The 57,671-nt window shown below is 43.2% G+C and carries 35 protein-coding genes, 1 other RNA gene and 3 pseudogenes; 30 read left to right on the top strand and 9 right to left on the bottom strand.

Features of this window, described 5'->3' with window-relative positions:
• The 3 genes and pseudogenes from LNTAR_RS18415 to LNTAR_RS18425 all read left to right on the top strand — a co-directional run.
• A pseudogene (locus LNTAR_RS18415) lies at positions 1-297 on the top strand (C4-dicarboxylate ABC transporter); the annotation flags it as partial.
• Positions 278-796: a TRAP transporter small permease gene (locus LNTAR_RS18420; protein WP_007280265.1), complete on the top strand. Its 519-nt coding sequence runs from the start codon at positions 278-280 to the stop codon at positions 794-796. The pseudogene LNTAR_RS18415 and the gene LNTAR_RS18420, both read left to right, overlap by 20 nt.
• Position 797: 1 nt before the next feature.
• The gene (locus LNTAR_RS18425) at positions 798-2,072 is read left to right on the top strand and encodes a TRAP transporter large permease (protein WP_007280266.1); all 1,275 of its coding nucleotides are present in this window, start codon (positions 798-800) and stop codon (positions 2,070-2,072) included.
• 172 nt (positions 2,073-2,244) lie between these two features.
• Here the strand turns inward: LNTAR_RS18425 and LNTAR_RS26055 are convergent, their stop codons facing one another.
• Together LNTAR_RS26055 and LNTAR_RS18435 are read right to left on the bottom strand one after the other, a co-directional pair.
• Positions 2,245-4,587, bottom strand: coding sequence for a formylglycine-generating enzyme family protein (locus LNTAR_RS26055; protein ID WP_157473708.1), 2,343 nt, complete (start codon positions 4,585-4,587; stop codon positions 2,245-2,247).
• A gap of 182 nt (positions 4,588-4,769) precedes the next feature.
• Positions 4,770-5,936 (bottom strand): IS256 family transposase, encoded by a 1,167-nt coding sequence (locus LNTAR_RS18435; RefSeq protein ID WP_007279126.1) that lies wholly within the window; start codon positions 5,934-5,936, stop codon positions 4,770-4,772.
• Positions 5,937-6,389: 453 nt separating this feature from the next.
• Here LNTAR_RS18435 and LNTAR_RS18440 point away from each other — a divergent pair, with 453 nt between their 5' ends.
• From LNTAR_RS18440 to LNTAR_RS28030, 9 genes and pseudogenes are all read left to right on the top strand, one after another.
• A complete protein-coding gene (locus tag LNTAR_RS18440; protein WP_007280268.1) occupies positions 6,390-7,598 on the top strand; it encodes a sialate O-acetylesterase in 1,209 nt (402 codons plus the stop codon).
• Positions 7,598-8,221, top strand: coding sequence for a DUF6288 domain-containing protein (locus LNTAR_RS18445; protein WP_007280269.1), 624 nt, complete (start codon positions 7,598-7,600; stop codon positions 8,219-8,221). The genes LNTAR_RS18440 and LNTAR_RS18445 overlap by 1 nt, the downstream gene beginning before the upstream one ends.
• Before the next feature lie 142 nt (positions 8,222-8,363).
• Positions 8,364-9,841: pseudogene (locus tag LNTAR_RS26740) on the top strand (ISNCY-like element ISLar7 family transposase).
• A 184-nt stretch (positions 9,842-10,025) separates the two neighbouring features.
• On the top strand, positions 10,026-11,870 hold the full coding sequence (locus LNTAR_RS18465; RefSeq protein ID WP_337998510.1) for a DUF6288 domain-containing protein: 1,845 nt from the start codon (positions 10,026-10,028) through the stop codon (positions 11,868-11,870).
• A 566-nt stretch (positions 11,871-12,436) separates the two neighbouring features.
• Entirely contained in the window at positions 12,437-12,568 is a 132-nt protein-coding gene (locus tag LNTAR_RS28275; RefSeq protein WP_274377892.1) for a hypothetical protein, read from the top strand.
• A gap of 2 nt (positions 12,569-12,570) precedes the next feature.
• Entirely contained in the window at positions 12,571-13,911 is a 1,341-nt protein-coding gene (gene ltrA / locus LNTAR_RS18470; protein WP_007280274.1) for a group II intron reverse transcriptase/maturase, read from the top strand.
• Positions 13,912-15,197: 1,286 nt separating this feature from the next.
• Positions 15,198-17,474, top strand: a pseudogene (locus LNTAR_RS28020) (3-keto-alpha-glucoside-1,2-lyase-like domain-containing protein).
• 1,112 nt (positions 17,475-18,586) lie between these two features.
• Entirely contained in the window at positions 18,587-19,276 is a 690-nt protein-coding gene (locus LNTAR_RS28025; protein WP_007280277.1) for an IS110 family transposase, read from the top strand.
• A 143-nt stretch (positions 19,277-19,419) separates the two neighbouring features.
• A complete protein-coding gene (locus LNTAR_RS28030; RefSeq protein ID WP_238527780.1) occupies positions 19,420-19,845 on the top strand; it encodes a transposase in 426 nt (141 codons plus the stop codon).
• Between the two features lie 81 nt (positions 19,846-19,926).
• Here LNTAR_RS28030 and LNTAR_RS18500 read toward each other — a convergent pair whose 3' ends face one another.
• Both LNTAR_RS18500 and LNTAR_RS18505 read right to left on the bottom strand, forming a co-directional pair.
• Positions 19,927-21,084 carry a hypothetical protein gene (locus tag LNTAR_RS18500; protein ID WP_157473710.1) on the bottom strand — a complete coding sequence of 386 codons (1,158 nt, stop codon included), beginning with the start codon at positions 21,082-21,084 and terminating at the stop codon, positions 19,927-19,929.
• A 1-nt stretch (position 21,085) separates the two neighbouring features.
• On the bottom strand, positions 21,086-22,081 hold the full coding sequence (locus LNTAR_RS18505; RefSeq protein ID WP_007280280.1) for an FAD:protein FMN transferase: 996 nt from the start codon (positions 22,079-22,081) through the stop codon (positions 21,086-21,088).
• Positions 22,082-22,523: 442 nt separating this feature from the next.
• Here LNTAR_RS18505 and LNTAR_RS18510 point away from each other — a divergent pair, with 442 nt between their 5' ends.
• From LNTAR_RS18510 to LNTAR_RS18580, 15 genes are all read left to right on the top strand, one after another.
• Positions 22,524-25,565, top strand: a complete 3,042-nt coding sequence (locus LNTAR_RS18510) for an FAD-dependent oxidoreductase (RefSeq protein ID WP_007280281.1) — start codon at positions 22,524-22,526, stop codon at positions 25,563-25,565.
• Positions 25,566-25,782: 217 nt separating this feature from the next.
• Positions 25,783-27,324 (top strand): arylsulfatase, encoded by a 1,542-nt coding sequence (locus LNTAR_RS18515; RefSeq protein ID WP_007280282.1) that lies wholly within the window; start codon positions 25,783-25,785, stop codon positions 27,322-27,324.
• A 592-nt stretch (positions 27,325-27,916) separates the two neighbouring features.
• Complete coding sequence (locus tag LNTAR_RS18520; RefSeq protein WP_007280283.1) at positions 27,917-30,916, top strand: FAD-dependent oxidoreductase; 3,000 nt, start codon at positions 27,917-27,919, stop codon at positions 30,914-30,916.
• A gap of 19 nt (positions 30,917-30,935) precedes the next feature.
• Complete coding sequence (locus LNTAR_RS18525; protein ID WP_007280284.1) at positions 30,936-32,075, top strand: glycoside hydrolase family 88/105 protein; 1,140 nt, start codon at positions 30,936-30,938, stop codon at positions 32,073-32,075.
• 46 nt (positions 32,076-32,121) lie between these two features.
• Entirely contained in the window at positions 32,122-33,261 is a 1,140-nt protein-coding gene (locus LNTAR_RS18530) for a glycoside hydrolase family 88/105 protein (protein ID WP_007280285.1), read from the top strand.
• 50 nt (positions 33,262-33,311) lie between these two features.
• Positions 33,312-34,853 (top strand): sulfatase family protein, encoded by a 1,542-nt coding sequence (locus LNTAR_RS18535; protein ID WP_007280286.1) that lies wholly within the window; start codon positions 33,312-33,314, stop codon positions 34,851-34,853.
• 136 nt (positions 34,854-34,989) lie between these two features.
• A complete protein-coding gene (locus LNTAR_RS18540; protein WP_238527781.1) occupies positions 34,990-36,471 on the top strand; it encodes an arylsulfatase in 1,482 nt (493 codons plus the stop codon).
• Between the two features lie 82 nt (positions 36,472-36,553).
• Positions 36,554-37,657: a glycoside hydrolase family 71/99 protein gene (locus LNTAR_RS18545; RefSeq protein WP_007280288.1), complete on the top strand. Its 1,104-nt coding sequence runs from the start codon at positions 36,554-36,556 to the stop codon at positions 37,655-37,657.
• 122 nt (positions 37,658-37,779) lie between these two features.
• Positions 37,780-39,276 (top strand): arylsulfatase, encoded by a 1,497-nt coding sequence (locus LNTAR_RS18550; protein ID WP_007280289.1) that lies wholly within the window; start codon positions 37,780-37,782, stop codon positions 39,274-39,276.
• 161 nt (positions 39,277-39,437) lie between these two features.
• Positions 39,438-41,069: an arylsulfatase gene (locus tag LNTAR_RS18555; protein WP_007280290.1), complete on the top strand. Its 1,632-nt coding sequence runs from the start codon at positions 39,438-39,440 to the stop codon at positions 41,067-41,069.
• A 244-nt stretch (positions 41,070-41,313) separates the two neighbouring features.
• Entirely contained in the window at positions 41,314-42,105 is a 792-nt protein-coding gene (locus LNTAR_RS26060; RefSeq protein WP_007280291.1) for a DUF1559 family PulG-like putative transporter, read from the top strand.
• A gap of 107 nt (positions 42,106-42,212) precedes the next feature.
• The gene (locus LNTAR_RS18565) at positions 42,213-44,039 is read left to right on the top strand and encodes a sulfatase (protein WP_007280292.1); all 1,827 of its coding nucleotides are present in this window, start codon (positions 42,213-42,215) and stop codon (positions 44,037-44,039) included.
• Between the two features lie 78 nt (positions 44,040-44,117).
• The gene (locus LNTAR_RS18570) at positions 44,118-45,563 is read left to right on the top strand and encodes a sulfatase family protein (RefSeq protein ID WP_007280293.1); all 1,446 of its coding nucleotides are present in this window, start codon (positions 44,118-44,120) and stop codon (positions 45,561-45,563) included.
• A gap of 133 nt (positions 45,564-45,696) precedes the next feature.
• Complete coding sequence (locus LNTAR_RS18575; protein ID WP_007280294.1) at positions 45,697-46,962, top strand: thrombospondin type 3 repeat-containing protein; 1,266 nt, start codon at positions 45,697-45,699, stop codon at positions 46,960-46,962.
• A 572-nt stretch (positions 46,963-47,534) separates the two neighbouring features.
• Positions 47,535-48,236, top strand: coding sequence for an REP-associated tyrosine transposase (locus tag LNTAR_RS18580; RefSeq protein ID WP_040915310.1), 702 nt, complete (start codon positions 47,535-47,537; stop codon positions 48,234-48,236).
• A 219-nt stretch (positions 48,237-48,455) separates the two neighbouring features.
• Here the strand turns inward: LNTAR_RS18580 and LNTAR_RS18585 are convergent, their stop codons facing one another.
• Complete coding sequence (locus tag LNTAR_RS18585; protein WP_007280296.1) at positions 48,456-49,772, bottom strand: FecR family protein; 1,317 nt, start codon at positions 49,770-49,772, stop codon at positions 48,456-48,458.
• On the bottom strand, positions 49,769-50,299 hold the full coding sequence (locus tag LNTAR_RS18590; protein ID WP_007280297.1) for a sigma-70 family RNA polymerase sigma factor: 531 nt from the start codon (positions 50,297-50,299) through the stop codon (positions 49,769-49,771). Before LNTAR_RS18590 ends, LNTAR_RS18585 begins: the two co-directional genes overlap by 4 nt.
• Before the next feature lie 683 nt (positions 50,300-50,982).
• On the opposite strand from LNTAR_RS18590, the gene LNTAR_RS18595 reads away from it, so the two are divergent.
• From LNTAR_RS18595 to ssrA, 3 genes are all read left to right on the top strand, one after another.
• A complete protein-coding gene (locus LNTAR_RS18595) occupies positions 50,983-51,912 on the top strand; it encodes a beta-propeller domain-containing protein (RefSeq protein WP_007280298.1) in 930 nt (309 codons plus the stop codon).
• Positions 51,913-52,323: 411 nt separating this feature from the next.
• Complete coding sequence (locus tag LNTAR_RS28280; protein ID WP_202944963.1) at positions 52,324-52,407, top strand: ATP-binding protein; 84 nt, start codon at positions 52,324-52,326, stop codon at positions 52,405-52,407.
• A 258-nt stretch (positions 52,408-52,665) separates the two neighbouring features.
• Positions 52,666-53,029, top strand: a transfer-messenger RNA (tmRNA) gene (ssrA, locus tag LNTAR_RS26750).
• Between the two features lie 149 nt (positions 53,030-53,178).
• Here ssrA and LNTAR_RS18600 read toward each other — a convergent pair.
• From LNTAR_RS18600 to LNTAR_RS18610, 3 genes are read right to left on the bottom strand one after another with little or no spacing between them, the layout of a single operon-like run.
• Complete coding sequence (locus LNTAR_RS18600; RefSeq protein WP_007280299.1) at positions 53,179-54,609, bottom strand: sulfatase family protein; 1,431 nt, start codon at positions 54,607-54,609, stop codon at positions 53,179-53,181.
• Positions 54,606-56,102, bottom strand: coding sequence for a sulfatase-like hydrolase/transferase (locus LNTAR_RS18605; RefSeq protein ID WP_007280300.1), 1,497 nt, complete (start codon positions 56,100-56,102; stop codon positions 54,606-54,608). Before LNTAR_RS18605 ends, LNTAR_RS18600 begins: the two co-directional genes overlap by 4 nt.
• The gene (locus LNTAR_RS18610; RefSeq protein ID WP_007280301.1) at positions 56,102-57,634 is read right to left on the bottom strand and encodes a sulfatase family protein; all 1,533 of its coding nucleotides are present in this window, start codon (positions 57,632-57,634) and stop codon (positions 56,102-56,104) included. Before LNTAR_RS18610 ends, LNTAR_RS18605 begins: the two co-directional genes overlap by 1 nt.
• Between the last annotated feature and the right edge of the window lie 37 nt (positions 57,635-57,671).

Genomic DNA, 57,671 nt, shown 5'->3' on the forward strand with positions numbered 1-57,671 from the left:
TGCATCAATATGACAGCTCACGTGAGAAGCTGGATTTATGTTGTCATCGGAGAGGTAAAGCTCAATAGCATGCCTCCGGAACTCCAGGCAATTGTTAAGCAAGCGGCAGTGGATATGCAGACTTATGAAAACGAACTCTTTTTAGCAGAAGAAGAAAAGCTCAAAGAAAAACTCACTAAGGCGGGTATGACTTTGGTTGACTCCGATCAAAAGGCCTTTGCGGAAATCGCCAAAGTAGCCGTTATGGAAAGTTTAACAGCTGAACAAAAGGCTCTTCTTGAAAAAATCAAAAACTAAAACTTGTAAAGCCTTAGTGGATGGCATTTTAAAATGTCTGCAGCTTTTCTTCAATAGCCTCGCTGTTTTGTGCTTAGGCGGCATCATTTTTGTGGTCTTATTTCAAATTATTGCGCGCTACGCTTTACCACAAGCGCCCGTGTGGACGGAAGAGTTGTCGCGCTTTCTTTTTATCTTCTCAATTGTCTTTGCATCGGCTACGGTGATCATTAAGGGACGTCATGTGAACCTGGAATTATTTCATCATCGTTTATCGAAAAAAGGCACTTTGATTTGCAATTTGTTTTTTAATTTTTTACTGACGGGTTTCAGTGTCATTATTATTCCTTTTGCCTGGAAGTACACTCAAGTAGGCAGTCGCCAAACATCACCAGCCATGACAGTGAATATGAGTCTCATTTTTTCGTCGACAGTTATTTTCTTTGGCCTCGTCGCTCTTTGTACCATCCTATTAATTTTGAGAGATGCTTTATCACTCATGATCAAAGAGGAGGTTTAAGATGGAAATTGGATTACTACTAGGGATTTTTGCCGTATTGCTTTTTATTGGCTTTCCCATTGCTTTTTCATTAGGTATATCCACAATGACCTACCTTATTATGGCTGATATACCCCTCACCATTTTACCTCAACGTTTTTATGCGGGTATGGACTCTTTTGTACTCCTTTGTATACCCGGATTTATCCTTGCAGGGAATTTGATGAATGCGGGTGATATAACTAATAAAATAATTAAATTCAGTGATGCCTTATTTGGGCATATACGCGGAGGCCTCGGCCTCGCCAATGTCGGCGGCTCCATGATCTTTGGCGGTATTTCAGGCACGGCGATTGCCGACACGACTAGTATTGGGGCAGTGATGATCCCAGGTATGGCTAAGCGTGGTTACGATAAGCCTTTCGCGGCTGCGGTTACGGCTGCATCATCTACTGTAGGACCGATTATTCCTCCAAGTGTGCCGATGATTATCGTGGGTTCTTTGACTAGTATTTCAGTGGGAAAAATGTTCTTGGCGGGAGCGATCCCCGGTTTGTTGCTTGGTGCTGCGATGCTCGCAACGACCTACATTATTTCCATTATGAAAAATTATCCCAAGGGAGAGAAGTTTAGCTTTAAGCGCCTCCTACTGGAAGGAAAGGCCGCTTTTTGGGCACTGCTTCTCGTGGTGATAATTCTTTACGGCATCATCGGCGGGATCTTTACGCCTACGGAGGCCTCGATTGTAGCGTCTCTTTATGCTTTGTTTGTGGGTTTATTTGTGTACAAGACACTGAGTTTTAAAAAGCTCCCGATAATTTTACTTGATACGGTTTTGGGAACCGCGGCCTTAATGACCTTGGTGGGCATGGCGAATGTTTTTGCGTGGATTCTCGCCAGTGAAAATATTCCTCAAATGCTCGCTAATGGAATTTTATCAATAACTGATAATCCCATTTTGGTGATCCTCTTTATCAATATTCTCTTGCTTTTTGTTGGGAGTTTTATGGAGACAATTGCGGCACTTATTATTCTTTTTCCTTCACTCTTAAAAGTAGCCGAGGGCGTAGGAATGGATCCAGTTCACTTTGGTGTGATGGCGGTGCTCAACCTAATGATTGGTTTAACTACACCTCCGGTAGGTGTTTGTCTCTTTGTTGCTTCTGAAATAGCCGAGACACCGCTGAAAAAAGTGATCAAGGCTTTATTTCCTTATTTAGCCTGTAACTTAATTGTTCTGTTGTTGGTGGCCTACATACCACAGATTTCGCTGTGGTTACCAAGTTTGTTTAAGTAAGAGAAGGTATCGGCGCTGGCTCAAGGTATCGCCGCCGGCTCAAGGTATCGCCGCTGGCTCAAGGTATCGCCGCTGGCTCAAGGTATCGCCGCTGGCTCAAGGTATCGCCGCTGGCTCAAGGTATCGCCGCTGGCTCAAGGTATCGCCGCTGGCTCAAGGTATCGCCGCTGGCTCAAGGTATAGGTTTTAGAGAAATAGATTTGAGGGCAATACCACTTTGGGGAGGCTGATTGCGTTGGAACTTCAGGATGTTTTTACCAGGATTGAGTTTTACCTTAATTGGAGCACTGTCTTGCCATTCTCCTAGAGTAAAGGGTAAGTTGATTTCGTGGCTTGTTTGGTTTAACTCAAGAGAAAGGTTTTGACTATGCTTATTCGTCAGGACTAAGCAACTTAGCAGGTAATCCCCAGCTTTATCAACATTGATTTCATATTCAAATTCCGTGTATACTGCTTGAAGCGGTCCCTGAGGATCATTTTTGGGACTTTGGGCGTAATAGTTTTTATCGTAGGTATCAGCTACTCTTTCGAGAACATTCCCATAGATATCGTAAAGGCCCCAGGGGTTGGCCTTTTTTTGACCCACTTCATGGGACTTGTTGGCCCCATTGCTCTTGGCCCAAGCATAGCTTTCCAAGAGTGATGAGTCTCTGCCAAAAAACCATTTGTTCGTACTTCCAGCCCGAGCGGCAAATTCCCATTCAGCTTCAGTAGGTAAGCGAATATCGCGTTTCGTTTTCAGAGAGAGATTTTCGCAAAACTTTAAAGCCTCTTGCCATGAGATATTATCGGCTGGGTAATTGGAGCCCTTAGTAGAGCGACTAGAATTGTAGCCCATGATAGCCTCGAACTGAGCTTGAGTGATTTCATACTTCCCCATATAGAAGCCTTTTGTTATATTGACTTTGTGTTTAGGAAGTTCCACACAATGCCATTTACCATCTGTTTTACTTTCTCCCCCCATTACAAATGATCCTGGCTTAATATAGACAAAGTCAATCTTGAGCTCATCGTTAATCTTTATAGAGAGTTCTTTGGAGGGAGCTCCACCATCATGGCTTAAAGCAGCTCTAAAGCCCCAGTTTTCATACCGGCCATAACCACTACTTGGTAAGCGCCACCCAGATGAACAGGCTTTTTCATCACCTTTCCATGAGCCACCGCGTAAAAGCGTTATGCCCTTTAAATCAAAGCGTGGTAAAAATACTTGAAAACCCTGTTCAAAGTTTTTCATTGTCGTAATACCTTTAGCTTCATTTTCCTTGTAAGCTGAAGCAGGAATAGAAATACTGCCATCAATATGGTACAATACTTTTTTAGCTAATGTAGTGAGTTGCGCAGCCATTTTTTTATCATAAGCTTTGCCGTCGGCTTCTCCTAAGTTAGCTCCTACAGCTTTGAGAGTTGTTGATTTTAATTTTTCAATAATCATGGCTTGTTTATCTAAAGCTCTCTGATTCCATAAACCTGGTTTTTCTTTGTCGTGTACTCCATAAACCCTTTTTTCTCCACTCACATCTCCAGCCCATTGAGCACGCTTGACTTGTATGAATTCATAAGGGGCCTTACGAGCCTGTGTGCTGGAAAGAAAATCTTTATCTTTGACATAGAGGGTTTTTGTCCAACCTGCACCCCAGCCACCACCAAGGCAAACGACCCAGCCATCGCTCGTGAAACGGGCTAAAGCACCATGTCCACGACTAGGACGCGCAATTGTAGGTACACCAAAAGCGCGAAGGATAAAGCGACCAAAAAAAGCTCGTCGTCCGCAGATCCCACCATTCATCAATATATTTTGGTATTTTTGTAATTCAGACAAATCATATTTGACATCACCAGAGCCGTATTTAACATCTGTACTTACGATGCGAACATAACGCCATGCTTCATTAGTCGAAGTAATATGATCGGGGCGATAGTTACGCATCATTTTTCGGCCCCAGGCTAGAGTCTCATTGGGCTCATCGCCATTCACCACCATGCGTAATTCCCAAATACTTAATTTAGAGAACTTAGAATCCAGCTCTCCCTTCATGTAAGCTTGTTCATAATGCTTATATCTTTTAATTGGGTCGACAAATTCAGGAGCCTCAAGTTTTGCCAATGGATTACTCTGTTTGATGGGAACGGAGTGTTCCAAACTAATGGCTAGGGCTAATCTTTGAAATAAACCAGACTCAGCTCCAGGGTGCGCATGGCGAATACCTTTATAAATTTTTATCGCGGGTCCATACTGCGCGGAACCAAAACTTCTTCCTTTTGATGGACGTTTTGCGCCATCAGCAATCAACATTTGAATCATTAATCGGGAATCAGATAATAAGTCGTCAATTAATTTTTCTTGAGCACTGCTTTGTTGTGCAAACTCAGCTAAGCCTTGAGGGCTAGCCTCATTTAAAACGACAAATTTGGCTAATTTTGCATCGTATGTTTCTTGCGTAAGAAAAGCTTCTCGCTGCGAATTTGTGTTCAGCTTATTAACCGGACGAAGAAGTTCTTTTTGTAATTGAATCATTGATGATTCATAACTTGATTCTAATTGTTTCCCTTTCAGAGAAAGTGATGTTTCGGTCTCCGCAAAACTTAGCAAGGACAAAGTGAACAGTAGAAATATTCCTGTCCTTTTAAGAATGGAAAATGTAGTTTTATTCAGATAGAGTCCCGTTGTTTCTGTAAATTGGTGTTGACCAATTTTAGTTAAACAGATAGATAAACTCTTTTTGTAGCTATCCAGGTTTCATCTAATTCCATAAGAATAGCGGATGCTAATCTAAGAAGTGAAGCTTCATTTGGGAATATAGATACGGTTCTAGTTCGCCTGAGAATTTCTCGATTCTGTCTTTCAACCATATTGGTCGTTCTCAGTTTTGTCCAACAAGAACGCTCGAGATCGAATACAGAAAAGCCTTCAGGAAGTGCAGATTCCATCCATTCAGATAAATGTGAAGCCTTTTCTTCATACTTTAAGCAAGTAAGCTTTAAAAGCCTTTCAGCCTCAAGCTTTGAAGGTGCATTAAAGATATCTCTAATATCTTGAGCTACTTCTGAGCGCATAGCTTTCTTAGGGACATAAGCACCAGCATTTTGCTGTAAGTGAAATTGACATCTCTGCCATGGGATAGAACCAAATACAGTCTTTAACGCTGCTTTTAGGCCCGAATGACTATCACTGGTAATCATCTTGAGGCCATGGAGTCCTCGAGCATTCAATGACAGAAAAAAGTTCCTCCAATGAACTTCCGCTTCACTTAAAGAAACACTTGTTCCGAGGACTGAACGTTTTCCTGATTCATCTATTCCATAGGCAATAAGTAAAGCACAATCTCGAACAGTCTTATCTACTCTAACCTTCTCGTATCTCGCATCCACCAAAAGATAAGAATATTTACCTAAAGGACGGTTGCGCCACTTTTCTAAACTCTCATCTAGCTCAGTTACCACACGGGATACCTGTGATTTACTTACAGATAGACCACATATTTTCTCTAAAAGTTTAGTCACCTTTCTAGTCGATGTCCCCTGAATATAACTCTCTGCCATAGCTGTCATTAAAGCTCGTTCACTTCGCAAGCCTTTCTCCAAAGAACTTGGATAAAAATCAATTTCACCTCTGACTTGAGGGATATTAAGCTTCATTGCTCCAAGTCGAGTGTTTACAGTTTTATTTTTATAGCCATTAGCATAACCCAAGCGACTTTCATTACGTTCATATGGATCAGCTTCAAGAGAATTACTTCTCTCCACTTTCATCGCTTCATTTAATAAAACTCTCATCGCTTCAAGCATTCCGCTTTCGCCGTTTTCTGTAACTTGTTGGATCATTTCTAATAAGACGCTACTGTTTTCTTGTGTAGAGTGGTGCATAATAATTCCTTGTGGGTTGTTTTGGTACAACACCACTCTGCATCTTCTTTACCCCGAGTTACAAACAACTTCCTCAATTTCGCTCCGACGAGAAAGTTCCCATTCTCGCGAAGTCTCGGAAGCTATTCATAACTCTTAAAGTAGAGCAATAGCAGAATTTACAGAAAATTTGGGACACTACCTTTATTCATGTCATCATCTCTGATAGTTAATTGATTGTTTATAAGGATTTTGCAAAGAATATTATCGTCTAAATCAATAAAATGACAGCTTATCAAAATATAGTTAAAACTCATCTATTAGTAGAGCTCTAGTCACGCAATAGAATTTCATGACAATTGTATTAGGAGCCTGACTATATGTTAAGATATTGCTAATAAATAAGCTGATCACAATAAAGATCTTCTTAGTACGTTTAAGAGAGTGAATTATTGTCAATAATGGGATGTGTTAATGAAATTTTTTTATGCCTTAATTAGTTTGTTAGTTGTTTTTGGAATAGAAGCCAAGCCGCTAAAAGTGTTTATCTTGGCTGGCCAGTCCAATATGCAAGGGCATGCCAAGGCCTCGGTGATTGATTATATGAAAGAGGATCCAAAAACCTTAGATCTCTATAAAAAGATGCACGAAAAACGATCCAAGATTAAGGTCTGCGATGAGGTTTTTATCTCTTATTTAACAGGTAATGGCAATAATAATATGGAAAGCCACGGACCTTTGACGAGCGGTTTTGGCGCAAGGCGCAATCCCAAGGTTTCGGATGATAAAATCGGCCCTGAGTTTACTTTTGGTATCGTCATGCATGACTTGCTCAAGGAGCCGGTTTTGATTATCAAAACGGCTTGGGGCGGCAAATCGCTTTTTAAAGATTTTCGACCTCCAAGTGCAGGGCCCTATATCCCAAATAAAATGGATATAAAGAAAAAACGCTACGATACAGTCGAGCAAAAAAAGCAATTAGAGAAGGATACTGGTCATTATTATCGGCTCATGATCAATCATATTAATACTGTACTTAAAGATATTAGACGTGTTTACCCTAGGTATAAATCCAGTCAGGGCTATGAACTCGCCGGTTTTGTGTGGTTTCAAGGCTGGAATGATATTGTCAATCGTGATGTCTATCCATATTTACAAAAGGGTGCTAAGGGAAAGCGCTTTGATGCTTACACTAATAATTTAGAACATTTAATTCGCGATCTCCGCAAAGATTTAAAGGCCCCTAAATTGCCTGTTTGCATTGGAGTTATTGGAGTTGGAGGAATAAACAACGAACGCCATCAGGACTTTAGAGACGCCATGGCGGCACCTGCTCAAAAGAATGAGTTTAAAGGAAATGTAGCTTTGGTGCAAACCGCCTTGTATTGGGACGAGCGCTTGGGCGTCATAGACGAAAAACGCAGTAAGCTGCGTCAAATGGCTTATTTATTGCGAACAAAGAACAAAAACCACGCCAATAAAGATGGCAAGATGAATGCCAAAGAGCAAAAGCAATTCATTGAAAAATACCGCGCAGAACTGATCTCTAAAGAAGATGAAGAACTCTTTGCGCGTGGGGCGTCCAACGCAGGCTATCATTATTTGGGTTGCGCTAAAACGATGGCACAAATTGGCGAAGCTTTTGCAAAACAAATTTATACACTGCAAAAGGAGCAGAAATAATGAAAACCTTTCCTATACATTACCTAATGATCAGTTTAATCTTTCCCTTATTGCTCACAGCAAAAGCCCCTGATTTAACTCAGGGGCAGGGCGTACCCGCAAAGGGGGTCAAAGACTGGAATCTGGGGCCAACTGGGGCTCGCGGTTGGATCTATAGTGATAAATATTCGACTTCTGAAGCTCGGCAGATTTATGTGACTGCAGTTGAAAAATCTTCTCCCGCGTACAAAAAGTTATTTGTTGGAGATGTGGTGCTCGGCGTAGGAAGAGAAAAGTTCAATGATGATCCGCGTAGGGTCTTTGGCCGGGCGATTGCCAATGCAGAGGCAAAGAAGGGGGGCTTAGAACTTCTCGTTTGGCGACAAGGAAAAAATCTCTCAGTTAATTTAAAACTGCAAAGTATAGGGAAATATTCATCTACGGCTCCTTTTAATTGCTCCAAGTCCGATATGATTTTAAAGCAGGCCTGTGAATTCATTGCTCAAGACTTAAAGAAAAATAAGAGGCGTTCCAATTGGATTGTGCGTTCATCCAATGCACTCGCACTTCTTGCAAGTGGTGATCCTAGCTATTTAGTGCCTGACCGAAATGAACCTAAGTCTTTTAAGTATAATAATTTATAAGGAAAATAAGTTGTGAGTTTTTCTAGAAAACAGTATTAAAGCACCCTATAAAACTTTTGTTTAAATGTATAGTACTTCATCATAAACTACTTTTATCCAATAGGATACAGATAAAATAAAAGAACCCAAGGTGTCATATAGCATGCGTAATTTTACAAGTACACAAGCAGAATTAGGAGAAAACCCACTTCTCGGAGTCACGCCAATTGAACAAGTGAGACTCGACACATACTGCCGTGATGAAATAACCAAAACTCTTCGTGGTTTACAAGAAATTTATCGAAACAAAGTTTTACTCAAAGAAATCCAAGATGTTTTGTCTGAATTAGTTCCTAAAGGAACATCCTGGAATGATGGACGTAAAGGAATGGATCTCTGGGTTGTTTTTGTTTTAGGCACTTTGCGTTTGAGCTGTAATTGGGATTATGACAAGCTCAAAAGTTGCTATGATTATCATCACAAAATTCGGGAGATCTGTGGAGTTGATCTTTTTTGTGATGTCGACATAGTTACAGGACGCCAAACATACACGATAACGTTAGCCTTTTTACAAAAGAAATTGCCAATAAAATTAGTAAGCTCGTAGTTGCTTTCAGCCATGAATTACTTTTCCCAGAAGAACGAGAATTACATAGTCGTTGCGATTCTTTTGTTTTGAAACGAATGTTCATTTCCCCACTGATTTGAATCTATTAAAAGATTCTGTACGCAAAGTATTGAGCATCGGAGGCAAATTGGCTTCATCTTTGAAAATCACTGGCTGGCGTGAAGTAAAAAGCCAGCAAAAGAAATTCCATAGCCTTTATAATAAACTGAGCAAGATGCGTCACTCTAACTCGAAGAAAGAAGAGCGAAAGGAAAAACGTCGCTTAGAAATAGAGGAGATAATTAAGGATTACCTTAGTGTGGCTCGAGCTCATTTACTCAAAGCAAGAACTCTCCAGAATTCTTTAGATGAAGAGTGTCCCAAGCTTCAGTTAAACATGGATTACACGGACTTATTCATTAAGCAAATAAGTCGTAGAGTTCTTAATGGAGAGACTATTTCACCCGATGAAAAGGTGTATTCGATTTTTGAACCTCACACAGAATGGATATGCAAAGGAAAAGCTGGGATCGTCAGGAACTGGCGTGAAGGTATGTGTAGTTGAAGATCAGTTTGGCTTTATTCTCGACCATAGGATCATGAAGGGCGAGCAGGATAAAGACGTGGCGGTTGAAATGGTTCGTAAAAGTAAGGAGCTGTACCCTGGGCTGACATCGATGAGTTTTGATAAGGGTTTTTATTCAAAGGTAGATAAGGATGGTCAAAATAATCACTCCCGCATTGAAGCATTAGAGGTAAGAGCTCACCTCCCTGTAAAAGGTCGCCGAAATAAAGCTGCTCAAGAGCGTGAAAGTAAGGAGGCCTTTGTCGTCGCTCGCAAACAACACCCCGCAGTTGAATCAGCTATTAACGCTCTTGAAAGTCATGGTTTTGACCGATGCCCTGATAAGGGTACTCCTAATTTCGAACGTTATGCCGCTATGGCGATAAGTGCCAGTAATATCCATCATCTTGGTGCTATCATCATGGCCAGAGAAATCAAAGTCCTACGTAGAAAAAGAAAAAGCGCTTAAAGCTCTTCATAATAATAAAAACGCCATTCACGACGTACTTTCTCCTGCCTTGACTTAGTGAATAAATAGAAAAAAAGCCTTTGTTCTGACGCCTAGGCCTTAAAAAAATGATAATACTATGACTGCACGACACGTATAGCCATATTTTGAATTTTTATATTAACTTAAAATCATCAACAAACTCATAAACACTGGGTTTTCGGTCACGCACTATTTAACTCTAATCAAAAAAGAAGTTGCGGAAGCCGCAAAATATCAAGGTATCCGAACGAATAGTTATTACTCATGGTTTTATGGCCCCGTTACAAGTCTTATTTCCGAGTACACGATTGCTACAGGGGATAAACGCTACTTAAAAGACTTGAAGCGCATAACCATGGAAATTGTCGAGGGGCAGAGTCCCGTAGGTTCTTGGGGGCATAAGTTTGTGGATCCCAATGGTCGCTTAAGAGGCTATGGCATGATGAATGCGCCCGGAGTTCCGCTAACAATATCTTTGGTTCTTGCACGTAAAGCCGGTGTACACAATTCTCAAATTGATACAGCCATAGATAAAAGCTGTAAGTTATTGCGATTTTATGTGGGCAAGGGGGCTATTCCCTATGGTGACCATCATCCCTGGACACAAACTCATGATGATAATGGCAAAAATGGCATGGCGGCAGTTTTGTATAATTTATTGAATGATGCCGAAGCGGCAGAATACTTTTCTCGAATGAGTGTGGCGACTCATTCGGATGAACGTGAAATGGGGCACACAGGCAATTTCTTTAATATTCAATGGGCTATGTCATCTGTAGCTCTTTCCGGCCCCCAAGCAAGTGGTGCTTGGATGCGTGAGTACGCTTGGTATTATGACCTAGCCCGGCGCTGGGATGGTGGTTTCATTCATCAGGGGGCACCCAAGGATCAGAAGGATGCCTACAGAAATTGGGATACGACTGGTGTTATGGCCTTAGCCTACGCACAATCGAAACGCCAAATCTACTTAAGCGGAAAGAAGTCACAAGTTATCCCCCAAATGTCCAGTTCAGAAGCAGAATGTGTCGTTGCCTTGGGGCGTGGTTGGACTAAAAAAAATAAGGACAAATTCTTGAGTGAAAGAAGTGATAAAGCTTTAGTTTTATCACTTAGATCTTGGTCACCAGTGATGAGGATTCGAGCCGCCAGTGAATTGGCCAAAAGAAACCCCAAAGACCTCAGGCCTTATTTAGAACTTTTGGATTCAAGTGACCTGTACGCGTCCTTAGGAGTCTGTGAACTTATGATTCATCTGAGAGGCAGAGCCCAAATCGCCGTTCCGTACTTGATTCGCTTGTTAGATCACCCCGACTTGTGGCTTCGTATAAAAGCGGCAGATGCCCTTGCAGCCATTGGTCAAGCTTCAATCAAAGCCGTACCGAAAATGCTCAAAATGTTTGCAGAGACATCCCCGGAAGATCCACGGGGAATGCTTCAGCGTTACCTCTGTTTTGCCTTGTTCAGTCGACGAACGGGGCTTTTGGGGAAATCTCTTAAGGGCGTGGATAAAAAAGAACTCTTGAAGGCGGTACAACTCGGTTTGAAAAATGACGATGGCCGAGCAAGATCAAATCTTGGGAGCGTTTATGAAAATATCGAGTTCGAAGAACTTAAACCTATACTTCCGGCTATTATTGAGGCGATTGAGACCCCGGCGCCAAGCGGCATTATGTTTGCCGATGGGATTCGTACAGCCGGTTTAAAGCTCTTATGTACGCACAAAGTGGATGTGGGTTTGGGCTTAACTGTGGATTACATTAAGAATCAAAAAAAGCACGGCAGTCAAAAACGCATCAAAGAATTAATAAAGTACGTGGATTCTTATGGTGCTCATGCGAAGAAATATATAGCGAATTTGCAAGATATTATCGAATATTTCGAAAATGAAGAAGAAGGTTTCCCCAAACACCTAAGTAAACAAAAGGCGCAGGATTTGAAGGACTTGATTGAACGAATCAAAAAATCCAATGACAGCCCAAGCTTAAAGAGTCTCAAAACGATTGCATAGAGCTCATTTTTTTTGAATATGAAAATCAACACGATTACCCACAGGCATGATAATTCGCATACGAGAAGGAGGCTGTCCTTCTTGAGCTCTCTGCAAGATACTGGCGTATGGGTAAATGCTCTTTATCCGCCTATCTGGCAAAGCTCTTGACCAAGCGACTATTAATCTGGCGATGAATTAGATTTACTTTTGAGTGCTGAAAGCACGGTATAGTACGCCTATGCGTACACAACATCAGCGAGGTGAAAGACCTCGTCAGGGTTGACCGTCAGCCCTGTAGTCGAAGTCAACTGCGTCGTTGTGAAACGGGGTGGGTAGTAGGGCCTAGACGAAATATCAGTCCGTAGGATGACGAACGCGTTTCGGCCGGTCAGGGTGTCGAGCCTGCTGTGTCATGGCGAAGACCAGAGAGCGGGAGGAAGAGCTGCGTAGCCTGAGGGCGAAGTAAGCCAACTGCTCAAGTTGTACACGCTGAAGAAAGACGGAAAGAAAAGCGGTGTATAAACGCTGACAGGTGATTGGTGATGGAATGGTATGAAGATGTTGTGGATTAAGTAGGGAGACCTGTGTGGTCAGTACGGATTAATCCGCCACGCAGGAGTCAGAGCCCTCATAGTAGCGATGAAGGTGGTGAAAGCCACTGGAGCAAAGGGGGGCAGGAAGGTGAAACTGAGAAGAAAAGAATAGAAGGAATATAAGAATGTCAGAAATGGCTAAACAAATATTACGACGAGATGAACGCTTTGTTGAAATACAAGCGTGGGCGTCACCTTCTGTCTGGACGGATCAGATGCTGAAAACTCTTCATAGAGGAGTTGAAAGAGGTAAATGGTACAGCTTATCCGATAAGTTGATGCGTAAGAATAATATCATGGAAGCTTGGGAAAAAGTCTGCTCAAATAAGGGCTCACATGGAGTGGATATGATATCAACTGAACGCTACGAGTCAGAGTTAGAACATAATAACGCTAAGCTTCTCGAAGAACTGCAAGATGGAAGGTATGATCCCCGTGCAGTGCGTCGTGTGGGAATCCCAAAAGGAGATGGTCGAAAGACAAGACCTCTGGGAATACCCACAGTGCGTGATCGAGTAGTTCAAACAGCTCTGAAACATGTGATAGAGCCGATATTTGATATCGACTTCTCGCCCTACAGTTTTGGATTTCGTCCAAAGCTGGGTTGCAAGGATGCACTTAGACGAGTGAATGAATTGTTAAAGCAGGGCTATCTCTATGTTATGGATGCCGACATCCAAAGCTACTTCGATACTATACCACATGAGAAACTCATGAGTCGAGTCAAGGAAAAGATCATTGATGGTAAAATTCTTGATCTGATCGAACAATTCCTCAAAGCCAATATCTTTGATGGTCTCAAACATTGGGAACCTGAAGAAGGTACACCGCAGGGAGGAATTATCAGTCCTCTGTTAGCAAATATCTATCTTGATCCCTTTGATCACAAGATGACCGAGGCTGGATTCGAGATAGTGCGCTATGCAGACGATTTCCTGATCATGTGTAAAAGTAAAGAATCAGCCAAAAGGGCATTGCGCAAAACGCGAAGGTGGATGAAAGCCAATGGGCTGAAACTTCATCCAGAAAAAACGCGAATTGCCGACATGACAGAGAAGTGCGAGTACTTCGAGTTTCTCGGATACCATTTCGAGAGAACGCGAAATACACATCGCATTAAACGTTGGCCAAGGAAGCAGAGCCTGAAGAAATGCAAAGATGCCATACGCAAGAAAACGAGGAGAAGCAATAAGGACTCAATAGAGGACATAATTGCTTACCTTCGGCCAAATCTTGTCGGATGGTATCAATACTTCAAGCACTCCACTGTGTATGCAATGCGAGGTATAGATGAATTTACACGCAGAAGACTGCGCAGCATTATAGCCAAATATAATCGCAAGAAAGGTTCTCATCGCATGATTGATACTCGTAAATACAATAAAGCCTACTTTACAGATCTAGGCTTCTTTTCACTGGAAGAAGTTTGGAAACTGGAATTTCAGTCTCTTCGGAGTAAGCACTGACTGGAGAGCCGTATGCGGGAGAACCGCACGTACGGTTCGGAAGGAGGGGAGACTCCGCAAGGAGTCTTCCCTACCCTTATAATTAGCCTAGCTCGTGAGAGCTAGGTATATGTGAAACAAAAAATCACGAGTTCTGAAGGAACGGCATAGTGCTCTAATCCATGCTTACAGCATTCATAATATGACTATGTACATTATTATCCCAAGGCTTACGCCATTGGGCTAAATTGAGTCATGCTTTCAGCATTATATTAAACTAGTAAAAAATCAAAGACTTGTTGTTATCGTCATAAAAAATGCCTAAATTTTTAAAGATTTAAACTTAAATGAAATAATCGTATAAAGTAAAAGTATTTAAACATCAAAGGATAATTATGAAACTAGTACCAAAATTTCTCTTTTCGTGCTCACTCATCATGAGCTTCGCAGGAACTGGCATGGCGCAAGGTACGGCCACTCCACCAGAACGCATTAAAATAGCCAATGGCTTCAAAGTCGATTTACTTTACTCAGTCCCCAGGTCTCAGGGCTCATGGGTAGCAATGTGCACCGACGATAAGGGTAGACTCATCGTCAGTGACCAAACTGGTGGCATTTATCGTTTCCCCGCCCCGGCAACGGGAAAGAAACTTGATGCTTCAAAAATTGAACAAATCACTTATGCACCAGTAAGCACACTAAAGAAGGGAGCTAAACGAAGCAAAGCTGAAAAATCACTCCCCTTACTCGGTCATGCTCAGGGCTTATGTTATGCCTTTGATAGCCTTTATGTCGTTGTTAACGGCCGTAACACACCTACGGGTTCCGGAATTTATCGTTTGCGCGATACCAATAATGACGACCGTTTCGATAAGATAGATGTGATTCGCAAACTGGATTCCACCGGTGGCGAGCATGGACCCCATGGTATTATCAAATCTCCTGACGGCAAACACCTTTTAGTTGTTATGGGTAACCAAACTGAGTTGCCACGTGATTACAGTCATTCACGTGTACCAGAACTATGGGGCGAAGATCAGCTTTTAAAACCTATCGAACACTTTATGGTGGGCTCAAAAGCACCACTTGGTCACGTTGCACAAATTGATCCGGAAGGTAAGACATGGGATGTCATTGCCACTGGTTTCCGCAACCAGTACGATATTGATGTAAACCAGCAGGGTGAACTCTTTACTTTTGACGCAGACATGGAATGGGATCTAAATACTCCTTGGTACCGCCCAACTCGTGTTAATCACATTATTGATGGTGCTGACTACGGCTGGCGTAACGGTACGGGTAAATTCATGGATTACTGCAGCGACACTTTTGGAGCCGTTGTTGACATCGGACCAGGTTCCCCAACGGGCGTAAGCTTTGCTTACGGTGCTAAATTCCCAGCTAAGTATCAACACGCTTTTTATATTAGTGACTGGTCATACGGTAAACTTTATGCCGTACACATGACTCCTAAAGGATCGACTTATACGGCGAGTATCGAAGAATTCGCCAGTGCTCAGCCATTGCCTTTAACAGATCTTCTTATTCACCCTGATGGCAATATGTACGTCACTATTGGTGGCCGCGGTGTTCAGTCAGGACTTTATCGCATTCGTTACACAGGTTCAGAGTCAACAGCTCCTGCCAAGGCCTTGGTCGGTGGTGAAGATGCTCGCGAAAAACGCAGAGAACTTGAATCGTTTCTTCAGGATGGTGCGAAGCCCGCAAATACCGCTCAGTTAGGTCAAGTTTGGAAGGCTTTGGGCTCCAGTGATCGCGGCATCCGTCACGCGGCACGTGCGACTATGGAAAAACAAGATGTCTCGAAATGGAAAAGTCGTGCTCTAAGTGAAAAAGATGCTCAAACTGCCTTAGCCGCACTCATTGCTTTAGCTCGTAAAGACAAAAATTCTTCTGCGGAGATCTTAAGTCAGCTCATGAGCTTTGATTACAAGTCTTTGAAAAAGCAGCAAAGATTGGATTTATTACGCGCTATGACTCTAGCTATGACTCGTGGAGGCAAGCCTAATAAGGCTCTATCCGGTCAGCTTGTATCTTATTTAGATCAGGTTTATCCGGCCATCACTCCAGAAGAGAATCGTGACCTCTCATTATTAGTGGGCTTTTTACAAGCTCCTTATGCTGCGCGTAAGGGGATTGAACTGCTAGTTGAAGCTTCCGGTCAAGAAGAGCAAATCGGCTATGCACTCAATCTTCGTTACCTCAACGTCGGATGGACCCCGGAATTACGTAAGCAGTATTTTGAATGGTTTGTTCTAGCGGGTGGCTACTCAGGTGGTGCAAGATTCAAAAACTACCTTAAAGATGTTAAGAAGCACGCTGTTGCCTCTGTCCCCAAGGCAGAACTGAACAAAGAACTTCAGGCAGTTATTAATAAGAAGTCAAAAAGTACTGGCCCACGCTTTAGTCTGAAGGCCCGTAGCTTTGTTAAAAACTGGACGAACAAGGACCTCAAAGAGCTTGCTGGCAAGGGCGTAGAACCGGGCAGAAACTACAAGAATGGTCGTCAAATGTTTGGCACAGGTAGCTGTTACGCTTGTCACCGCTTCAATAATGAGGGCGGGGCAGTTGGTCCTGATTTAACATCTGCTCGCGGAAAGTTCGGTGCCTATGATTTACTGGAAGCTATCGTTGACCCAGGCAAAGATATCAGTGATCAGTACGGTGCAAGCATCTTCAAATTGAAAGACGGCAAAGTTATTACTGGTCGCATTATGAACATGCGTCATCCTGAATATTGGATAAATACTGACATGATGAACCCTAGTGCAAATACCAGAGTTAATGTAAATAAAATTGAATCCATCGAAGAGTCGCCAATTTCTATGATGCCTCCGGGCCTTCTCAATACCATGACTAAAGATGATATCCAGGATCTTCTCGCCTACCTCATCTCAGGCGGCGACCCTGATCATGAATTTTTCAAAGGCAGTCAAAGTTCAGCGGGAGCTAAGCAGCTCTTCAATGGTAAAGACCTCTCTGGATGGAAGGGCGATTCCAAACTTTGGAAAGTCGAAGATGGTGTCATCTATGGTAGTACTCATGGTCATAAGATTCCTTTGAATTCATTCCTCGTATGGGAAGGTGGTGATGTTGAAGACTTCCACCTCACTTGGGAAGCTAAATTTGAAGGCAATAACTCCGGTATGATGTACCGCGCTTTTTGGAATGACGAGAGCATTTATCGCCTTAGTGGTTATCAATGCGACATGCACCCGAAACCTGAATTTGTAGCCATGCTCTATGGTGAAGGTCTTGGCGTGAAATAACTAAGACGTGGAATCATTGCTAAGCGCGGTCAAAAAGTTGAAGTTGACGCCAATAGAAAGGTGAAAGTTACTGGAGAAACAACTAAACCTGAACAGCTGGATCTGACTCAATGGCAAACTTACGAAGTCATTTGCAAAGGCAATCGCCTCATTCACAAGATCAATGGTAAAGTCACTGTAGATATTACTGACAATCATCCGGAAGCACTCAAAAAGGGCATGATTGGCATGCAGCTCCACAAAGGTGTACCCATGAAAGCTTGGTTTAAAAATATTCAGTTAAAAAAGTTTTAGTTTTATGAGGGGGGCGCTTCGCTTAGGCTAAGGCACTTAGTGCTTGGGTAGCGCTTCCGCTTGGTTGGCGCTTCCGCTTAGGTCGCGCTTCGCTTAGGTATCGCTTCGATCAAGGTTTTAGGAATCAGGTCACAGGAAAATAGAGTTGCCCCTACGACAGACGTTTGATATAAAATAATGTCCGCCTTTATGGAAATACCCTGGGAGCCCCGCATTTCAATGTGGCGTTAAGCTGCATATAAAAAATATTCATCCACAGATGTCGCAGATTTACACAGATAGGTATCGCTTCGCTCAAGGTAGCGCACTTCGTGCTTAGGTAGCGGCAGCAAGTTGCCTTAGGGATAAGGTGATAGATAAAACTCTTCTGTATTATTTAGTGATTTTCTGTGGTTAAAGTTACTTTGTTTAATTCAAAAAACCTGAACCACTAAAGAGCACAGAAAAGCACAAGAATCCTAATGAATTTACATAAATAATACGAGTACCTAATTAAAAATGTTTTATGATATATGCGTCGTTCCTTTAGAACGGGATGGGGCTTAAATGTAAGGTCCTATGGTTAATAACCATAGGCTGAATTATGCTTTGTGCCTTTGGCACAATTACAGTTAAATACTTTAGGTTTGAATGAAAATAATTGCCCAAATGCTTCTATGTTTTTTTGTGAAAAGCTTGAGCGAAGCGCTACCTTAAGCCGACAGGCGCCATGTAAGCACGAAGTGCGCTTCCTAAGGCAACTTTTTGCCGCTACCTTGAGCGAAGCAATCCCTATCTGATTTTATCCGTGGTTGAATTAATTTCTACAAAAAGCCTCTTTGCGGCGTCCACAATAGGGTGCCAATTAGCAATCGGCGCTCCTATAGTAGTCCAAGTAATTAAATAGATAAAAATAATGAGGGGGTCTGGGGGAGAAATTTTAGAATTAAAAAAGGAACATATAAATTTAATCATTCTCGATACGAATCGGCGCTCCTGTCTTTTAAAGACTTTCTGGGCATTTCGACCGGGAATGTTTACCAGCGGGACGAATACTCAGAAAGCTTCAGGCACGAATGCTATAGGAATTTCGCATGCTGTTTTTTAAATCTATATATTCCCTAGGAGTAAAAATGTATAATACAAGAACTAAAAATCCATCTGAATATCAAGTTATTATTGCGATCGACTGGGCTGATCAAAAACATGACCTACGAATTCTTAAGGATTGTGAAGAAGAATGTAAAGTTATCAGTAGCGATTTACTTACTCTCAAAAACTTCTTTGATACACTCATACTTGAAACTGTTAATGGTTCCATTGCCATTGTCATCGAGAGCTGTCAATCTGCACTGATGAATTTATTAATATCATTCACAGAGTTTGATATCTATGTGGTTCATCCTACGACTGCTTCAAAGTTTGCTAAAACATTTCATTTGAGTGGTGCTAAAAGTGACCGAGCAGATACTAAATCATTACTTGAACTGTATTTAAAACATCCTGATAAAGTTCAAAAAGTAGACTCATCTTTTTCAAAGGGGAAACTGAAGCGACTTAATATAAAAAGGCGTGATTTAGTAGGTGATAGAACTCGTTTAACTAATCAATTAACTGCGTTATTGAAGATTTATTACCCAAACGCCCTCAAAGTCGTGGGCAATCATTTATATGCAGATATGTTTCTAGACTTTTTAGATAAATATCCAAGCCCGCAGGATGTCATTAATGCTCATCAAATCGGCATTACCAAATTCTTTAACAAACGCAGTACCAAGCATAGTAAACAAAAGAGAGAGTTCAAATATTACGCTCCTCCATAATTGTTGTTAATGATGAAGATGAGTTGGATTACTACATATTTGAGATACAACAATTCTGCCACAGAATCAGGAGTTTAAATAAGGTCATTAAAGCTTATGACGAAAAAATTGAGCAAGCTTATCGCAGTAATGAGGACTATGAAATGTTTCAATCTTTCCCAGGAGCAGGCCCTAGTATCGGCCCACGTCTTATGGCTTTCTTTGGGGGCGATCGAGATAAATTTAAGTCTGTAAATGAGGTTCTTAAAATTAGTGAAATAGCTCCTGTGACAATTCAGAGTGGAAAAATGAATATTGTCCGAAGACGTTTTTTATGTGATAGGTTCACTCAACTTAGTTTTGTGGAGTTCGCAAATAATTCCATAAGATCGTCAATATGGGCACATGAATTTTATTATCATAAGAAAGCTCTTAACATACCTCATTTCACTATACTTAGAGCTTTGGCCTACAAATGGATTCGTATCATGTATCGCTGCTGGAAAACGAGAACTCCATATAATGAAAAGACCTATCTGGAAGTATTGGAGAAAAGACAACCTGCATGGTTTCAGAAATTCGTTAATTAACCTCGTATTCTAGTTGTAAGTGCACTCAGAAAAGCCCGGAAATTAACTTATTTTACTGATTCATAATGAGTGACAAATATTTTAAATTCGGTCTTCGTGTTTTTTTGCGAAGTCAGCAAGTTTTTGATTTACCTTTGGGGACAATGTTTGTTCTTCAAGAAAACGGTAAGCCCGGCGTGCAATAAAGAAGTCTTTAACCTCTAAGAGTGCGCTTAGGTTCAATTCGAGTTTATCCGAGAATAAATTCTTATTTTCGATGAATTGAAGAGTAAGGTGCACAGTGTAATAAGAACTTTTGCTGAGTTTCTCTGAAAGTAAGAGAAGGGTTTCATCATCTAAGGCATCTTCATTAGCGAGTTCATCAATGATGATTGCCGCATTATAATTTTCCATTTCCGGTAGAGCCTGAATGGTTTTTTGGTAATAATCATTTTTGTTTTGAGTAGCCGTCTTTAGGTAAGTTAGACCCAAATCGATTTGATCAATACCCGCTTCTGCTAAAGCATTGGCCGTGGTATCCACATAGTCTTGTGTATAAATCTTCTCTCTCATAAGATAATTCAGAATAAACTCGATTTTTAACCAATCTTTATTATCGAGAGTTTTTTGAATATAAGCCGGCGTGCAATGGAGTTCGGTCTCTGTCTGCAGTATGGGTACGATCTCGGTATTTGCATAAGTCCACAAGACCCAGGTAGTCCAGGCGGCATCTTTCACTACGGCATCTTTGACTGTTGCGGGCGTCGCAATCGATTCCCCATCCACATCTTCATCGTCAGCTTCAGGAAGTACATCTTTCTTTTCCTTAGGCTTATCGGGTTCTTTCGCTAAGTAGGCTAAGGAATGCTCCTGCAAGATGGATTTTTTATCTTTCAATATTTTATCCAGCATCTCGTAATCTTCGGCAGTAAAGGGTTCGTGCTCAACTTTGGTCAGGGGCTTTTTCTCAGGATAAGTAAGATGAGAATAATTACCTGCATCATCCCAATACATAGTGACTTCAACCAACTTGCATTTATTATCGAGACAAACGGAATTGATCAAATCCATTGAGTAGCCGGTAGGGTGGCCATGATCGTCATAATAAGCCAATAATTCATGTTGCTTTTTGGCTTCCTTAGGGTAGACAGGATCAATCAATTCAATGCCTTTATACACCTGATTTTGAGTTGAGGTGCACGATGATACGAATAAGCATAGAAGACTTATTAGGACAAGTGGTACATTAAATAATTTCATTTTAAGCAAGTCCAAAACCTTCTGTGTGTTGTATATGCCCCTTTTTATTGACAAAGAGGGCGTCGGCTTGAGGAATTTGTTTAATTAAACTCATGCCCTTTTCTTGACCAAGGACAAACAGCGCAGTTGAAAGAGCATCGGCTTCCATGGCACTGGGGGCCAAAACCGAGACACTGGAAAGCTCAGTAGGGGAGTAACCCGTTCGCGGATCAAATAAATGATTGTGGCGAAAATCCTCAGAGAACTTCACCTGATAATCTCCGGAACTCGAAAGGCAACGGTTTGTTAGATTGATTTTGCCCAAGTATTCATCTTTACGGCTGTGCTGAATGCCAATTTTCCATGCCTCTCTATGTTGTGGTTTGCCAAGAGGACTCAATTCTCCGGCATCGATAAGTGCATGCTCGATACCGTGGTCTTTTAAGGCTTTTTGAGCCACATCAGCAGCTAAACCCTGAGCAATACCATTGAGGCTTATCTGTCCACCGGCCTTATTCATACAAATCAGTCCATCCTCAATTTCCATAAATTGCCAACCGACCTTTTCTTTGACTTTAGCGATAGCTCTAGGCTCTGGCAATTGACCCTTTAAAGCATTCTTTCTGAATAAACGCCATAGGGGTTGAATAGTCACATCGAAAGCCCCTTCACTCAATTTAGAAAGCTCTTTGGCTCTTTTTAAGACATCGACTAAGAGTGGATCCGGATTGCGGAGAATGCCTTCGCGGTTGACTTGGTTTAACTGGCTATCGGGACGATAAAGACTCATTAAGTTCTCGACTTTATCAATTTGAACTAAGGCTTCATCCATTGCTTGTTCAGCGACTTTGCTATTATGGTGGAAAACTGTAAAAGTCATTTCTGCGCCCAGCGCAAAAGAGCGGCGGACATGCTTTTGTAATCCTTTTGTTTGAGCCTGGCTATTGCCCCCTAGGAGCATGAGTGATGCACCTGAGCTCAAAGATAAAAACTGTCTTCTATTCAATAAATTATTCATGTATATCCTATAAATCTTCTAACACTTAATTTGTCAAAAAAGAATACCTGCCGCCGTATTTATTATTTTTTAGATGAATTATTTCAGTATGGTCCAATTTAGTGAAAGGGAATTGAGCTTTCGCTGTTTTCTTTAAGTACCAACTCTGCGTCTCTGCGTCTCCGCGACTCTGCGTGCAGATAGTAAAAGTTAATCAGATCTAAAAACTGAGTACAGGAATTAGACTTCTCTAAAGATACTATTTTAATAATAGCTCTCACTCAAAGAAAATCACGCGGAGGCGCCGAGGCGCGGAGAAAGAAGTATAGTAAAAAAAAGGTTCATTTGAATATCACAATTTTAGAATAAGCATTTTTTTTCTCATTTTTTTGTAAAAAGTGCGGCAGGTTTGTTTTGTAGTCAAATTAAGTAGTACAAGAATTTAAAACTAGGGAAAAAATTAATGAGCATAACTTATTACCTGAAGCTCGCAGTCATCTTTGCGCTATTGCCACTCTCCAGCTACTCACTTGATAAACTTGTCGAATCCAAGTCGACTCTTCCACTTGCCTATGATGTGGATGTACTTGTTGCCGGTAGCTCACTAGCCGGAATTGAGGCCGCCTGTGCTGCGGCAGATAAGGGAGCCTCTGTATTGGTGATTGAATCCCGCCCTTATCTTGGTTATGATATCTGTGCCAATCAAAAATTGTGGTTGGAGAGTGATGGAAAGCCACAGACCGACATCACTAAATGGATATTTGATAATAAACGCCAAACCACACCTCTAAAGGTCAAAGGCCTCTTTGATAGAGTTCTCCTTAAAAGAAATATTCAGTTTTTGACCGGTAGCTTTCCAGCGGAACTCCTAGTTGATGAAAAGGGCAAGCCGGCCGGCATGACCATGGTGAACCGCAGTGGACGCCAGGCCATTCGTGCAAAAGTTATTATTGATGCAACGCCTCATGCGGTTTTAACTCGCCAGTTACCCAATGCCTTAAGCGAATTTCAGCCAGGTGAAAAACAATCATCTTTTACCGTTATTGGCGGGGACTTAAAAAAGGCAAACGAAATTATTCAGGGCAAACAAGTTCCAAATGTTGAATTTACGTCAAAAGTTCAAATTAAGAAAAAAAAGAAGAAGAAAGTATCGGTCACAAAAAAGTTTTCAGCCTATCACTACGATGCCAAAATTGATTTAAAAGAAGACAATTATCGCGAACGCAGCAAAGCCATCCACAAGATTAGATCCATGGTTTCTGATCCAAAGATGGCGGATCATTCAGAGGGTTTACTGATATTCCCTGAGCGCATGATTAAAACTGCATCGAATAGTGATGATAGTTCTGCCGTAGAAAATTATCTTCCCAAAGGATTTGATAATCTTTTTGTCCTAAATGCTTATGCCGGAATTGAGGATAAAGCTGCCCGTGATCAACTCTTAAAGAGTCCTTATAAATTTGCTCCCATTGGCAAAAAAATTGGCGCCACAGCGGCTGAACTGGCGACTAAGACAGTCGTACCCAGTAAAATTGACTACTTAGCCTCCACAAGTGAAAAGGGAAAACTCGCGGTCTCAGGACTTGCCAATAGTTTTCGTTTTAATGATCGTCCTCAATTGGAACTTTCGGACCATGATCTTCCCGTTTTAGGTCGCTGGGATGTGGTCGTCGTCGGCGCCGGAACATCGGGTGCTCCTGCAGCCTTAGGGGCGGCCAGAGCGGGTGCTAGAACTCTAGCAATCGAATACATGGATGAGTTAGGCGGAGTTGGAACTGCCGGTATGATCTCAACGTATTGGTATGGCTTTCGCTTTGGTTATACTGCGGAAGTGGATAAAGCTTTAGGCACAAAAGAAAGCTGGAATCAAATTCAAAAATCAGAATGGCTCCGTCAGCAATTACTCAAAAGTGGCGCTGAGCTGTGGTTTGCCAGCTATGGCTGTGGTGTAGTTATGAAAGGCAACAAGGTCTCTGGTGTAATCGTAGCCACGCCCTTTGGTCGAGGTGTTGTTTTAGCTGACGTCGTTGTTGATGGTACCGGTAACTCAGATATGGCTGCGGCGGCAAAAGCCAATACTCATTACAGCATTACTAAACACGGCGACTTATCAGTTCAGATTTCCAATTATGCCGTTCGTAAACTAGGCGCAGGCACTAATAATCCAGCGCGTTATATGCTCAATGATAACGATATCTTTGATCGTTGGCACCTAAAATTATCTGCTAGGCAAGAAGCTTACAAGGCCTTAAGTTCTCATGATATGGGGCAACTGATACCTTCACGCGATCGTCGTCGCATCGTTGGTGAATACACTTTAACCACTGAAGATATTCTTACGAAGCGTACTTTCCCGGACACCATCAGCCATCACAAGAGTAACTTCGATGCTGGAGCGCATCCGGATACCGAAATGTTCCTAATAAAAGATATGAAGGGCCCCGTTTTTACTTGTGATATGCCTTACCGCTCAGTTATACCGAAGGGTCTGGAAGGACTTCTGGTTATCGGCCTGGGAGCAAGTGCTGACCGCGATGCCATGACTCTCGTTCGCATGCAGCCCGATTTACAAAATCAGGGCTACGCTGTGGGCATGGCCGCTGCCATGGCTGTACTGACTACAGGTGGCAATGTACGCGATATCGATATAAAAGCCCTGCAAAGAGATCTTGTCAACAACAACTGCCTGGACAAAAGAGTTCTTACAGACCGTGATTCCTTCCCCTTTAGTGAAGAAAAAATTAAACAAGCGGTGAAAACCCTACACAAACTGACCATTGATGTTCACCAAAAACCAGAAAAGGACGATACTCATACAGCTTTAGCCGTGGTGATCAGTCATCCACAAGAATCAATTGCTTTACTAAAAGAGGCTTATGCAAAAAGTTCAGATTCTAAGGTCAAATTAAACTTTGCTCGTATCTTAGCTATACTTGGTGATGACACAGGAAAAAACACTCTCATCGATGCTGTCAAAAAATCACCTAATTGGGGGGCTGGTTGGGACTACAGCAATCAGCGTAAAGATGCCAATACTTTTGGTCCTGTAGATCGCATAGTCATTGCTCTGGGGTTTTTAAACTCAGCGGAAGTTCACGCACCCCTATTAGAGAAGATGGATCAATTGACACTTAAGAGTCCGCTATCTCATTATAAGGCTGTTTGTCTTGCCTTAAGAATGAACAAAGATCAGTCCTTGGCTGAACCCTTAGCTCGTTTTCTAAAAGAGAAAAAGCTCAAGGGCCACACCCAAACCCTGACTTATTATAATGGGAAAAATAAACAGAAAAATGCTTATGTGCGTCAGGGGGTCAATACAAAAGGCGGCGCAATGGTGAATAATAAATTTAAAGAGCTCCTAATCGCGGCACTTCTTTTTGAATGTGGCGATTACCAAAATCAAGGACGTGAGATCTTAGAGGCCTACACCAAAGATGTGAATGGGCATTTTGCCGAGTACGCAAATAAAGTCTTGACCCATGGCACAGCAATGAGCGCGAAGTAAACATGGACTTTTTGGTATGTAGTTCACGATTTATCGTGCGTAATTTAAAAATAAAAACATAATTACCCATAAAGCGGGGCAAAGCCCCTAGTCGCCTGGTCAAGGATTGGCAAATCCTTGCAGGGAGAGCTCGAGAGGGACAGCGTCCATCTCGTGTGCGAAGCACCAGCCTCTTTATCGTGAGTGATTTAAAAATAAAAAAAACATTGAGTAAAATATGAAAAAGCTAAAGCACATTATCACATTTAGATCAAGTCTAGTTTTTAGTTTACTAGCGCTATTCAGTACATCTCTGATTGGAGTCGAAAAGCCAAACGTCATTGTGATCTTAGCCGATGACCTCGGCTACTCTGATCTGGGAATCTATGGCGGAGAAATCCAAACCCCAAATATCGATCAACTAGCGCGGGAAGGTGTACGCTTTACGGGGCTAAAGAATGCCTCGCGTTGTACACCATCACGAGCTTCCTTCTTGACCGGTCGCTATTCCCATGCGGTTGGCGTGGGGGCAATGTCGAAAGATGAGAATTTACCCGCTTATCGCGGTCAGCTCTCCGCCGATGCACCGACCATCGCAGAAATCATGAAAGCGCAAGGCTATGCGACGGGCATTGTCGGCAAATGGCATCAGACCTATACCGGCAAGTCGAAACAAAAAGCGCTGTACCCTCTGGATCGCGGTTTCGACTTTTTTTACGGCACTTGGTGGGGAGCGAAGGATTACTTTAGCCCGAAATTCATGATGAAGAATGATGAACACATACCCGATAGTACTAAATACCCAGATGACTTTTATCTAACTCACGCGCTATCGGATTCTGCGATTGAATTTGTTGAAGCGCAGAATGAGCAGAAGAACCCCTTCTTTTTGTACCTCGCTCATTATGCACCTCATGCGCCGATTCAGGCTCCTAAAGAAAGAATCCAAAAATGTGTTGAGCGTTATAAAGCCGGTTTTGTGAAACTCCAACAGGAGCGATTTGAACGTCAGAAAAAATTAGGCGTAGCGCCTAATAATGCCACTCTTCGCGATCAAACTAATAATTGGAATAGACTCAGTGAGAAAGATAAAGACGCATGGATAAATACCATGGCAACCTATGCAGCTATGATTGAAATTATGGATGATGGCATCGGTGAACTATTTGATGTCTTGAAGAAGAATGGTCAATACGATAATACTTTGATCTTATTTTTAAGTGATAATGGCTCGACTCCTGAGCACAAAGGAAAAAGGTCAGCAGCTCTTCTTTGTTCTGCACTCAGTAATACGCCATTCAACGGATTTAAGGCCCATGCACTTGAAGGAGGAATAGCTTCGCCACTCATTGTCAGCTGGCCAAAGCAACTTGCGGAACACGCAAATCAAATTCGTCATGGTCACTGCCATATTATCGATATCTTGCCCACTTGTCTGGAAGCAACTGGGATCAATTTCCCCGAGTCATATAAAGGGCTAACTCCAGTGCAGCCGGATGGCATAAGCTTGATGGCTGCGGTAAAAGGAAAAGAATTAGAAAAGCGCACATTCTTTTGGGAACACCATCAAAGTCGGGCTGTTTATCAAGATGGCTGGAAATTAGTTGCAGATAAAGGTCCATGGAAACTTTATAACCTGAACAATGACCCAGGAGAAAAATCCGATTTGTCTAAGCAGTACCCGGAAAGAACTGAAGAACTTAAAGCGATGTGGACAAAATGGGGCACAGATTACGGCGTGATTCGCGTACCATCAAATAAGAAGAAGAAAAAGAAATAAAGACGCTCTTGGGCGCACCGCCGGCGCTCCCAAGAGAAGTTTGGCAACGTGAATATTGGGATCGTTTTATACGTAATGAGAATCATTTTTTAAAGGCTATAGAGTACATTCATCAAAACCCGGTGAAGGCCGGTTTATGTACCAGTGCGGAAGAGTGGCTGTGGTCGAGTGCTTATAAAAGTAACACGAGTGAGTGATTTCATATACTCTTGATAAGAGTTATTAAGTGGGGGTTTGATATAGCTTTGTTAATGCCGGCGAGTCGCCAGCGCTCCCGTGTGTTTTCGTGTTTAAAAAACTTAGATCTTAATTTATGTATGCCGGCGGGTCGCCAGCGCTCCCAAGTGAGCATGCAATGGAGTACTCATGCCGGCGGGTCGCCAGCGCTCCCAAGTGAGCATGCAATGGAGTACAGAAGAGTATAGGGATTGCGGGTTCCGCTAAGGCTGATTGATTAAATGATAAGCATCAAAGTTAGAGTTATTTACTAAAAAAATGTCAAAAATCAAAAAAAAAGCACGGCAGGTTTTTCTCTGAGGGGAATAAAGAGTTGACAAGAAGGAATATTTTTAAAAATTTAAGGAAGTAGTATATGAGGCCCTCATTTATTTTCACAGTCATAGTACTGAGTATGTTATTATTGGTGGAAAGCCAAGCACAAACTAAAACCGTGAGTGAATCTGAACGCCAGATTCCTCTGTCTTATGATGTGGATGTCATTGTCGTTGGTGGTACTCTACGAGGCGTTGCCGCTGCAGAAGCAGCTGCTAAGCAAGGCGCGAAAGTCTTTCTTGTAACTGACCGTCCTTATTTAGGCGAAGATGTCTGTGCCACTCAAAGACTTTGGATTAAGTCCGATCAAAAACCAACGACTGAATTGGGTGGGTCAATTTATGGCAAGGCCCGCAAAACAAAAAATGGCTACTCAATTGTTACACCAATGGATGTTAAGCGTAAGCTGGACGAGGCTCTATTAAATAAAAAAGTCCCTTACCTTTATGGCAGTTACCTAACTGAAATTCTTCATGACCCAAATGGTGAAGTCGCCGGCATTGTAGTGGCTAACCGTTCTGGTAGACAAGCGATTCGTGGGAAAATCATCATTGATGCGACTGACCGGGCTTTTGCGGCGCGAATGGCAGGTGCAGATTTTACGTCGTACCCAGCGGGTCCTCAAAAGTTCAAACGTATTATTATTGGCGGTGAGCCAAATAAAGAAGCAAAAGATTTAGGTTTTCAGTACACCGTTGTGCAAGTAGCTAACAAGCCGAAAACCATAAAAAATTCCTACGCAGTTTATGAATACGATTTAGAAATCTCCATGAAAGATGGTTCATTTAAATCCTTTATTAAGGCTGACAAGATTGCCCGCGATAAAAGCTATCATTTTGGTCAGGCGACTTATTCTGAGAAGTTATTCCAGATTCCACCAGATAACTTAAAATCGATCAGATCTCATCAGGGCTCATGGGAAAGTGCTAAAAGCATTCCAATTGAAGCCATGACACCAAAAGGTTTAAAGCATCTTTATGTTCTCGGTGGCTGTGCCGATGTCTCACGTTCAGCAGCGGAACAATTACTTAGACCGCTCAATAGTTTACAGCTCGGTCAAATATTGGGTGCAAAGGTCGCTAAAAAAGCCATAGAGAGAGAATTAGCTCCTGCAAGTCAACTTGTTGTTGCCGGTCATGGTGGCAAAGCGACAATTCAGGCTGAAGTTGGTGATGTTTTAACTGGCTTGCGCTGGAAACCTTCTGAGGGTTCAGTCCGTAGCCCTGCCAGAGCTTTACCGGTAATTGGTCGTTACGACACTGTCGTCGTTGGTGGTGGCACAGGTGGAGCCGCAGCCGGGATTGGCGCTGCTAGAGCAGGGGCTCGTACACTTGTTATTGAACATTTACACGGACTTGGTGGCGTTGGTACTCTTGGTCGTATAGCCATTTATTATAACGGCAATAAAGCCGGCTTTAATGCCGAAGTGGAAAGAGAAATTACGGCACTGGCGGATGAAAAGTTTAAGCCGCGAGGCCACCATAAAAACATTCCCTTTGACATTGAAACCAAGATGGAATGGTTGCGCAAAGAAATCAATAAAGCCGGAGGTGAGGTATGGTACCTGACTTTGGGTGTTGGCTCAGTCCTTCAAGATAAGCGTTTTACGGGCGTTGTTGTGGCCACACCAGAAGGCCGTGGCGTCATTCTCGCCAATACCGTCATTGACTCGACTGGTAACTCAGTTATTCCTCATTGCGCCGGGCTTGAAACTCAGATGATTGACAATGAGCATATTTCCGTTCAAGGAACGGGTTTACCTCCCTGGCACCCCGGTGATAATATGATGAATTCAGATTGGACTTTTGGTCACGATGATGACGTTTTGGATATTTGGCGCATGCATGTTGTAGCAAAACAAAAATTTAAAAACGACTATGACTTAGGGCAACTGATTGATTCTCGAGTCAGACGTCGTATCTATGGCGATGTCTACATCACCCCGATGGATATCCTCAATAAGCGAGTCTACCCGGATGTGATAACTGTGGCCAAAAGTGACTTTGATAATCATGGTTTCTCTAGACATAACATGTTTATGGTTTATCGCCCGGCAAGAGAGTACATGTACGGCAACATACCTTACCGGGCTTTATTGCCGAAAGGCTACGATGGCATCCTAGTAACCGGGCTTGGAATTAGTGGTGATGGCGATGCCATGCCAGTCATACGTATGCAACGCGACATCGAAAACCATAGTTATGCCGCAGGTTATGCTTCCGCCATGGCGGCTCGTAACCAATCGACTGTGCGAAAGATTGATATCAAAGAACTGCAAAGACACTTAGTTGACATTGGTACCATCCCTGAAAAGTATATTGATGCGAAAGACAGTTTCCCTTTAAGTGAGAGTACGATTCGCGAAGCGGTAAAAAGTCTTGGCAAGGATTACTCAGGAATTGAGAAGATTTTAACTCAAGTCGATACCGCTATTCCAATGATGCAGGGGGCTTACAAAGCTGCAAATGATCCTGAAGTTAAATTGCGTTACGCTCATGTACTTGGCCTTTTTTACGACGCTACAGGTGTTGATGATTTGCTAAGGGCAGTCAGTAAAGCAAAGTGGGATAAAGGCTGGAAATTTAAAGGTTGTGGTAACTTTGGTCCAACTACAAGTCCACTTGATAACTTAATTATTGCACTGGGACGTACAGGCGATGAAAGAGCGCTGGCAGTACTCATTAAAAAAGCTGAGCAGCTCAATACAAAACATGCCCTCTCGCACTTTCGTGCGCTATCAGTCGCCTTTGAAGCGCTCAAAAAGCCAGAAGCAGCAAAAGCACTCGTCGGACTTTTGGAACTCCCTAAAACAAAAGGCAATGCCTTTTTGGACATAAATAAAGTTAATAAAATAACGCCTGCCAATAATTATGATTGTACGACTCGTGAGGTTTCATTGAGAGAGCTCATTGTCGCACGGGCCTTGTACCGTTGTGGTGATTATCAGGGGATGGGTAAGAAGACCCTTGAGGCTTACAGCAAAGATTTCCGTGGACATTATGCGATTCACGCCAGAGCTATTTTAAAAGAACAAAATTAAAGGAAAATATAAAGGACTTATGAAAAAACTTATCGTACTGCTTTGTGCAGTCTTAGTGGCCAGTACTTATGCTCAAGAAGCTAAACCCTTGCCGGTGAAGTCAGCCATTGAAATGGCTGAGACAGTTATCGCTGAAACGGCTTTAGAAAAGGGCCAAAAGCCAAGGCGTTATAATTACTGGATGTACCAAAATTATATGATAACAGAGGGAATAAAGGCGATGGGCGAGGCTTTAGGTCGCCCGGACTTCAGTTCTTATCAAGATAAACAGATGCTGTACTTTCTCGAAGAGTACAAAAATATTAAACCCATGACTGGCATGTACCTACATCCAGGAACCATGTGGCACTGTGGTATGGTCGCTAGCCTTTATGATATAAAAAGGAAAAGTGATCATCCGGAAATTGATCGAGGAATTAGCTATTTTCAAAAGATGTTAAATAATGCACCTAAAGTAGCTGGTGGTACCTTAGCTCGATATAGACCTGAGTGGAAATCTAAGGCGATTCAAATTGATGACTTGTACATGGTTACCCCATACTGGGCACGTAAATCGGTTGATCATGACGAAGCTAAATATCTTGATTTGGCGATCGAAGAAACCCTTAGTTATTACAAGCATCTGTGGAATGCTGAGACAAAATTATTTCATTGTCTATGGCTCGAAAAAAAGCCGGAAGTTAAAATTCCGCACTGGGCTAGAGGCAATGGCTGGTTTGTTCTGGGCATCACGGATTTGCTAAATTTCGTGCCCGAAAACCATCCGAAACGAGCTGAGCTTTTAGAGGTCTATAATAATGTAATGCTGGGTCTTATGGCGCGTCAAAATAAAGATGGCTTATGGCATCAGGTATTAGATCACCCGGAAAGTTATACCGAGACATCGAGCTCCGGCATGTTCACTTACAGCCTATTGCACGGCTCTGCCAAGGGCTGGCTGCCGCCATCTGCTCGCACTGCCGGTATTAAAGGCTGGAACGGACTGCAGACAAAACTAACAGACAATAATCAACTAGAAGATGTTTGTAGGAGTACCGGTATGTCTGAGGACCTCGACTACTACTTTAACCGTGAGCGGATTACTCACGATCAACACGGCATAGGCCCCTTCCTATTGTCAGCATCAGAAATCATTAAGCTTAAGTCAAACAAGCTCTAATTCATAAAATATAAGTGATTCAATTAAAGGAAAATATTAGCGACTTATGAAAAAACTTATCGTACTACTGTGTGCAGTCTTAGTGACCAGTAATTATGCTCAAGAAGCTAAAGCGCTACCACTGAAAGCCGCTATTAAAATGGCTGAGACTGTGATCGCTGAAACGGCTTTAGAAAAGGGTCAAAAGCCGACGCGTTATAATTACTGGATGTACCAGAACTACATGATTGCCGAAGGCATCAAATCCATGGGCGACACTTTGGGCCGCCCAGAGTTCAGTGAATATAAAGAGAAACAACTCATGTATTACTGCGATTCATTCAATAAAATTAAGGATAAACGTACAAAACAACATTATCTCAAACCAAATTCTCTATGGCATAGTGGTATGGTTGCTAGTTTCGTTGAAGCACAAGCAACAAGCGATCACCCTGAAATCACCCGTGGAATATCTTACTTCCAAGGCATGCTGAATAAAGCGCCTAAAATTGCAGATGGAACACTCACTCGCTATAAACCTCGATGGAAGTCAAAGGGTGTGCAAATTGACGATTTATATATGCTTGCCCCCTATTGGGTACGTAAATCCAAGCAAAGTGGCAATCCAGAATACCTTGAGAAAGCCATAGAAGAAACTCTCAGTTATTATAAATATTTGTGGAATTCGCAAACAAAATTAATGCATTGTCTATGGCTGGAAAAGAAGCCAGAAGCCAAAATTCATCATTGGGGGCGTGGCAATGGCTGGTTTGTTATGGCTATTACTGACTTGCTGCACTTTGTCCCTGAAAATCATCCAAAAAGAGCCGAGCTCCTAAAGATCTACAACAATGTTATGCTTGGCCTTATGGCTCGTCAAAATAAAGACGGCTTATGGCACCAGGTTTTAGATCGCCCAGAAAGTTATACCGAGACATCCTGTTCCGGCATGTTTACTTACAGCCTTTTACTCGGCTCTAATAAGGGTTGGTTGCCGGCATCTGCTCGCACTGCTGGCATAAAAGGTTGGAATGGACTGCAAACAAAGTTAACGGATAAAAATCAACTCAAAGACGTCTGTGTCGGAACCGATATGTCCGAAGATGTGCAATACTTCTTTAAGCGTCCCCGGGTTACCCACGATCAACACGGTACAGGACCCTATCTACTTGCCGCATCAGAACTTATGAAGCTTAAGAAAAAATAATAAATGATAAAAATATAAGTGATTCAATTAAAGGAAAATATTAGCGACTTATGAAAAAGCTTATCATACTACTTTTTGCAGTCTTAGTGACCAGCACTTATGCTCAAGAAACTCAAGCCTTGGCTGAGACGGCAGTCGCGAAAACGGCTCTTAAAAAGCAACCGAATATATTGTTTGCTATTGCCGATGATATGTCGCATGCCAGCGCCTATGGACACAAATGGGTAAGCACACCCCATTTCGATAAACTCGCTCGCGAAGGGATACTGTTTAAGAACGCATTTACCACTAATCCGAAGTGTGGACCATCGCGTGCTGCAACCTTGGGCGGACGCCATTTCTGGCAGATGAAAGCCGGATCGTGTCATTGGAATGTGTGGCCGAATGAATTAAAAATTTATACCGACCTCTTGGCAGAAGCGGGTTACCACGTTGGCTTGACCGGTAAGGGCTGGGGACCTGGAGACTACAAGAAACGCGGTGGGCGTGTTCATAACCCTGCGGGAAAGGCCTACAATACGCAGAAGAAAAAATTCCAGGTGGGCATAAGCGACAATAACTATTCAGGCAATTTTAAGGAGTTTCTCAAAAAGCGAAAATCAGGGCAGCCGTTCTGCTTCTGGTATGGAGCAAAAGAACCTCATCGTGGGTATCTAACTGGTTCGGGAATTAGAAGCGGTCTTGATCCTAAAACAGTGAAAGTACCAAGTTACTACCCAGACCATGCTGATGTGCGCAGCGACTTTCTGGATTATGCTTTGGAGGTGAACTGGTTTGATAAACACCTCGGCGAGATTGTTGAATACCTGCGCGAGATTGGGGAGCTGGACAATACTCTGATTATTGCAACTAGTGATAACGGAGCACCCTTTCCACGGATCAAGGGACAGATATACGATGAAGACTTTCGTTTGCCAATGGCTGCACGTTGGGGGGCTGTCCACAAAGGTGGAGCAGTTGTGGAGGACTTTGTGAACAATATCGATATTGGTCCAACCTTTCTTGAAGCCGCAGGCGTAGAAATTCCGGAGGAGATGTCTGGCCGAAGCTTTGTTGATATTTTCAAAGCAAATACAAGCGGTTTTGTTGATCCGAAACGCGACTTTGTTTGTGTGGGACGCGAGAATCATGATTTAGGCCGGGAAGGGGATCTGGGCTATCCCGTGCGCGCCATACGGACTCGAGACTACCTGTATGTACATAACTTTGCTCCGGATCGGTGGCCGGCGGGCAACCCTGAAACAGGTTTTACAAACTGTGATAGCTCGCCGACGAAAAGTCTGATCCTCAAGTTGCATAAAGAGGGTAACAGTCAGTACTTTGAGGCAAATTTTGGAAAGCGGCCTCAAGAGCAGTTGTTCAAGTTGTCAGTAGATCCAGAGTGCATGAAAAATCTAGCTCAGAACCCGGAGTATTCTAAGATAAAAAAAGAACTCTGGGAGCAGCTGAAGACGACATTGATAGAGACCAAAGACCCTCGCATCCTAGGCAAGGGCAAGGTGTTTGATGATTATGAATATATCGGCAGTGACAAAGCTAAGCACTCATGGAAAGCCTATATAGAGGGCTGGTGGAAACGACAAAGGTATTAAGCTCAAAAAAACTCAGTTAAAAATAATTGGAGAAACAGTGAAGAAACTTAAATGTATCATAAAATACAGTGTACTCGCTGCCATGTTGGCCACACTGTTCTGTAGCACTCTTACTGCGGCAGACCCGTCTTCGCCTATGAGCTACGACGTGGCAAGCAGGCCGAATATCATCGTCATCTTAGCCGACGATATGGGCTATTCGGATCTGGGCTGTTACGGCGGCGAAATTCAAACCCCGAATATTGATGCCTTGGCGCGTGAAGGAGTCCGGTTTACCGGCTTCAAGAACACCGCCCGTTGTACGCCGTCACGCGCATCTCTGCTGACCGGTCGCTACTCGCATTCAGTCGGGGTGGGCGCTATGCAGCAAGACCAGCATTTACCCGGTTATCGCGGGCAACTTTCGGCCGATGCTCCGACCATCGCCGAAATCCTGAAACCGCACGGCTACGCAACCGGAGTTGTCGGGAAATGGCACCAAGCCGTCACCGGCAAATCGAAACAGAAACCGTTGTTCCCGCTCGACCGCGGCTTCGACTTTTTTTACGGCACTTGGTGGGGTGCGAAGGACTATTTCAGCCCCAAGTTCATGATGAAAAACAGTGAACATATACCGGACAGCACTACATATCCCGCGGACTTTTATCTGACCCATGCGCTCTCCGATTCCGCGATTGAGTTTGTGGATGCGCAGGTCGGTCAGCAGAATCCATTCTTTCTGTACCTCGCGCACTACGCGCCACACGCCCCGATTCAGGCACCGGCGGATCGGATCCAAAAGTGTATCGACCGCTATAAAGCTGGATTTGTTAAACTTCAGCAAGAGCGCTTTGAACGTCAGCAGGAATTGGGAGTGGCGCCCGATAATGCAGCAACCATTGACCAGTCCAGTAAATGGAACACGCTCAGTGAGGCAGATAAAAATGAGTGGGTAACCACGATGGCAACCTATGGCGCCATGATTGAGATAATGGATGAGGGGATCGGGCAACTGATTGATGTTTTGAAGAAGAATGGTCAATATGACAATACCCTGATACTCGTGCTCAGTGATAACGGTTCAACACCCAATCATAAGGGGACGAGGAATTTGGCTAATCTTTGTGCCACACTCAGCAACACGCCATTCAGCGGAGTCAAAGCCCATGCCCTTGAGGGAGGTATCTCTTCACCACTGATCGTCAGTTGGCCGGATAAGCTGAAAGAATATGCCGGTCAAATTCGGAATGGACGCTGTCATATTATCGATATTTTACCGACCTGTCTGGATGCAGCTGGGGCCAAATTCCCCGATGCATTTAAAGGAATTAAGCCGGTGCAAGCGGATGGAATAAACTTGATGGCTGCGGTAAAAGGGGCTGAATTAGAAAGTCGCCCCTTTTTTTGGGAACATCTACAAAGCCGTGCTGTTTACCGTGATGCTTGGAAATTGGTTGCAGATAAGACGCTGTGGAAACTGTATGATCTGAGCAAGGACCCTGCCGAGCAATGCGATTTATCCAGTAAGCATCCTGAACGGGCTTCCGCACTCAAAGCGCTCTGGACCGAATGGGCAGAAGAGTATGATGTGATTCCTTGGCCTTCAGCCAGGAAGAAATTGCCTGCTAAATCACAGTAAGTTAAGCAAAGTATAAAAACTCATGTGTCAATGCGTATATTAATAACAATACTCAAGTAATTAAAGGAACAATTTAAACTATATGAATAAATATAAACTAAGCTGTGGGCAGGAATTAAGCTATCCACTAAACACGCTATCAGCGAAAGCAAGGACTTTCACGTCCTTTGCCAAGCACTTCCTTTGCCTATGTTTTTTAACGATAAACTTGAATGCTCAAGATGCAGAACAAAAAGGGCGTCCAAATGTTACTCCGGTACCGGTATCAGAACGTCAGGTAGGAATAGCTTATGGACTGTGGATGGATCACAAGCAATGGAAAGGTAATAATTGTTGGGGAACACCGGCATTGGGTAAGTATGATTCTCGTGACAGGCGGGTTATCCGCAAACATGCAGAATGGCTTTATGACGCCGGAGTTGACTTTGTTTGGCTTGACTGGTCAAATAATATTAATTACGACTCGGCAAAAGTCTGGGAAGGCGGGCACCAAGATGTGATTGAAGATGCCACTGCAATCTTGTTTGATGAATATGCCAAGCTTGAGAAGAGGCCGAAGATAAGTGTGTTTATCGGTGTGACGCTAGCTCCCGAGGCTGTAAAGGATGGGCGTCTTCAAAAAAAGGCTGACCAGTTCTATACCATGTATGTGGCAAATCCCCGTTACCGTTATTTGCTTCAGGACCATGAAGGAAAACCCTTGTTGGTTGTGTATGTCAATACTCCGACTCCATGGCCGAATGGTATTCCGGATTGGGATGATGAACGTTTTACGGTGCGTTGGATGACAGGGTTTGTGTCAGAGCAAAAGAGTCTATTAAACAATGATAAGGATAGAGTGAGTAAATACGGCTACTGGTCGTGGGAGGATCGAGGTAAACAGACATATCCGATTCGTAATAACTATCCGGAAGCCATGGTGATTTGCGCCGCAACTCGCAGCCAGAAAGTTAAATATATTCCTCCGAGTGGACGCCGTAATGGTGCGACCTTTAAAGAGCAATTCGCTCGGGCACGGGAGATAGGACCAAAATTCGCAATGATTGTTTCGTGGAATGAATGGGTGCGAGCAGAACAGCCGACCACAGAGATCAGTAAAGATATCGAACCATCTAAGGAATTCGGACATTTCTATCTTAAGCTGATGAAAAGTGAGATTGCCAAGTTTAAGGGGATTAAGAAATAGATGCAGATATTCTGAATGCGGGGAAGTATACCATATCTCCACGGACCAAACCTTTCGAAGATACCTTGGCAAGACCTTGAGCTAGAAGAGCTGACTTAAAATTTAATCAAGATCAATTAATTATGAAAAATACAAAACAAGCTAACCCGCCCCGTCAAAATGGCCTTTTCAGAGGTGGCTTGAAGGCCCTGTATCGTACGTTAACGGTCGTAGCTGTGTTGTTTTCAGCAAGCGCCGCGTCTGCCGAGGAGACGCATTCTCCCAACATCCTCTGGATCATAGCCGAGGATATGTCTCCCGATCTGGCTTGCTATGGCAATAAGGTCGTGACAACGCCGAACATTGACTCCTTGGCGGCCAAAGGGATGAGGTTCAGCAATGTCTTTACCACTGCCCCTGCGTGTTCTCCGAGCAGGACGGCACTCGCAACAGGAGTCTATCAGACGACGCTCGACGCCCATCACATGCGCTACAGTTCCGAGCTCAGATCGAACCTCCCCAAAGCGGTCAAGGTATTGCCGGAGTTGATGCGCGAGAATGGATACTACACGGGGAACATCAAAGGTATTTGCGGTACGGGGACAGGGAAGGATGACTGGCAATTCAATGTACCGGGGAAGTCATGGGACACCCATTCATGGAAGGAGTTGAGCAAACGCCAGCCTTTCTTTGCTCAGATCAATTCCTCCCAATCCCATCGCGGATTCTCGTCAACCAAGAACATTGCAAAAGAGAAAATCAAGATTCCTCCGTACTATCCGGATCACCCTGTGAGCAGACATGACTGGGCCGGATACTACAATGAGATCAATAAGTTTGATCGGCAAGTCGGTGATATTCTGAAACGTCTTGAGACCGAGGACCTCGCGAAGAACACGATCGTCTGCGTCTTTGCGGACCATGGCAGGCCGATGATTCGCGGAAAGAACTGGCTGTATGACAGTGGAACGCAGATCCCGCTGGTTATCTACTTCCCCGAAGGGATGAAGAAACCCAAGGCGTACCAAGCGGGAAAGACGAACACCGAGCTACTCAGTGCCATCGATCTGGTGGCAGAAACCGTTCTTATGGCCGGCGGCAAGATCCCTGCTTGGATGCAGGGCAGAAGTTTCCTCCGAAAAAACTCCAAACCGCGGAATTACATCCACACCGCTGTCGACCGTATCGGGAATGTCGACACATGCAGCCGAGCTATTCGAAGCGATAGATTCAAATACATCCGGAACTTCAAGACGCCCGGATCGATCAATGAATGCACGACAGCATACCGTCGAGCATCGCATTCGATTTACCACCTGTTGAACATCATGGAAGACAAGAATCTACTGACGCCTGCCCAGGCTCAGCTTCTGAAGCCTCTCGCGGATGAGGAATTGTACGACCTGGTGAATGACCCATACGAAACGGTTAACCTCATCGGCAACAAGGATTTAGAATCAATTCACAACAAGCTCAAAGAACAAATGGCGGAATGGATTGAATTCAGTAAAGACAAAGGCCTTGAAAAAGAGAGCGCCGCCATCGTTGAGCATTTCAGAGAATACGGTAAGACTACAATGAAGAGCAGAGCGAAAAGTATTCAGAAAAGGCGATTGTCAGTCGAAAAGTACTTTGAGTAATACACCTGGATTAAGAATTGCTAAGATTGAGGAATCGTTTGATGGCAACTGCTCGAAAAAATGGTGTGTCTTTCATAAGGGCAAGCCGTTCGTATGGCAGATAAGTGGAGTAGAATAATATGAAAATCAGTAAGCACAAAAAATGGAAGTTTGGATAAATAATGAATAAACTTAAGTGTAAAATTAAATTTAGAGTGATGCTTGTCATGTTGGTAGCACCAATTTTCTGTAGCACTCTTGCTGCGGTAGACAAGCGAAGTGGAATGACGCCGGCCAAGGATAAACCAAATATTATTATCATTATGACCGATGATATGGGGTTTTCGGATCTCGGCTGCTATGGCGGCGAGATCGAAACACCGAATCTTGATATGTTGGCGAATAAGGGGGTGCGTTTTACCCAGTTCTATAATGCGGGTCGCTGTTGTCCAACCCGTGCCAGTTTGTTGACGGGCTTGTATCAGCACCAGGCGGGTATCGGAGGAATGATGGGGGACCGGGGGGCGGAGTGGCCGGGATTCCGAGGTCATTTGACTGAACGTTGTGTTACCTTTGCTGAAGTTTTGAAGACTGCCGGTTACAATACTTATCAGACGGGCAAATGGCATGTTGGTGACAAGAAAAAGGAGTGGTGGCCCCTCGCACGTGGCTTTGACCATAGCTATAGTTGTCCGCAAGGTGGAGGGTTCTTTTTTAAACCCTCTTCATTCAAAGAAAAACGACAAGTCGTGCGTGACACGGAAGTGCTTTATGATCAGAAGAATGACCCGCCGGCAGATTGGTATGCGACGGATGCCTGGACAGATGAAGGCTTAAAGTTTATTGAGTCGGAAGCGAAGGAAAACAGACCTTTTATCTGGTATCTGGCACATAATGCACCACACTTTCCCTTGCAGGCGAAACCTCAAGATATTGCCAAATACCGCGGAAAATTCATGCAGGGTTGGGACAAGCTACGCGAACAGCGTCATAAGCGTTTAATTGACTTGGGAATCATTGATAAGCAATGGAAACTTTCGCCAAGGGAAAAAGGTATTCCAGCTTGGGACTCTTTATCCGGCAAAGAAAAGTACCAACAGGATCTGCGCATGGCAAGCTATGCCGCAATGATTGATTGCGTCGATCAGAATGTCGGCAAGATCATCACCAAGCTTAAAGAGCTTAATCAATATGATAATACCCTGATACTCTTCCTGCACGACAATGGTGGTTGTGACGCGGGTGGGGCCATGGGTGAAAACACTGGTAAGGGTACCTGCGGGACGGCGAAGTCATTTGCCTATTATGGTGCTTGCTGGGCGAATGTATCCAATACTCCGTTCAGAAAATATAAAAAGTATATTCATGAGGGTGGTATTTCCACGCCACTTATTGCTCATTGGCCAGAAGGTATAGCAAAAAAACTTCAGGGAAAGCTGATAACAGAGCCCGCCCACGTAATTGATATTATGGCAAGCTGTGTTGATCTGTCCGGGGCGACTTATCCCACAAGCTTCAAAGGACATGCGATCATTCCCATGGAAGGAACTAGTTTACGTCCGCTGTTTGAAGGAAAAAGTCTTGAACGTAATGACGGTCTATTTTTTGAACACTATGGTCACCGCGGCGTCCGCAGAGGATCTTGGAAACTGGTGGCAACAAGGCAGGGAAAATGGGAACTCTACGATATGGTGAGTGACCGTACTGAACTGAATGATCTATCCTCAAAAATGCCGGAAAAGGTAAAAGAACTTAGTCGCCTCTACAATAAGTGGACGGAACGCTGTTTTGTCCAAAAGCTGAAAGGGGAATAATGAGAGTGTCTGCTGAACCTGAACAGTGAATTACAAAAGTATGATGTTTATGAATATTGCTTAAATACTACAAGTTATCAGAAGAGAAACCATATATATTTAATGAATAAAGAACTGTGCGCATAGGCTTATTTTATTGAAACTTCAAAAAAAATAAAAAAAGCACGGCAGGTTTTGTTTGACTGCAAATTAAGTATTGATGAGTCACAAAATTTTATCTCAATGAGAGCTTAAAGGAATATATATGAAAAGACAGTTTACATTAATAGAGCTCTTAGTTGTCATGGCAATTATCGGCATACTTGCTTCACTACTGCTTCCATCGCTAAAATCGTCAAGGGAAAGATCTCGTCGAGTTGTCTGCAAAAGTAACCTAAGGCAAGTCTATACAGCGGCATTTATGTATCATGATGATAGTGGCTTTTTTCCTGTGGGTGGTGCGACAGTACTCAACAATACGCCTTGGAATCCCAATGGTTGGTCACAAACAGAGACCTATATTAGAGATATTATTCCCTATCTAAGTGCATCGAATCTAACAAGTTCTGAACGCCCGGCTGTATTAATGTGCCCAAGTAATTCTAGTATTGCTTTTAATTCAACAGAATCAACAACTTACATCTATACTGGGAACTTCCAAGAAGATGAAAGTTGGGTCATGTTTAGGGGTCTAGGTCGTCAAACAACGAGCACGACATGGCTAGACGGAGGTCCTAAAATACCAACGAAAAGAAGAACGTTTGCTACTTACGATGATCCGAGTCAAACCACTGTTTTTGCCGACATAAACCAATTTGTTAATAATAGTAATAAAATAATCAGAGTAAATCACTCTCTACAAGGGGGGAACAAATTTAAATATGTATCAGAGATTTATTTACATTCAGCAGGAGGCAACCGCAATACCTTAGACGGCGCGGTAAGATGGATAAAAGTAAATCAACTGGGTTATGATAGAGTCTCGAATGAAGACGCTTTTCCCAACACTTCTGGAAGTCGAAAATATGGCGCTGGTTCTCATTCTTTTTATTGGTAGAGCAAGTACTTAGAATTTAAAGTTGTGGTGCAGAAATTGAAAAATATTTTTATCGGCGGCCATCTAGTGAATTTACCAAAATCACAAAGATTATAATCAGGTTTTTTATGCGACTCCTTTTATTTATCGCTTTATCACTGTGCCTAAATGGCCAAGAGAAAGCAAATGTCATCCTCATTTTAGCCGATGACTTAGGTGTTTCCGATACCAGTTTAGGAGGCTCAAAGCTCTATCAAACGCCCAATTTAGAGAGGCTGGCTAAACGTGGAGTTTACTTCACCAATGCCTACGCTGCCAGCCCCCTTTGCTCGCCAACTCGCTCCAGTATTCTTACTGGGCAAAACCCAGCTAGAACAGGTTTCACGGCCCCTCATGGGCATTTGGAAAATGTTGTTTTAACTGCCCGGGCTGGCAAAGCTGCTGCGCCTTCAAAGAGACAAGTTTCGCCCGTATCAGTCAATAGATTATCGACAGAATATTTAAGCCTTGGCAAGGTTTTTAAAAATGCCGGATACAAAACAGCCCACTTTGGCAAATGGCACCTTGGCAAATCACCTTACTCACCCTTGGAGCACGGATTTGATATAGATATCCCCCATTGGCCGGGACCTGGACCTGCCGGTTCCTTTGTCGCACCTTGGAGATACCCTAATTTCAAAGAGAATTATCCCGGTGAGCATATTGATGATCGTTTAGGTGATGAAATCGCAAAATATATTAGCGAAAATAAAGACCAGCCCTTTTTTATTAATTTTTGGCAATTCTCTGTTCATGCGCCATTTAATGCTAAGCAGGAACTTATTGATAAATACAGAAAACTCATCGATAAAAACAATCCTCAACATAACCCCGTTTATGCTGCAATGGTTGAATCTATGGATGACAGCATAGGCAAAGTCATAGATGCCCTCGAAACAAATAAACTGATGGAAAAAACAATCATCGTCTTTTTTTCAGATAATGGCGGAAATATTCATAGTGTTGTCGATGGTACAACGGCCACAAGTAATAAACCTTTCCGCGGGGGTAAAGCCTCTATATACGAAGGAGGAACACACGTACCCGCTATTGTCGTTTGGCCAAATCAAACAAAAACCGGCGTTAGAAATGACAGTTTAATTCAGAGTGAAGATCTTTATGCAAGTATCTTAGAAATGGCTGCTTTACCGGTGGATTACCAGCAGGCAAAAGATTCCATTAGTTTTGTGCCCGTTTTAAAAGGTCAGGGAGCCAAAAGAAAACAAGTTTTCACCTACTTCCCACATTCACCAAATGTTCCCGATTGTGTACCACCATCTGCAGCCTTGAGGATCGGTGATTGGAAACTCATCAAAGTCTTTCATGACAATCCCGATTTAACTGACCGATTTGAACTTTATAATCTTGCAAATGACCAAGGAGAGATGCTTAACCTCGCTTCTCAAAACCCTGAAAAAGTTAAAAGTATGAATGAAGTCATTGATCAGTACCTTAGCAAGAGTGCATGTATAAAGCCTATCAAAAACCCCAAATATAATAGTAAATTCATACAATCTTCCGGAAAATTAAAAGCTCGTGGTCATGGTATTTTTTCCAAAGATAAAGCAGGCTTGTACATAAGAAAATACGCCGATAATCAAGATATGAGTTTCACTTTACCCACTCCTGCTCTCAAAGCAGGGAAATATACTTTGCAAATGGATATTCGATCGCTATCGGCTAAAGGAGATATTTTGGTCAAAGGCTTTTCACCAGGAACGAAAGTTACTGATTTTACAAAAATCAATTTAGTCGATGACGGTTTATGGCACCAAAGTACACATCCTTTTACAGTGATAAAAACCCCATCCAAAGTGATGAAGTTTATCCTAGATTTTCCTCAGGGGCAACTTCATTTGAGATCCCTCAAAATACTCGATGAAAATAAAGATCAAGTTATCAATCTAAAGTTTTAACACTTGTCTTTAATTGCGCCCTCCAGTAACCCGGCCTTTTGTTTGTAAGCCTTATCATTAATCAAAAAAAAGAAAAAAATGAAAATAGAAATGACAAAAAACCTTAGCCTTGTTTTGATTCTCTTGGCATCGATGGCTTATGCCGGTGAACGACCCAATATTATTATTATCGTTACTGACGATCACGGCTATGCCGACTTCGGGGCCTATGAAGGTGCCTCTCCAGATTTGAAAACGCCTAACTTAGACGCTCTTTCAAGTGCGGGTGCAGTGGTGACAAATGGCTACTCCACAGCTCCACAATGTACGCCTTCGCGAGCCGCTATTGCCACATCCAGGTATCAAACTCGATTTGGTTTAGATGATAATGATTTAGCACCTATGGACATAAATGAAAAGACTATAGCAGAAAAATTAAAAGACTCAGGTTATGCAACAGGCTTTGTTGGCAAATGGCATTTAGGCCCTAAAACAGGTAATAAGCTATGGATGGAGAAGAACTACCCTGAAGGTTTGAAACAAAAAAAGGCTAGTATTCCCGAAAACATTAGCCGTCCGTATTATCCTATGAGCCGAGGTTATAGCGATTACTATGATGGTTCAAAATCTGTTTACTTAAGGAATTTTGATTTAGAGGGGAAGGCCATAAAACATGAACGTGAAATCGATAAAAAAACCTTCCGAGTTGATAAGCAGACCGATGCAGCTTTAGCTTTCATTGATAAAAATCATAAAAAACCTTTTTTTCTGCACCTGAATTACTTCGCTCCTCACGTTCCCATGGAAGTTGTCAAAAAGCATTTTGATCGTTTCCCTGGTGACATGACTGAACGTCGCCGTTGGGGCTTAGCATCTTTAGCGGCCATTGACGATGGTATTGGAGCTGTCATGGAAACGTTAAGGAAATATAAAATCGAAGAGAATACGATTGTTTTTTACTTTGCTGACAATGGTGCGCCCCTTAAAATCAAGAAAAAAGATCTTCCCTACAAAGCTAGAGGCGGTTGGTCCGGCTCTTTAAATGGTGAGCTTGTCGGTGAAAAAGGTATGATTTCAGAAGGGGGTGTGCGTGTGCCGTACCTCGTCTATTGGAAGGGTAAAGTTCCTGCACAAGTTTATCGCAAAGCTGTGAGTACCATGGATGCAGGTGCTACCGCTTTGGCTCTGGCGGGTGTGGAAGTGAAAAAGGGCGAGCTCGATGGTGTGAACCTGATGCCGTATTTATCGAAGGGCAACAAGTCAAATCCACATCAATACCTTTATTGGAGGTTTTGGGGTCAGTCGGTCATTCGTTCAGATAAATGGAAATTTTTCGAACTGGAAAATGGCGTTCAGATGCTTTTTGATATGACGGATCCACTCCCCGAAAGAAAAAATCTGATCAAGACTTACCCCGAACTTGCCGCTGATTTACAAAAGAACTTAGCGACTTGGAGAAATCAGCAAAAATGGCCAGGCTTTGTAAAGAGCTATGGTCGTGAAGCCCAGTTTTTTAAACATTATTTTAAGCTCCATGAAGAATAAACTTTGTGATAAGCACTTCATATTCTCGGGTCAATAAGCCTTTTCCCAAGAATAAAAACAAGACAATTACCTTAATGTAGCTAATGGATTCAGCATACATATAAATAATCAATAAAAATTCCCGGAGTACCATATGAAGAATGGGATATCTAGCAAGCTTTTAGTCATGACTTGCTTGCTGTCAATAATTAGTCAGGCAGATACTAAAAAAGCATCTGTGATTAAGTCTACAGCCTCTACAACTAAGCTTGAGATTCAGGATGCAACAGACAAAAAAAATCTAGTCGGCATCAACTACTCGACCTGGCATTCATTGGCCTTTAGAAGAAACCAACCTATCCGCAATATCCAAAATATTCATAGAGGAAAAGGGAAGTTTGGTCACCGAGGATCATGGCACTTCTGGGCGGAACCCGCAGTCGGTTACTACCGTGGCGACAATGCGATGGTCATGGACTACCACTTTGAGCTATTCGAGGAAGCAAAAATTGATTTTATTATACTGGATGTCACCAACATCTATCCAAAATCGAAAATCAAGGATGAGTACATATACAAGCCTTTTGAAGTTATGGTGCAAGTGATGCGAGATCGTCAGCAGGCAGGTAAGGAATCGCCACGCATTGTCATGTGGTCTCCCGGCGTGCTCGCCGAAGAACTCGACGAACGCTATTTCTCTAAACCCGAATACAATGATCTCTGGCTCTATCTCGACGATGGTCAAGGAGCAAAACCGCTTTTCCTGAGTAGATTGGATAGAGACCAAATCCCTCAGCAGATCAATGATCAACTGACGATTCGTACGATGTGGGGGCTGCGCAGTAAACCAGCCGATCGCGAATGGTCTTTTCTCATGAATTATCCTCAAACTGTGGCAACAATTGATGAAAAACCCGAACAGCTAGTCGTATGCACCGCCTTACAAAAGAACTACATGTCCAATGAAAAGTCTGCCACTCCACGTGAACAGGGCAAGACTTTTCAGCGTCAGTGGTCACGAGCCTTTGAAATACGCCCTAAATTCATCGTCATCACTTGGTGGAATGAACTCATTGCCCAGCGTCAAAAAGATGGAAAAGATGGCCAAGTTCAGTTTGTCGATATGTTCCGTCCCGAATACTCTCGTGATATAGAGCCTGTTAAAGAACCTTATGGGGATATGTACTTTCGTTTTATGCGGGATTATATAAAAGCTTATAAGAAGGGAGAGCCAATGCCGATGGATTTACTCGAAGCTTTGGATAAGGGTTCTGATCGAGAAGATTTTGATATGGATGGTATACCCAACAGCGTCGAAGGCAGCAAGGATAGCGATGGCGATGGCATCAGCGATCAATGGGATCTAGACTCAAACAACGATGGCATTCCTGATGCTAAAAAGCCTCTTGAGAAGGAGTGAATAAGTCTGAGTTGGCTAATGGGAGCGCCGGCGACCCGCCGGAATTGTGATTTTAAATATCTCACCTAAATGGGAGCGCCGGTGACCCGCCGGCCTATTTAAAAGTAAGCATAATGGGAGCGCCGGCGACCCGCCGGCATAAATAAAAAAGCAAGCATAATGGGAGCGCCGGCGACCCGCCGGCATAATATTACATGTGCGTCTGCGACCCGCCTCATTGTGATTTTTAAGACCTCACCTAAATGGGAGCGCCAGCGACCCGCCGGCATAAAACACAAAAAACATACCTCAAACCATATTTTATTTGCATTAGATAACACTAAGTAAGAAATTTAAATGCGACCCGCCGCCATATATAAAAAAGTAAGCATAATGGGAGCGCCAGCGACTCGCCGGCAGATATGAAAAGTAAGCATAATGGAAGAGCCGGCGACCCGCCGGCATAAAAAAAACTTATACTCACACACTATATTTATTTGCATTACAAAACACTAAGTAAGAACTTCAAATGGCGCGCTTACATGGGAGCGCCGGCGACTCGCCGGCATGATAATGCAAATAAGGGGGAAAGAATGAGAGAAGAATTTAAAAATAGCGAGGCTTGGTTTAGCCGGGATTATTTACCTCATTACGATGTGGCGAATAAATACCAAATGCTGACTTATCGCTTAGCGGATTCTCTTCCAAAGCAAGTTCTCCTTACAATCACTCATAGCGCCGGCACCTCGCCGATATATGATAAGAAAGTTATGCATGATGGGAGCGCTAGCGACCCGCCGGCATACGAGAACATGACCCCACAAGAAAAAATAAAATACTCTCAAATAGTGGAACAATATCTCGACAAGGGCTATGGCTCATGCCTTCTCAAAGATTCGCGCAATGCGCAAATAGTGCTAGATACATGGAAATTTTTTGATAGCGATCGCTATGACCTTATTGCCTACGTAGTGATGCCCAATCATGTGCATGTTTTGATCAAGACTTACGAGGGCTGGCCCATAGCAAAAGTACTACATTCTTGGAAAAGTTATACGGCGAAAGAAATTTTAAAGAATGAACATGAAGAGGGTTCGAGTACTCATGCCGGCGGGTCGCCAGCGCTCCCAAATAAAGTTTGGCAACGTGAATATTGGGATCGTTTTATACGTAATGAGAATCATTTTTTAAAGGCTATAGAATACATTCATCAAAACCCGGTGAAGGCCGGTTTATGTGCCAATGCGGAAGAGTGGCTGTGGTCCAGCGTACATAGATTTAATAAGCTGAAGTAATCGGCGAGTCTTGTGAAGAATTATCTTAGAGACAGGGACATGTAAATCGGGATAGGTTTATTTATGCCGGTGGGTCGCCAGCGCTCCCATGCTTTTTTTGTGGTTAAAACTTAGATCTTAATTTACGTATGCCGGCGGGTCGCCAGCGCTCCTAAGTGAACACGAAGAGTTATCGAATTTTAATGCCGGCGGGTCGCCGGCGCTCCTATAAAAAACGCGCTAATTGCCATCTTCCATAGTTAATTCAAGCCTAGGGCCGGAAGCCTCGGGATTGAGGCTGCTGGCAAAGCCGTGAACTAGGGTTCCACCCAGAGTGCTACAAGATAAAATAAAGCCGACTTCAGAAGATTGATTAGACTTGATGAAATTGACTAGCTCGGGTGATTCGAGCCTAACGGTAGTTCTTAGATTTGCTCTGGAGATTTTAAAGCTGGCTAATGGCAAGGCATTTTTAATTTTTGGGGCATCAGCCCATTTCAAAAAGCCCGTTCTTTGCCATTGCTCATCTTGACCATCCTTGATGCCATATAAGTGGAAAGTACTTTCTGTAGGCATTGTTCCGACTTCACCAAGGCCGGTTGGTATTGAGTTTAAACTCAAACTGACCCTTGCAATATTGCTCAAATCCAGCTCATCGACTTTGAAAGCAAAAAGTGCGCGCCGATTTACATCACCTTTCTTGTTCTTTTTAACCATGAGGAAATTTTGATTGAGACGGCTTTGTTGATTATTAAAAACAATTGATGTTTCATGACCAATTGAACTCAAAATATGGGAATTAGCTTCATTTTTGAGAAAGCCCTCAAGATCAGAGTCTTGAAGAAGGTCGACTAAAGTGGAGGCATTCATTTGCGATGCTTCGGCGTCGCCCAAATGTTTAACTTCACCCAATTCGTGGTGCAAAGAGATTTCTCCTTCCAAAACTTTGAAATCAGCAGATTTTTGATCATCTGAAATACGAACAGAAAAACGCGTGCCATGATCAATGGCATAACCATTGGGGGTATTGACTCGGAAGCCCTGAGCTGACTCTCTCACATACATAGAGATATTGCCAGAAATCAATTTTACTTCCATAGCGGAAATGAGCTCGATTTTGGCAGGCGCTTCCAGAGTTAAATCAGCTCCGGATTTAAAGGCCAAAGTCGCCACACCTGATTTCAAATCGAGGGTGCCGGCATGGAGCTCTGAACCGGGCAGGGTGGCTTGACTACTTTCCCAACCGGCGTACTCGCTAGATTGAATCACAGCAATCGTATTTGCTGAATTAAAAAGGAAGAAGGCGGGAAGACAAATAAGCATGGCCGCGGCAGCCGCAAACCATAGAAAAGGATTGGAGCGCTTTTTTTGAATGTTGACGATATTCATGCCTTCTTGGGAATGACTGCGCAAGCCGGCATCCATCATCGTGTAGTCAAGGTACCTTTGACGCAGCTCGGCATTGGCTTCGAGAAGACTTTCCAATTCCTTGAATTCATCTTCGGAAATATTGTCGAGGAAGTATTTATGAAGTAGTTGATCGAATTTTTTACTCATGATTGCAGTGCCTTTTGTGAGTTCACACACTTGAAGAGAAGGTCTCTTAAACGACCCAGTTTTTTGTAGAGTGAATTGACTGAAACAGATTGATTGCTGGCTAAAACTTTTACTGAGCCGTGATTTAAATAGGGGGCCATAACCAATTGTTGATCCTGCTCAGATAACTTTTTTAAGCATTTCCCAACGGCATTTTGCCTCCAGGTATATTCTGCCTCATCAATTTTTTCAGCATCGTCGGCAAGTAAGTTCACTAGAGTCTCGCTAAATACCAAACGTTCATTTTTTTTCTTTTGCATTAAATTCATGCATTTAAAACGGATAATTGTTTTACCCCAGGGGAAAAAGCCATCTTCGCCATCGAGTTGATCGAGTTTTTCCCACATCACGATGCTGGCCTCCTGTAAAACGTCGTCGACATTTCTCCAGCTCGGCAATAGACTCCTAGCAAAGACGCGCAGGGCATTTTCGTGCTTTAAAAAAAGCTTCAAAAAATCAGCCTCTTTAAGTTCTGTTTTCTGGTCCATAATAAAATTCTCTTAGCTTGCTTTCATGTATACTAATTTGCTTAAATGAAAAACCTGCCGTCAAAACTCAAAAAAAGTAAATATTTTTATCGACTATCGCCTCAAGGTAGCGCTGCGCTCAAGGTGACAGGGATTAGGTGACAGGTTTCAGATAATTAACTAATTGGCTTGTGGCAACACTTGGGAGCCCCGCATTCCAATGCGGCATTAACTACATATAAAAATATTTAACCACAGATTCACACGGATTCACACAGATAGGGATCGCTTCGCTTAGGTTTAATCTTTTTATCATGTGCAAGCGCCATTGGTCTGAGCGTGCAATGATATAAAAGTTAAAAGGACTGACGCTTATGTATCGCTTCGCTTAGGTTGCGCTTCGCTTAGGAGGCGCTTCGCTTGGTAGCGCCGATTGCTAATCGGCTCAAAGCGCGGAACTAAATTTTTTTTGTCCGCCCGTATGGCAATACCTTGGGAGAGTCACATTAGAGCTGGGGCTATTTAAAGTAAGGTCGCGCAAGGATGTAAGTTTTTATTCTTAAGAGCTTAATTATGTGATTTTCTCAGGGCCTAATTTGAACTTAGAAGCCATTTTTGATAAAAGTTTTTCGTCTAAAAATTCAGCAATCTGTCATTCATTGTCCTTATCTCTACAATAAAAGAATGATTACTATTTTATAATAATGAAAGTGAGTATAAGAAAGATGAGAAGTATAAGTTTAATTTTTATATCCATTCTAAATGTGGCATTTGCTGCAGATTTAGAATTTGTCAATAAGGATGGTGCTGAGTTTAATAGTGAGGGTATTCAGGCGCTGATGGTGACTGAGCATTTAAAAGCGCAGGGGAAGTTGATACAGGATGGAGCAATCGCTATGAGATGGGCTTCATATGGCAACTGTCAGGAGGTCTGGCAGACGGATAAATTCACTATCATATGTGGGACACGTGGAGTTTGGAAATATGATAAGAAAAATACTCGCGCGATTTATTTTGAGCCAAAAATGCGACCCCTGGAAATTCATTCCTGCCAGCCATTAAAGGATGGGGGCATTCTTATCGCAGTGAATAAAGTTCTCTTAGAACTCAATCCAGGGGGAAAAATAACAAGGATGATCAAAATACCCTATTTGCGCAGTGAACAACGCCTGCAGATGAAAACAGTGAGAAAGCTCAGTGATGGAGGCTACGTCATTTCTGGCTGTGCTCAAAACAAAATTTATATCTTAAATAAAAAGGGTATGGTGACACGCACAATTGATTTAGATAAAATAGAGCTCCCCGCTAAAGTGCGAAGAATTCATGGTGTTGCCGTATTGGATAATGGCAATGTGCTGGTCGGAACAGGCTATGGAGCCTCTCTTGTTGAAATAGACAAGAAAGATAAGCTCGTGTGGTCTCTGACGGCAGAAGACCTTCCTACAATTGGTTTGAAATATGTCGGTAGTTTTGTCATTCGTGAAAACGGTAACATTATTGTCGCAGCTTATAATAGTGCTTACCCGATGTTCGAAGTCGATCGCAAAAAGAACCTTGTTTGGAAAGTCCGACGCGACAAAGAAAAGGGCATCGATTTGCCAACGGCCATTAACTTCGCAAGTGCTGATTTTTAATCGGTATTCAAACTGCGGATTTCGCAAATACGCACGCTAAAGAGGCTGTGTGAAAAATAAATACAGTTTACACTAGGGCACACGCCCGACAGAATGTAGCATGCACCGTGAGGTGCATGAAAGTTGAATTTAATAAAGTAAGTGCCCAAACTTGGGTCCGACACTCTATACCAGACTCACATCCGCGAGGTCTTGCCAGACAGGCGGATAAAAAGCATGTACCTATACAGCAGCATCTTGTATGATTAGCATTATACCTGTGGTTAATTGTGAAAACCAATCAAGAATATCAAGCTTATGATTCTTAACATACTGTAAATCATGATCTTACAGTTAACGCAATGACTTAAGATTTGTCCCTGCGGTTTTTTTGGCTCATCTCAGAAGGAATGTCGTTGCACTTCTATGTAGATTCAAAGGTATAGGAATCGTATCTCGGGCCCACTCTTGGACCATATTGATTTACACCTAGAAGTGAATCCTCTGAGTCAGTAGGAACTGATGAATAAAGCCGATGGCGAGAGCTCAGCATCCATCCGCGAACGGGCTGTAGAGGAACAATTCTGCGTACTTAACTAGTACTCATACTATCACCACACCCAGTAGCGAAGTATTGTTACACGGATGGAAATGTGATTTTTAAATGACTTTAGCAGTGCGAACAATCTTTCTACTCAGCGATCTTCCTACTGGATTTATTTCTTATTTTCCCTATTGAATTCCTGCTCAACTCACCTATAGTGAAATAGCCTTGGGGGCGCCCGGTTTCGACTGTTAGGGTTTCTCTTGAGTTGCATGTCGAGGTTGGCCGGTTGGCCTCGTAAAAAGCCGTCCAAAACATAAATGCTAACGATACTGATTACGCATTAGCGGCATAAGATAAGCCCGCTGCCTTTCCCACTCGACGCCTAATAGAGTGACGACAGGCCCAAACTCATTAGGCTGGCTTCAAACCTGAGCTTCAGGGGGGAGAAGTAAGACTTTGCTGCAGCTTGCCGCTTCACTGGTTTTGTTTACCGACAGGTGAGGAGGTCAAGAAATAAAGGTAAACTACACATGTAGACGCTCCTGTAGTACTTTACTCAGGACGGGGGTTCGATTCCCCCCGCCTCCATTAAAGGCCGTGAATTATTTTATAATTCACGGCTTTTTACTTTTTATATTACATTTAACCACATGCAGATCGGACTTGGGGAAACAAGAGGGGTCGCTGACGCTTAGGTTGGGCTCGTTCCGAGCTTGGGGTCCAGGCGGTGTATTTTGTGATCAGGCTTTTTTCTTCTTGGACTTTTTCTTTTTGTTATTCTTGACCGGTTTTGGATTATCGAGATCCATATCGTCGTTCATGTCTTTCATGAGTTTTTTGAGTTTGCCAGTGAGCTCTTGGATTTTTGCTGCGTACTCAGGGTTTTTAGCCAAATCCTTCATTTCTAGAGGGTCTTTGGCAGTATTGTAGAGGCGACTGACTTTAATGGTGGGGTAAACAATGAGTTTGAAGTCGCCGTCTTGGATCATGCGTTGAGTATGAGTGTACTTACCATAAATGGGGGCATATTGAACTTTTTTAGTACCTTCGATAAGGGGCATGACGCTATTGAATTGCACGTGTTTGGGTTTTGCGATCTTCGCAAGGTCGAGAGTGGTGGCCATAGCATCTTGAAGGTAGATGGGAATATTGAATTCTTGTTCAGCTTTGATGCCAGGACCAGCGATGAAGAAGGGGACCTGCATGGAATGATCGTACATGTTTTGCTTACCCACGAGTCCGTGGTGGCCAACTGAGAGTCCGTGGTCGGCAGTGAAGATGACATAAGTGTTATCTTTCATGCCACTTTTTTCGAGAGCGTCGAAAATGCGTCCGATCTCACGATCCATGTGAGTGGCGAGGGCAAAATATTCCTGACGGTGAACTTTTACGGCAAACTCGGTACGAGGAGAAGGCATGAGACGTTCGTCACGCAGACCAACTGGGTTACAGCCCATTTCTTCGTCGTAGGGGTAGTTACTCAAATAACTCTTTGGAACTTCGATTGAGTCGAGGGGGTACATATCGATGAATTCTTTGGGAGCTTGACGCGGGTCGTGAGTGGCGTTGAAGGCAATGTACATAAAGAAGGGCTTGTCATCTTTTGCGGCTTCGTTGATGAAATCAACACCGTGATTGCCGACGACTTCTGACCAGTGTGTACCACCAGACCAAAAACCACCTTGAGCTTTGTCCCAAGGTTTCCAACCATTGAGGTAATCATCCATATCTTTGGGGCGATTGTAGCCCGAGCCCTTGGGCATGCCACCACGAGCATCGCGAACAACATCAAAACGCGGTTGGCCTGGAACGTGCCATTTGCCTGTCATGTAAGTTTTGTAACCATTCTCTTTCATGATTTCTGACCAATGAGGGAATTCATTGATACCTTTTTGGGCTTTGTTAACAAAGAGGCCCGAGTTGAGCATGGCGCGACTGGCGACGCAAACGGCGCCGCCCCAAGCACCCATATTATAAGCACGATTAAAACTCGCACCAGAAGCCATGAGTTTATCGAGGTGAGGAGTTTTACAATTGTATCGTTGCATGGCACCAATAGTGTCGAGGCTCATGTCATCGGCAAATACGAAGAGGAAGTTGGGTTTCTCATTTTGTGCCGTGACACTCAAAACCATGAGTGAGCTACAGATAAGGTTTAAAATTTTGTTCATTTTTTCTCCTTTTTAGATTTTTTCTTTTTAGATATTGCTTTGACTTTAAATTTTTCTGGCTGATCGGGGTGACCTTGCTTGTGAATCTTTGAGGGAAAGGCGGACTTTTTATCCCAGGGATTAGTCTCAAGTTTAGTGTAAGTGGGATCATTATCAGTCTCAGGAAAAGTTTTGATGGCTTGACTCAAGCGATCGAGTACCGCTTTATATTCCGGGTTATTGATTAAGTCATTGAGTTCCGCAGGATCTTTCTCGAGGTCGTAAAGTTTTTCGGGTTTGCGGTCAGTGCTGATAAAGAGTTTGTAGCGAGTATCGCGAACGACGCGATCGCGGAAATAATAGACGTTTTCAACTCCCTTGTCAGTCATACGTGCAGGTTTTGAGCCCATGGCCATGATCCATTCGCGTTGACTTTTAGGTGCGCCAAGAAAGACTTCTTTGGCAGATTTACCATCATAAGTATAGTTGGGATCGATTTTAGCCCCTGCGAAGTCGGCAAAAGTTTGGTGCATATCGGTGAAGTCGACAATCGCTTTGGAGGTTTTTCCTTCAGGAATGATTCCAGGCCAGCTCACAATGAAAGGAGTATTGACGCCATTTTCAGTTGTCTTAGTTTTTCCACCTTTGACTTCGCGTCCATTCATATTGTTATTGATGCCACCCGAAGTGCCATTATCACAAGTCCAAACAATGATGGTGTTTTCGCGAATTTTCAGATCGTTGAGGTGATCGACGAGCTTTCCAGTGAGCAGATCAATGTAGTGAACCATAGCTTTGTGTTTCGCATATTTATCTTTGACATTAGGTTCCAGAGGGGTGTGAACGAGAGGACCATGAGGCAGGGCCATGGGGTAATAGATGAAAAAAGGCTTGTCTTTGTTTTCGCTGATAAAATCGAGTAAGAATTGATTATAGATATCGGGACCAAATTTACCGGGGTAGGTTTTGCTGCCTTCTTTAGTGTGGATATAGGGATTCCAGTAGCGTTGAGTACTGATATTTTCATGCTTTTTATCAGTTGAACCTTCGCAGCCAGTCCACATGCAGTAGTCATCAAAACCGTGCTTAACCATGGCGTCGGGATGAATGCGAAAATCATTGAGTTGCCATTTACCGGCGACGGCAGTGGTATAACCGGCAGATTTCATGGTACGGGCAATGGAAGGGTTTTTATTCCAGTCGTAGTAACCAGCGCCCCAACGTGGAGAGTCCCAGTGATTAACCCAGCCACTACGATAGGGGTATTGGCCGGTCATGAAGGCGACACGGCTCGGTGTGCACTGAGGCATGGAGTAGGCATTATCAAATTTTAAACCTTGTTCAGCTAATTGATCGATGCGAGGTGTTTTGATGTTTTCACCTCCATAACAGTTGATCCATTCTTTGCCGAGGTCATCTAAGAGGACAAAAATGATATTGGGTTTGTCTGTGGCTTCACGAGCTTGGAGCGCTAAGCCACAAAAAATCACGAGAGTGAACAGGGATTTGATCATTATTTCTTTTCCTTTTTAGATTTTTTCTTTTTACTTTTAGTCTTTTTGGCTTTAGCGCTTAGTGGAGAACTCCAGGATTTACCTAAACGATCGAGAGATTTAGTTCCGTACTCAGAACCTTCGTAGCTGCTTTTTACTGATTCATGCCAAGCAAGCATATCTTTTTTGAGTTTTTCTACGAGCTCGGGGTTTTGAGCTGCCACATCCGTTTTTTCTGAGGGATCAGATTTGAGGTTGTAGAGTTCGTACTTTTTACCGCCATTGTAGCTGAGGAGTTTGAAGTCGCCTTTGTGCCAAACAATGCGCGAGCTAAACATGATGCCAATTTCTTTGTCTCTTGTAAAGTCTTCATTATTAATGATCGGCATGAGTGATCGGCCGTCAGTAGCGTAAGAAGCTTGGGGGTGTGGGATATGTAGAGCGTCGAGAATTGTGGGCATGTAGTCCGAAGTAATACAGGGTGCGGAGATTTTGCGGGCTTCTTTGACTTTCGCCGGCCAAACCATGACGGCAGGAACGCGAACGCCACCTTCGTAGAGGTCGCGCTTGCGACCACGGAAGTGACCGGCACTGCCATTATCGGGACGTTCTTTACTTTCGGGGCCATTGTCGGAGCAAAACCAAATCATGGTATTGTCTGCAACGCCTTTATCAGCAAGGTGTTTTCTGAGGCGGCCAATTTGTTCATCCATGGCCGTGACACAACCTGCGTAGTTGCGGAGGTGGATGGGGTGACCTTTATACATTTCTTGGTGACGGGGACCAGCTACGCAAGGGAGGTGAGGTGTGTGAAACCAAACAACGGAAAGGAAGGGTTTTTCGTCAGCGACAGCTTGGTCAATAAAAGGAAGGACACGATCCATGATCACACGGCTATCATCACCTTTGAGGTTGTCAGTAATTTTCTTGCCCTCGATATCCCAGTAGAAAGTTCCGTAGGGTTTAGATTCTTCACCTTCTTTGACGTATTCCCAGCCGAGGTGCTTACTCTCACCCTGATCAAATTTAGCGGGTAGAATCATTGGATCGTAAGTGGGCACTTTAGATTCTGTTACGAAGGCATCCTCATAACCATGAAGTTTAGGTGGGTTAAATTCTTTTGTGTTGCCGGGTTTGCCACGATTGGCGTCTTTTTCCGTGTGAGTTAGGGTGCCCAAATGCCATTTACCGAAGTGACCAGTCGCATAGCCTTGTTCATTTAGGACTTCGGGGAGGGTGATTTCTTCTGGGCGTAGGAAGCCTTGGTTGGCAGTTGGCACGCCAGTACGGTAGGGGTTGCGGCCAGTTAGGACACTAGCGCGAGTGGGGGAACAGACACTTGAAGCTGAATAAAAGCGATCGAGTTGGAGGCCTTCTGCCGCCATTTGGTCGAGGTGAGGTGTTTTGATGACTTTACTACCGTTAAATCCTGTGTCGCCCCAGCCGAGGTCATCGGCCATAATGAGGATAACGTTGGGTTTTGCGCTCTCCGCAGAAATAAAAGGAGAGAATAGGGCTGCACTTGCAGCGATAAGTAGGGATTTTGTTTTCATGTAACACCTAGTTTTATATTGATTTGCTACTATATGC

The organism is Lentisphaera araneosa HTCC2155, from assembly GCF_000170755.1.
Lineage (GTDB): Bacteria > Verrucomicrobiota > Lentisphaeria > Lentisphaerales > Lentisphaeraceae > Lentisphaera > Lentisphaera araneosa.

Excerpts from the sequence above, each read along its gene's own strand:
- LNTAR_RS18570 (WP_007280293.1), top strand. The coding sequence starts at position 44,118 with ATGAAAATAGAAATGACAAAAAACCTTAGCCTTGTTTTGATTCTCTTG.
- LNTAR_RS18520 (WP_007280283.1), top strand. The coding sequence starts at position 27,917 with ATGAGGCCCTCATTTATTTTCACAGTCATAGTACTGAGTATGTTATTA.
- LNTAR_RS18545 (WP_007280288.1), top strand. The coding sequence starts at position 36,554 with ATGAATAAATATAAACTAAGCTGTGGGCAGGAATTAAGCTATCCACTA.
- LNTAR_RS26055 (WP_157473708.1), bottom strand. The coding sequence starts at position 4,587 with ATGATTCAATTACAAAAAGAACTTCTTCGTCCGGTTAATAAGCTGAAC.
- LNTAR_RS18425 (WP_007280266.1), top strand. The coding sequence starts at position 798 with ATGGAAATTGGATTACTACTAGGGATTTTTGCCGTATTGCTTTTTATT.
- LNTAR_RS18500 (WP_157473710.1), bottom strand. The coding sequence starts at position 21,084 with ATGAAATTATTTAATGTACCACTTGTCCTAATAAGTCTTCTATGCTTA.
- LNTAR_RS18440 (WP_007280268.1), top strand. The coding sequence starts at position 6,390 with ATGAAATTTTTTTATGCCTTAATTAGTTTGTTAGTTGTTTTTGGAATA.
- LNTAR_RS18510 (WP_007280281.1), top strand. The coding sequence starts at position 22,524 with ATGAGCATAACTTATTACCTGAAGCTCGCAGTCATCTTTGCGCTATTG.
- LNTAR_RS26060 (WP_007280291.1), top strand. The coding sequence starts at position 41,314 with ATGAAAAGACAGTTTACATTAATAGAGCTCTTAGTTGTCATGGCAATT.
- LNTAR_RS18515 (WP_007280282.1), top strand. The coding sequence starts at position 25,783 with ATGAAAAAGCTAAAGCACATTATCACATTTAGATCAAGTCTAGTTTTT.
- LNTAR_RS18600 (WP_007280299.1), bottom strand. The coding sequence starts at position 54,609 with ATGAACAAAATTTTAAACCTTATCTGTAGCTCACTCATGGTTTTGAGT.
- LNTAR_RS18535 (WP_007280286.1), top strand. The coding sequence starts at position 33,312 with ATGAAAAAGCTTATCATACTACTTTTTGCAGTCTTAGTGACCAGCACT.
- LNTAR_RS18610 (WP_007280301.1), bottom strand. The coding sequence starts at position 57,634 with ATGAAAACAAAATCCCTACTTATCGCTGCAAGTGCAGCCCTATTCTCT.
- LNTAR_RS18605 (WP_007280300.1), bottom strand. The coding sequence starts at position 56,102 with ATGATCAAATCCCTGTTCACTCTCGTGATTTTTTGTGGCTTAGCGCTC.
- LNTAR_RS18530 (WP_007280285.1), top strand. The coding sequence starts at position 32,122 with ATGAAAAAACTTATCGTACTACTGTGTGCAGTCTTAGTGACCAGTAAT.
- LNTAR_RS18595 (WP_007280298.1), top strand. The coding sequence starts at position 50,983 with ATGAAAGTGAGTATAAGAAAGATGAGAAGTATAAGTTTAATTTTTATA.
- LNTAR_RS18575 (WP_007280294.1), top strand. The coding sequence starts at position 45,697 with ATGAAGAATGGGATATCTAGCAAGCTTTTAGTCATGACTTGCTTGCTG.
- LNTAR_RS18505 (WP_007280280.1), bottom strand. The coding sequence starts at position 22,081 with ATGAATAATTTATTGAATAGAAGACAGTTTTTATCTTTGAGCTCAGGT.
- LNTAR_RS18525 (WP_007280284.1), top strand. The coding sequence starts at position 30,936 with ATGAAAAAACTTATCGTACTGCTTTGTGCAGTCTTAGTGGCCAGTACT.
- LNTAR_RS18555 (WP_007280290.1), top strand. The coding sequence starts at position 39,438 with ATGAATAAACTTAAGTGTAAAATTAAATTTAGAGTGATGCTTGTCATG.
- LNTAR_RS18550 (WP_007280289.1), top strand. The coding sequence starts at position 37,780 with ATGAAAAATACAAAACAAGCTAACCCGCCCCGTCAAAATGGCCTTTTC.
- LNTAR_RS18540 (WP_238527781.1), top strand. The coding sequence starts at position 34,990 with ATGAGCTACGACGTGGCAAGCAGGCCGAATATCATCGTCATCTTAGCC.
- LNTAR_RS28025 (WP_007280277.1), top strand. The coding sequence starts at position 18,587 with ATGTATAATACAAGAACTAAAAATCCATCTGAATATCAAGTTATTATT.
- LNTAR_RS18445 (WP_007280269.1), top strand. The coding sequence starts at position 7,598 with ATGAAAACCTTTCCTATACATTACCTAATGATCAGTTTAATCTTTCCC.
- LNTAR_RS18435 (WP_007279126.1), bottom strand. The coding sequence starts at position 5,936 with ATGCACCACTCTACACAAGAAAACAGTAGCGTCTTATTAGAAATGATC.
- LNTAR_RS18580 (WP_040915310.1), top strand. The coding sequence starts at position 47,535 with ATGAGAGAAGAATTTAAAAATAGCGAGGCTTGGTTTAGCCGGGATTAT.
- LNTAR_RS18590 (WP_007280297.1), bottom strand. The coding sequence starts at position 50,299 with ATGGACCAGAAAACAGAACTTAAAGAGGCTGATTTTTTGAAGCTTTTT.
- LNTAR_RS18565 (WP_007280292.1), top strand. The coding sequence starts at position 42,213 with ATGCGACTCCTTTTATTTATCGCTTTATCACTGTGCCTAAATGGCCAA.
- LNTAR_RS28030 (WP_238527780.1), top strand. The coding sequence starts at position 19,420 with ATGTTTCAATCTTTCCCAGGAGCAGGCCCTAGTATCGGCCCACGTCTT.
- ltrA (WP_007280274.1), top strand. The coding sequence starts at position 12,571 with ATGTCAGAAATGGCTAAACAAATATTACGACGAGATGAACGCTTTGTT.
- LNTAR_RS18585 (WP_007280296.1), bottom strand. The coding sequence starts at position 49,772 with ATGAGTAAAAAATTCGATCAACTACTTCATAAATACTTCCTCGACAAT.